This window comes from Roseateles asaccharophilus (assembly GCF_031458115.1).
Taxonomy (GTDB): Bacteria; Pseudomonadota; Gammaproteobacteria; order Burkholderiales; family Burkholderiaceae_C; genus Pelomonas; species Pelomonas asaccharophilus_A.
In genome coordinates, this window is sequence record NZ_JAVDXV010000011.1 from 1 (window position 1) to 54,771 (window position 54,771).

Below are 54,771 nucleotides of genomic sequence, written 5' to 3' on the forward strand. Positions count from 1 at the left end.
CCTGCGGCCGCCCCCCCCCCCGCCCCGCCCCCCCCTCACCACCCCCCCCGCCGCGCGCGGGCCCCCGGCCCCACCCCCCCCCCCCCCCCCCGCGGGGGGGGGGGGGGGGGGCCCCCCCCCCCCCCCCCCCCGCCGCCCCCCCCCCCCCCCCCCCCCCCCCCCACCACACTCGCCAAGCACCAGAAGTAGCGAGCCCATGAAACTCGACCCCAAACCACTCGCACTGCTCGCAGCCCTAGCACTGCTCGCCCTGCCCCTCACCGGCAGCGCATCCACCTGGCTGAACCTGACCCTCGCAGGCGTCGCCATGGGCCTCATCATCTTCGTCATCGCCTCCGGCCTGACGCTGGTGTTCGGCCTGATGGACGTCCTCAACTTCGGCCACGGCGTGTTCATCGCCTTGGGTGCGTTCATGGCGACCACCGTGCTCGCTGCGCTGGCGCCCTGGGCAGCCGCACCCGACGTCCTCGCCAACCTCGCCGCACTGGCGCTGGCCTGCCTCGCCGGCATGGCCATCGCTGCCGCTGTCGGCGTGGTGTTCGAACGCGTGCTGGTGCGGCCCGTCTACGGCCAGCACCTGAAGCAGATCCTGATCACGATGGGCGGCATGATCATCGGCGAGGAGCTGATCAAGGCCAGCTGGGGCGCGCAGCTGATCCCGCTGCCCATGCCCGAGACGCTGCGCGGCATCTTCCTGTTCGGCGACGTCGCCGTCGAGAAGTTCCGGCTGCTGTCCATGGCCATAGGCATCGTCGTGCTCGTCGCGCTGCTGCTGGTGCTGAACAAGACCAAGATCGGCCTGCTGATCCGCGCCGGCGTGCAGGACCGCGAGATGGTGGAGTCGCTGGGCTACCGGATCAAACGCCTGTTCGTCGGCGTGTTCGTCGCCGGCTCCGCGCTGGCGGGCCTGGGTGGCGTCATGTGGGCGCTGGTGCAGCAGGGCGTGGAGCCGCAGATCGGCGCCAAGGTCAACCTGCTGCTGTTCATCGTCATCATCATCGGTGGCCTGGGCTCCACGCTGGGCTGCCTGGTGGGCGCACTGCTGGTCGGCCTGGTGGCCAACTACGTCGGCTTCCTGGCGCCGAAGGCGGCGCTGTTCTCCAACATCGGGCTGATGGTCGCCATCCTGCTATGGCGCCCGCAAGGCCTGTATCCGGTGGGAGCCAAGTGATGCGCGCACTGCTCTCGCATGATCTGCCACGCAGCCGCATCCTGGCCGCGCTGCTGCTCGCCTGCTTCGTCGGCCTGCTCGGCGCGCCGTTCATCTTCCCCGGCACGCAGGCGCTGAACGTCGCGGCCAAGGTGCTGGTGTTCATCCTGCTCGTCGCCAGCTACGACCTGCTGCTGGGCTACACCGGCATCGTCAGCTTCGCGCACACGATGTTCGTCGGCATCGGCGCCTACGGCATCGCGATCGCGTCGACGCGGCTGGGGCCGGACTGGGGCTCGCTGGCCATCGGCTTCGCCGCCGCGCTCGCGCTTTCCGCCGTGCTGGCGCTGGCCATGGGCCTGGCCAGCCTGCGCGTGAAGGCCATCTTCTTCGCGATGATCACGCTGGCCGTGGCCTCGGCGTTCATGACGCTGTGCTCGCAGCTGAGCGACTTCACCGGCGGTGAGGACGGGCTGAACTTCCAGCTGCCTGAAGCGCTGCGCCCATCCACCGAGTTCATGGACGAGCCGCTGCTCGGCGTCATGCTGGATGGCCGGCTGCTGACCTACTACCTGCTGTTCGCCGCCGTGACGGCGCTGATCCTGCTGCTGCTGCGCGTCGTCAACTCGCCGTTCGGCCGCGTGCTGCAGGCCATCCGCGAGAACGAGTTCCGCGCCGAGGTCATCGGCTATCGCCCGGTGGTCTATCGCACCGGCGCCAACGTCATCGCGGCGCTCGTGGCCTGCTGCGGCGGCGCGCTGCTGGCTCTCTGGCTGCGCTACACCGGCCCCGAGACGGCCATGAGCATGGAGATCATGCTGGACCTGCTGCTCATCGTCGTCATCGGCGGCATGGGGTCCATCTACGGCGCCGTCATCGGCAGCGTGCTGTTCATCGTCGCGCAGAACTACCTGCAGGCGCTGCTGAAGGGCGCGGGGGCGCTGGTGGAAGGCGTGCCGGTGCTGTCCACGCTGGTGTCGCCCGACCGCTGGCTGCTGTGGCTGGGGCTGCTGTTCGTGCTGGCCGTCTACCACTTCCCCGGCGGCATCGTCGGGCGGTTGCGGCTGGCGGCGTGGACTCGTGGGAGGAAGAGCAAGCCATGAAGTCGCGCTACGTCAGCTGCGGGGGTCGCGAGATCCACATCACCGAATGGGGCGATGCCAGCGCGCCCACCGTCATTGCCTGGCATGGGCTGGCGCGTAGCGGCCGCGACTTCGACGACTTCGCGCAGGCCTTGAGCGCGCGCTGGCATGTCGTCTGCCCCGACACGCCGGGCCGTGGCCTGTCGCAGTGGGCGGCAGACCCGGCGCGCGAGTACTGCCTGGACGTCTATGTGGAGCAGGCGGAGGCCTTGCTGGACCAGCTGGGCCTGCAGAAGGTGCACTGGGTGGGCACGTCCATGGGCGGCGCCATCGGCACGCTGGCCGCGGCCACGCGGCTGCGCGGGCGCATCCGTCGCCTGGTGCTGAACGACAACGGCCCCGAGCTGGCCGCACCGGCGCTGGAGCGCATCAAGACCTACGCCGGCCAGCCGCCCAGCTTCGCGACGGTGAGCGAGCTGGAGCGCTACTTCCGCGAGATCTATGCGAGCTTCGGTCACCTGAGTGACACGCAATGGCGCGCGCTCACCGAACACTCGCTGCGCCGCCTGCCCGATGGCCGCGTGACGACGCACTACGACCCCGCGCTGGTGGCGCAGTTCCAGCACCACCCGGACGACTATTCGCTGTGGTCTGCATGGGACCAGCTGGACCTGCCCGTGCTGTGCCTGCGCGGCGAGCAATCGACGCTGCTGACGGCAGAGACCGCGCAGGCGATGCGCGAGCGTGGGCCGCGCGCGGCGGTGGCCGTCATCCCCGACTGCGGCCATGCACCAGCGCTGAACACGCCCGAGCAGATCGGCCTCATCGAGCGCTTCCTCGCCGCGGGCGAAACCCCATGAAACCACGTAAGCCAGTGTGCAGGCTCGCAGCCTAGAGTCGCGCATCTCACCGACGAGACGCCATGAGCGAATTCATCCTCGAGACACAAGACCTGACCAAGGAGTTCAAGGGCTTCACCGCCGTGGACTCCGTCAATCTGCGGGTGCAGCGCGGCCACATCCACGCGCTGCTGGGTCCCAACGGCGCGGGCAAGACGACCTGCTTCAACCTGCTGACCAAGTTCCTGACGCCCACGCGCGGGCGCATCGTGTTCGCGGGCCACGACATCACCGGCGAGACCTCGGCGCAGATCGCGCGCCGCGGCGTCATCCGCTCGTTCCAGATCTCGGCCGTGTTCCCGCACCTGACGGTGCTGGAGAACGTGCGCATCGGCCTGCAGCGCTTCACCGGCACCAGCTTCCATTTCTGGAAGGGGCTGACCGGGCTGAAGACGCTGGACGCCAAGGTGCTGGCGCTGCTGGAGCTGGTGGACCTGCGCGACATGGCCCATTTGAAGGCCGCCGACCTTCCCTACGGCCGCAAGCGGGCTTTGGAGATCGCCACGACGATGGCCATGGAGCCGCAGCTGATGCTGCTGGACGAACCCACGCAGGGCATGGGGCACGAGGATGTGGACCGCGTGACGGCGCTGATCAAGCGCGTGGCCGAAGGGCGCACGGTGCTGATGGTGGAGCACAACATGAAGGTGGTGGCCAGCATTGCTGACCGCATCACGGTGTTGGCTCGCGGCGCTGTGCTGGCAGAGGGGGACTACGCGACGGTGTCCAAGCATCCGGCGGTGTTGGAGGCCTACATGGGCACCGAGGCGACTGAGTTGGCGGGGGCGCACTGATGGCCGTTATGCATAAGCCGTCGGGCACGGCACTCGCCACCCACCTGAAGTACCGAGCGAGCTGAAAAACATGGCCACCCCAGCACTCGAAATCAGCAACCTCCACGCCTGGTACGGCGAAAGCCACATCCTGCATGGCATCAACCTGTCCGTGCAGCCAGGCCAGGTCGTCACGCTGTTGGGCCGCAACGGCGCCGGCCGCACCACCACACTCAGAGCCATCCTCGGCCTCACGGGTGCCAGAAAAGGCTCCATCAAGATCCACGGCGAGGAAGCCATCGACCTCGCGACGCACCGCATCGCCCAGCTGGGCATCGGCTACTGCCCCGAGGAACGCGGCATCTTCGCCAGCCTCACCGCCGAAGAGAACCTGCGCCTGCCCCCGCCGCTGAGAAGCAAGCGCGGCAAGGCGATGTCCGAAGCCGAGATCTACGCGATGTTCCCCAACCTCGCCGAGCGCCGCCACAGCCCCGGCACCCGCCTGTCCGGCGGCGAGCAGCAGATGCTGGCCGTGGCGCGCATCCTGCGCACGGGCGCCGACATCCTGCTGCTGGACGAGATCTCCGAAGGCCTGGCGCCCGTCATCGTCCAGGCCCTGGCACGCATGATCCGCACGCTCAAGAGCCAGGGTTTCACCATCGTCATGGTGGAGCAGAACTTCCGCTTCGCCGCACCGCTGGCGGACCACTTCGTCGTCATCGAGCACGGCGAAGTCGTGCTGTCCTTCCCCGCAGCCGACCTGCCGGCCCACCAGGCCCGGATGGACGAGCTGCTCAGCGTTTGATCACAACCCCACCAGGAGACATGTCATGAAGGTTCTGCGCACCGCTCTCGCCACCGCCTCGCTCGCCTGCTGCGCCGTCGGCGCACAAGCCCAGGTGTCGGGCGACGTCATCAAGATCGGCATCATCACGGACATGTCCGGCCTGTATGCCGACATCGACGGCCAGGGCGGCGTGGAGGCCATCAAGATGGCCATCGCCGACGCCAAGGGCATGGCCGCCGGCAAGAAGATCGAACTGCTGTTCGCCGACCACCAGAACAAGGCCGACGTGGCGTCCGCCAAGGCGCGCGAATGGCTGGACACGCAAGGCCTGGACGTGCTGGTAGGTGGCACCAACTCCGGCGCCAACCTGGCCATGGCCAAGGTCGCGGCCGAGAAGAAGCGCGTCTTCATCTCCATCGGCGCCGCGTCGGCCCGCCTGACGAATGAAGACTGCACGCCCTACACGGTGCACTACGCCTACGACACGGTCGCGCTGGCCAACGGCACCGGCAACGCAGTGGTCAAGAGCGGCGGCAAGAACTGGTACTTCCTGACCGCCGACTACGCCTTCGGCGCCAGCCTGCAGGCCGACACGACGGCCGTCGTGCAGAAGGCCGGCGGCAAGATCGTGGGCAGCGTGAAGCACCCGCTGTCGGCCAGCGACTTCTCATCCTTCCTGCTGCAGGCGCAGGGCTCGGGCGCGCAGATCCTGGGCCTGGCCAACGCCGGTGGCGACACCATCAACTCCATCAAGGCCGCCAACGAGTTCGGCGTCACCAAGACGATGAAGCTGGCAGGCCTGCTGATGTTCATCAACGACGTGCATTCGCTCGGCCTGAAGGCCACCGAGGGCATGTACCTGACCGACGGCTGGTACTGGAACCAGAGCGCCGAGTCGCGCGCCTGGAGCCGCCGCTTCTTCGAGAAGATGAAGCGCATGCCGTCCATGCTGCAGGCGGCCGACTACTCGGCCATCGCCCACTACCTGAAGGCCGTAGATGCGACCAAGACCGACGACTCCGACAAGGTCATCGCGAAGATGAAGGCCACCAAGATCAACGACTTCTTCGCGAAAAACGGCGAGATCGGCGCCGACGGCCGCATGCGCTACGACATGTACCTGATGCAGGTGAAGAAGCAGGCCGAGTCCAAGGAACCCTGGGACTACTACAACGTGGTGCAGACCATCCCGGCGAACGAGGCCTACACCAAGCTCGCCGATTCCAAGTGCCCCTTGGTCAAGAAGTGATCTGAGGCCGGCCTGACATGACTGAGTTGTTCGGTATCCCGATGCCCGCCCTGCTGGGGCAGCTGCTGCTCGGCCTGGTGAACGGCTCGTTCTACGCGATGCTGTCGCTGGGCCTGGCGGTCATCTTCGGCATGCTCAACATCATCAACTTCGCCCACGGGGCGCTGTACATGATGGGCGCCTTCCTGGCGTGGATGGGCATGGACCTGCTGGGGCTGAACTACTGGGTCATGCTGGGCCTGGCGCCGCTGCTGGTGGGGCTCTTGGGCATCGTCATCGAGCGGACGATGCTTCAGTGGCTCTACAAGCTGGACCACCTCTACGGCCTGCTGCTGACCTTCGGCATCACGCTGGTCATCGAGGGCGTGTTCCGCAGCTTCTACGGCGTGTCGGGCCAGCCCTACTCGGTGCCCGACGCGCTGCAGGGCGCCACCAACCTGGGCTTCATGATCCTGCCCAACTACCGGGGCTGGGTGGTGGTCGCGTCGCTGGTGGTGTGCTTCGCCGTGTGGGCGCTGATCGAGAAGACGTCGCTGGGCGCCACGCTGCGCGCCGGCACCGAGAACCCGCGGCTGGTGCAGGCCTTCGGCATCAACGTGCCGCGCATGGTGACGCTGACCTACGCGGGCGGCGTCGCGCTGGCGGCGTTCGCCGGCGTGCTGGCCGCGCCCATCCTGCAGGTGTCGGCGCTGATGGGGTCCAACCTCATCATCGTCGTGTTCGCCGTGGTGGTCATCGGCGGCATGGGGTCCATCCTCGGCTCCATCGTCACCGGGCTGGGCCTGGGCATCATCGAAGGGCTGACCAAGGTCTTTTATCCGGAGGCCTCGAACACCGTCGTGTTCGTCGTCATGGCCATCGTCTTGTTGGTACGGCCCGCGGGCTTGTTCGGAAAAGAGAAATGAACAGCAAGCTCATCGGCTACGCCGCGCTCTTCGTCGGCATCGCGCTGCTGCCAGCGCTGGGGGCCTATCCCATCTTCGTCATGAAGGTGCTGTGCTACGCCCTCTTCGCCTGCGCCTTCAACCTGCTGGTGGGCTTCACCGGCCTGCTGTCCTTCGGTCACGCGGCCTTCCTGGGCACGGCAGGCTATGTGTGCGGCCATGCGCTGAAGGTCTGGGGCCTGCCCACGCCGGTGGGGCTCGTCGTCGGCTCGCTGGCTGCGGCGGGCGTAGGCCTGGTGTTCGGGATGCTGGCCATCCGTCGCTCGGGCATCTACTTCTCGATGATCACGCTGGCGCTGGCGCAGATGCTGTACTTCTTCTTCCTGCAGGCGCCGTTCACCGGCGGGGAAGACGGCCTGCAGAGCGTGCCGCGCGGCAGCTTCCTGGGGCTGGACCTCACCAACGACCTGACGCTGTTCTACGTCGTGCTGGGCATCTTCATCGCGGCCTTCTGGCTGATCTACCGCATCGTGCACTCGCCGTTCGGCCAGGTGCTCACCAGCATCCGCGAGAACGAGGCGCGCGCCACGTCGCTGGGTTACGACACGGCGCACTTCAAGCTGCTGGCCTTCGTGCTGTCGGCCGGCCTGGCCGGGCTGGCGGGCGCCACCAAGACGCTGATGCTGGGCTTTGCGACGCTGACCGACGCGATCTGGACAACGTCGGGCCTGGTCATCCTGATGACGCTGGTGGGCGGCATGGGCACGCTGGTCGGCCCCATCGTCGGCGCGCTGGTCATCATTGCGCTGGAGAACAAGATCGGCGACCTCGGCAAGCTGCTGGCCGACACCACCGGCGTGGCCTGGTTCAACGGGCTGGGCGAGTCGGTCAGCCTGGTCACCGGGCTGATCTTCATCGTCTGCGTGCTGGCCTTCAGGCGCGGGCTGGTGGGCGAGGCGATGGCGCTGTGGGAGAAGCGTCGGAAGCCGCCGGCGACTTCTGCTTCCTGAAGACCAACACGTTGCCGGCCATGACAAGCACCAAGCCGATCAAGGCCGGCGCCGTCCACACATAGCCCTCCACCCAGGCCGACACGTTCAGCGCGACGACCGGGAACAGTACCGTGCTGTAGGCGGCGCGCTCCGGGCCCAGCCGCCCCACCAGCGTCAGGTAGGCGGTGAAGCCGATGACCGAGCCCGGGATGGCCAGGTACAGCAGCGCGCCGACATAGCGCGTGCTCACGTCGAATGCCCACGGCACGCCAGCCGCCAGCGCATAGCCCACCAGCAGCGACGTGCCCACGGCCATGCCCCAGGCGTTGGTCTGCACCGGCTTCAACCCCTGTCCCTGCAGCGCGGCCGACAGCAGGTTGCCGGTGGAGAAGCACAGCGTGCCTCCCAGCGCCCAGCCCAGGCCCACCAGCGTGCCCGTGCCGGCGTGCTGGGCGGTGATCTCGGGCCAGAACAGCAGCACCAGCCCCGTCAGCCCCAGCGCGCCACCCGCCAGCACCTGCGGCGCGATGGCTCGGCCGTGCACCAGCCTCGCCAGCAGCGCATTCCACAGCGCCGCGCTGGAGAACACAACGGCCACCAGCCCGCTGGCCAGCGTCTGGCTGGCGTTCAGGAAGCAGACGAAGTTCAGGCAGAACAGGCACAGGCCCTGGGCGAGCACCCAGGTGAGCGCTCGCCCACGTGGCAGCACCAGCTGCCGTCGCCAGGCCAGCCAGGCGAACAGCACCAGCGCCGCGAGGCCGAAGCGGTAGGCGATGGACAGCGAGATGGGCACCGGTCCCAGCTGCCATTTCAGGGCGATCCACGTGGTGCCCCAGATCAGCACCACCAGCACGTACAACAAGGCATTCATGCCGCCAGCATCGCGAAACAGGCGATGCGGCGATTGCAGATTCCTGCGCATCGTCGGCCCGACGCCAGCACGGGAAACGTGCTCGGCCCTAGCATCGCCGCATGCTTGACCTCACCGCCGGCGCCACCGCTGACCAGCCCGTCTTCGACGTGCTGGGCCGCTCGCTGGCGCGCCGTGAACGTGAGGTCGCGCTGCCCGACGGCCTGCGGCTGGTGCAATGGCACAACCACGGCGGCCGCATGGACTACCAGCGCCCCGGCCACCACACGCTGTCGGTCTACCTGCAGGGCGGCCATGCCACCCACCTCATCGAGACGCCGGGCGAGACCGGCTCGCCGGGCTGCCACTGCATCCTGCCGGCCGAGCACGAGTCGCACTGGAACGTGGCCGGCCCGTTGCGCTTCGTGCATCTGTACCTGACGGCCGAGACCTGGGCCGACCGCGCCGTGCGCCTGCTGGACGCCGAGCCGCGCGCGCTCACGCTGGAGCAGCGCATTTTTGGTGCCGACGCCACACTGGCCGACTGGGGCCGCGAGGTCGCCGCGCTGGACTGGCAGGACCCCGCCCAGCGCCTGCACATCGACGCGCTGAGCCAGGCGGCTCTGGACCACCTGGTGCTGCAGGCGGCACGGCCCCGCCAGCGCGAGCGGGCTGAACGGTCAGCCGGCGGCCTGTCCAGCGCGGCCCGCCGCCGCGTGCTGGGCTTCATTGACGCCCACCTGGACAGCGCCGACCTGACCTTGCCACGCCTGGCGGACCAGGCCCACCTGTCCGAATTCCACTTCGCCCGCATGTTCCGCGCGTCCATGGGCTGCACGGTGCACGACTGGGTCGCCGCCCGCCGGCTGGACCGCGCCCGCGCGCTGCTGCGCGAAACCGCGCTGCCGCTGGCGGACATCGCCGCCGCCTGCGGCTATGCCAGCGCGAGTCACCTGAGCCAGCGATTCAGGGCCGCCACCGGCACCACGCCGGGGCAATACCGCCAGGTCTTGGCCGCTTGAGCGTCAGCTACTGCCAACACGCCGTCAGCAATCACCTGCGAGTTAGGGGGCGCGCGCCGCGGCGCTGTGGCCCACTATCTAGCCATGTTCACGCCCGCACGCCTTCGCGTCACCGCCGCGCTCCTCGCGGCGCTGCTGGGCATGGCCGTGCCGCTGTACGAAACCACGCGCGAGCTGCTCGATGAACCGCTCGCCATGCTGACGCCACAACGTTAGCCCCTCGCCCAGTCTCGCCACGCTGAACGCCGGCGTGACTGGTCGGTCCCCGAGGGGCGGCGATGCTCGCGGGGCTTAACCCGCTCGCACATCGCCAGACGGGCCGGCTTGGGAGCGGCCCGGCGCTCGGCCCGGAAGAAAGAGGGGTGCCGCGTGGGGAATTTCTCCGCCCGAATCCGCCTCCTTCCCTCCCTACACTCGCCCCGCACTCTTGAGGGGCAGGGATGGCATCCAGCATCGTGAAGAAGGCCGTTGTGGCGGCGGTGGTCGTGGCCGGCGCGGCCGTGGCGGGGTACTTCGGGTGGCAGCATTTCAAGACACCCGGCCTGCCCAGCAGCGCCGAGGTGGGCGCGGAGGAAGCGGCCTTCAGCTTCAGCGAGTGCAAGGCGCGGCTGTTCGACGGGTCGCCGGCCATCGCGGTGATGTTCACGCAGGCGCTGGATGCCAAGCAGGACTTCGGCAAGCTGCTGACTGCCAGCGAGGGCGAAGCGCCCAAGCGGCGTAACGACGGCACGGTGGACCCCAACAACAAACCAGCGGATGCCAGCTTCAAGCCCCTGGCCGCCCGCTGGGTGCTGGGCGACAACCCGCGCGTGCTCTACCTGCCCCACGCCACGCCCGACCGCAGCTATCGCATCACGCTGAACGCCGACCTCGCCGCCCGCAGCGGCGCCAAGCTGGCCACGGCGCAGAGCTGCGAAGCCGTCAGCGAGTCCATGCCGGCCAGCTTCTACTTCGCCAGCCGCGGCCTGGTGCTGCCGGCCGGCCAGAACGGCGGGCTGCCGGTGGTGACCGTCAACACGCCCGAGGTGGATGTGCAGTTCCTGCGCATCAAGCCGGAGTCACTGGCGGCCTTCCTGGATCAGGTGGGCGGCCGCCGCGAGCGCTCGGGCCGTGGAGGCGCCGACGAGGAAGGCGATTACTACTACGACGGCTATGGCGACAACCAGCGCCGGATGAAGGGCACCGTCGGCGGCTGGGTGCTGGACGAACTGCGCGCGATGAGCGAGAGCGTCTACATCTCCCGCTTCAAGACCGACGAGCGCGCCAACCGCCGCAACACCAGCTTCCTGCCGGTGGAGAAGATCAAGGCGCTGCAGGAGCCTGGCATCTATGTGGCGGTCATGAGCCAGCCGGGCCGCTTTGGCTGGGACTACCAGGTCACGCACTACTACGTGACAGACATCGGCCTGCACCTGCGCCGCCACGCCGCGCAGATCGACGTGTTCGCCACGTCGCTGAAGAGCGGCAACGCATTGCGCGGCGTGGAGCTGAGCCTGGTGGACGAGGCCGGCAAGGTGCTGGGCCAGGCCCAGACCGACAGCGACGGCCATGCGGTGTTCACCGGCACCAACGGCAAGGTGGGCGACCTGGCGCGGCTGGTGCTGGCGCGCAAGGGCGGCGAAATGTCGGTGCTGTCGCTGCGCGACGCGGCGCTGGACCTGACCGAGTTCGACGCCACCGGCCACCCGTCGCGCAGCAACAAGGTGTTCGTCTACTCGGGCCGCGACCTGTACCGGCCGGGCGAGGCCTTCAACGTCTCCGTGCTGAGCCGCGATGCCGACAGCCGGCTGCCGTCCAAGCTGCTGCCACTGACGATCACGGTGAAGAAGCCCGATGGCAGCAAGCTCGTCGAGCAGCTGGTGCAGCCGAACAAGCTGGGCCAGGGCTACTTTCAGCACACCATCGCGCTGCCCGCCGACGCGCCCACCGGCGGCTGGACGCTGCAGGCCCGTGTGGACCCCGCCGCCAAACAGCCCGATGCGCAATGGAGCTTCAAGGTCGAGGAGTTCCTGCCCGAGCGCATGAAGCTCACGCTGACCGCGCCCGAGGCGGCGCTGACCGGCGAGGTCAGCCTGCCCGTGCAGGTGCAGGGCGACTACCTCTACGGCGCGCCCGCCGCCGGCAATCGCTTGCAGTCCACCGTGTCCACCGAGCGCCTGGTCAACCCGCTGGCGCAGAAGCTCCCCGGCTACCTGTTCGGCGACTTCGCCGACGACAAGGCCCGCAGCCGGCAAGACCTGCCCGAGCAGGAACTGGACGAGCAGGGCAAGGCGCAGGTCGCGCTGACCGCCAACCTTTCCGAGCGCAGCTCGCCCATGCGCGTGCGTGGCGCCTTCAGCCTGCTGGAAAGCGGCGGTCGACCCGTGGTGCGCAGCATCGAGCGCACCTGGTGGCCGGCACCCACGCTGGTGGCCGTGCGCCCGCTGTTCGACCGCAACGTCGCGCCCGAGGGCGGCCTGGCGGGCTTCGAGGTGCAGCGCGTGGACGCCACCGGCGCCTTCAAGCCCGCCAAGGACCTGAAGCTCACGCTCACCTACGAGGAACGCCAGTGGTACTGGCGTTATGACGACGGCCGCGGCTGGCATTCCGGCTTCAACACGACGGACGAACTGGTCGAGGCCCGCACGCTGAACCTGAGCGCCAAGACCACGGTGAACCTGCCCGTGCGCTGGGGCCGCTACCGCCTGGAGATCGAAGACCCGTCGACGAAGGAAACTCTGCGCTACGCCTTCTACGCCGGCTACGGCGCGCAGGACGCCGACGACATCGGCAACCGCCCCGACCGCGTGCAGCTGCAGCTCAAGGGTTCGCCGTTCAAGCCCGGCGACGACGCCAAGCTGACCATCAAGCCGCCGCACGACGGCGAGGCCGTCGTCACCGTCGAGGGTGACCGCGTGCTGTGGAGCAAGCGCGTCGGCGTGAAGGCCTCGGGCACGGAGCTCACCATCCCGGTCGGCACCACGCCCGAGTGGCAGCGGCAGGACTTGTACGTCACCGTCGCCGCCTTCCGCCCCGGCAGCCAGGGCGACCGCATCACGCCGGCCCGCGCGCTGGGCCTGGTGCACCTGCCGCTGAACCGCGAGGACCGCAAGCTGAAGGTGGCGCTGGAGGCGCCGGCCAAGACGGTGCCATCCACCACGCTGCCCGTGAAGGTAAAGGCACCGCAGCTGGCCGGCAAGGCGGCGATCGTCACGGTCTCTGCCGTGGACGTGGGCATCCTGAACATCACCAACTTCAAGACGCCCGACCCGACCGACTACTTCTTCGGCAAGCACCGCTACGGCGCCGACATGCTGGACCTCTACGGCCGCCTCATCGAGAAGATGGACGGCAACACCGCGCAGCAGAAGTTCGGCGGCGACGCCGGCAAGCGCGACACGCAGAGCATGCCGCGCAAGGTGCTGCTGGTGGACCTGTTCAGCGGCCCCGTGACGCTGGATGCCAAGGGCGAGGCGACGATCAGCCTCAAGCTGCCGGACTTCAATGGCACGCTGCGGCTGATGGCCGTCGTCAGCAGCGCAGACAGCTATGGCTCCACGCAGGCCGACACGGTGGTCGCCGCGCCGCTGGTGGCCGAGTTGAACATGCCGCGCTTCATCGCGCCGGGCGACAAGGCGACCATCGCGCTGGACGTGACCAACCTCAGCGGCGCGCCGCAAGAGGTCAAGGTCGCGCTGACTGCCACCGGACCGGTGCGCATTACCGGCAACGCCGAGCCCATCAAGCTCGCCGACAAGCAACGCCAGATCCTGCGCTTCCAGGCCGAGGCGCTGGATGCCTACGGCCTGGCGCCAATCAAGATGATCGTCACGGCCGGCGCGCTGAAGCTGGAACGCGAGGCCGCGCTGCAGGTGCAGCCCGTCACGCCGCTGACGCGCGAGAGCCGCCGCATCCGCCTGGAGCCCGGCGCCACGCAGGTGGTCGAGAAGAGTCTGCTGGACAGCTACTGGGCCGGCTCCGCCACGCTCAGCATGAGCGTCAGCAACACGCCGCCCATCGACATCAAGGACCAGGTGCAAGGCCTGTTGATGTACCCCTACGGCTGCCTGGAGCAGACGACGTCCAGCGCCTACCCGCTGGTCTTCATCGACGACGCGGCCGCCAAGCGCTGGGGCATGACGCCCATCCCCCGCGAGGAGCGCGCCAAGCGGCTGGAAGGCGCCTTCGCCCGCCTGGCCGGCATGCAGCAGCCGCGCGGCGGCTACGGCCTGTGGGCAGCCGGCAACCCGTATGAAGGCTGGCTCAGCGCCTATGTCACCGGCTTCTTGCAGGACGCTCGCGACGCCGGTTTCGCCGTGCCCGAGGCGCAGCTCGCCAAGTCGCTGGAAGGCCTGACCGAGCAGTTCCAGCGCACGCCCGGCCAGCAGATGACGCCGCCCTCAGCGCCGCGCCGCAACGACAAGGGCTACATCGCCGACTACCGCGAGGCCGAAGTGCTGCGCCTGGCCCACCAGCGCTTTGCCGAGGCCACGCACGCCGGCTACATCCTGGCCCGCGAGCAGAAGGCGCCGCTGGCCACGCTGCGCACGCTGCACGACAAGCACCGTGCCAGCGCCCTGAGCCCGCTGCCGCTGGTGCAGCTGTCATTGGCGTTGAAGCTGATGGGCGACGACGCCCGCGCCAAGGCCGCGCTGGACGACGCGATGGCCCGCCCCTACGGCTACCAGCCCGACGACGGCCCATGGGGCCAATGGCTGGGCGACTACGGCTCCCGCATCCGCGACCGGGCCATGGCCTATGCGCTGCTGCTGCGCCACAAGGTCGAGCACGACAAGCGCGAGAACCTGCTGTTCGACCTGGCCGACGACTTCGGCAAGCGCAACTACTACTCCACGCAGGAGCGCCTGTCCCTCTTCGTCGCCGTGCAGGCCGCGACCCAAGGCGCCGGCAAGGACGACGCCTGGAAGACCACGCTGACCGTCGGCGCCAAGGCCGACGCCTGGACCGGCAGCGGCACCGGCCAACAGAGCTTCGCCATCGAGCCGCTGAAGTCCGGCCTCGCGCTGAAGAACGACGGCGCCACGCCGCTGTATGTGGACGTCACCGCCCAGGGCTACCCGGTCAAGCCGCTGCCGCCCAGCAGCGACCGCATCAGCGTGGAGCGCGCGATGTTCACGACCGACGGCAAGCTGGTGACGGCGCGGCAGTTCACGACAGGCGAGATGTACGTCGTCCGCCTGCGCGTGAAGGCCGCGCAGACCATCAAGGACGGCCTGGTGGTGGACCGCATTCCCGCCGGCTTCGAGATCGAGAACCTGAACCTCAGCCAGGGCCCGCAGGCCGGCGAGTTCACGGTGGAAGGCGTCAACGTGGCCCAGGCGAATGCCAACGACCGCATCGTCCACACCGAGTACCGCGACGACCGCTTCGTCGCCGCGGCGCGGCTGGGGCAGCCGTTGGACCTGTTCTATCTGGTGCGGGTGGTGACGCCTGGCAAGTACGTCGTGCCGGCGACGTTTGCGGAGGATATGTATCGGGCAGAGGTGAGGGGGGTTGGCCGGGCCGAAGGGGAGATCGTGGTGGTGGACAAGCGGTGAGCGAGCGCGAGGCGGTACTTTGCCTACCGGCTGTTTGCCGCTGCAGCGGCTGCAAGCTGACATCGAACGGAACTCCTTGATCGATTTCAGCAAGCGCGATCGCTAGCATCCGACGCACAACGATTGCGTCCTGGGAGAACACATGATTGACCCAACCAACTCTCTTGCGTTCTCGATGCAGGCCAACAAGGGGGTGTACGCAATCCTCCTTGGGTCCGGCGTGTCACGAGCGGCCCAGATTCCAACGGGCTGGGAAGTGACCATCGAACTGGTACGCAAGGCCGCAGCCATTCAGAAGGCCGACTGCGAGCCTAACCCTGCCGCCTGGTATCGCAGCTCGACCGGCAGCGACCCTGACTACTCGGTCCTTCTGGACGCAGTGGCCAAGACGCCGGCGGAACGACAGCAACTACTCCGCCCCTACTTCGAGCCGACAGAGGAGCAGCGCGAGAAGGGTGAGAAGGCCCCGACGAAGGCCCACCGAGCCATCGCCCGCCTCGTGAAGCTTGGCTATGTACGGGTCGTCGTCACCACCAACTTCGATCGTCTGCTGGAAGTAGCGCTGGCGGACGTAGGCATTCAGCCCACGGTTCTGAGCACCGCAGACCAGATAGCTGGCGCGATGCCGCTCGTTCACACGGCCTGCACCGTCATCAAGGTGCATGGCGACTACCTTGACACGCGCATCCTCAACACGCCTGAGGAGCTGGCCACTTACCCGGACGCGTTCAACACACTGCTGGACCGTGTCTTCGACGAGTTCGGACTCGTCGTCTCGGGCTGGTCTGCGGATTGGGACGTCGCGCTAAAGGCGGCTATCGTTCGCGCGCCGAATCGGCGGTTCTCTACGTACTGGTCCAGCCGGGGGGAACCCAGCGCGACAGCGGCGGACCTCATCGCGCGACGCGCCGGCACCCTCGTTCGTTCTCCGGACGCTGACTCGTTCTTCACCGCGCTCGCCGAACAAGTGCAGGCGCTCGAAGACTTCGCCGCGCCTCACCCATTGTCCTCAGCCGCAGCAGTCGCAGCGCTAAAGCGATACCTAACCGAGCCCAAGCACCGCATTGCGCTGAACGACCTAGTTCGCCGAGAGGTCGACCAAGTCGTCGATGCCACATCCGGCGCAAGGTTTGACCTGAACCAGCCTACTCCGGACGCTGACACGCTGCTGGCTAGGTTGAAGAGCTACGAAGCTGCATCGCAGACGCTGGTGCAACTTGCCTATCACGCTGGCTATTGGAGCGACGAGGCGCAGACGGCGCCCTGGGTTTCAGCGCTGCGGAGGCTCGCGCAACAGCCCGCTGGGGGCGGGTACGAGCTTTGGACCGCCCTTCGGCGCTACCCTGCCGCGATGCTCCTCTACTCGTTCGGCGTCGGAGCCATCCAGTCTGGAAACTTCAACGCGCTGCGCGTGCTGTTCAAGCTTCGGCTCAAGGGGCGGAACGACGAGGAGAAGAGCCTCGGCATGCAGGCTTCCCTCTGGCCTCTGGGAGGCGACAAGTTTCAGATTTTGAAAGGTCGGGAACGCCGGCACACCCCGCTTCACGAACACACCAGTCAGTTCTTGTTCGACCAACTCAAGCGCTCCTTCGACAACGAAGCGGACTTCGCACAGTACTTTGACGAGTTTGAGGTGATCCTTGCACTTCACGTCGGCGCTGAACAGGTCGACCCGGGCGAGTACTACTGGGCGCCGCCTGGACCGTATTGCTGGCGGACAGACAATCTGAGACAGACGCTTGTGAAGATTCGAGCGTCCCTTGCAACGGGAGGGAACGGCTCTCCTTACATTACGGCTTGCCCCGTAGGGAAGGACGTCGCCGCGGCTGAAACCAACATCGCCGGCCTCGAGGGATTCATCGGGCGAATCGGCTGGTCCTGGCGCTAGCTTTTTCGCCGCCCACCATTGTGGGACGGGAGTTGTAACCAGGTGGGGCCGCAACCGTGGCCCTTGCTCGGTGTCCTCGCACCGGTCCCTTCGCTCGAATTCGGGGTCAGGTCTCAACTTGTAAATCCAGCCGCTCCGCTGTTTGGGTCGCGCGCTTGCAGCAGCGTCCCAAATTCCTTACGATCCCTCGATACGAAAGGAATCCACATGCCCGACGCCACCCTCACCGCCAAAGGCCAGACCACCATCCCCAAGGAAATTCGTGAGCAACTGGGCCTGGAAGCCGGCGACAAGCTGACCTTCACGACGCTCAGCGACGGCACGGTGGTCATGCGCGCCAAAACGCGCAGCCTGCTGGACCTGGCCGGCAGCCTGTCACGCCCTGGCCAGCCCTCGGTCGATGTGGCCGACATGAAGCCGTTGCGCGCCTGACGACCTCAGACGGCCTACCGCGTTGACCATCGCCATCGACACCAACGTCCTCGTGCGCCTGCTGGTGCGCGACGACGCGGCGCAGTTCACCGCCGCCGCTCGTCTCGTCCAGCAGGCCGAGACCGCCGGCCAACCGCTGCTGATCCTGCTGGGCGCGTTGCTGGAAACCGAATGGGTGCTGCGCAGCCGCTACCGGCTGGACAAGCCCGCCATTGCCAATACCTTTGCGCGGTTGCTGGAGGTGGATGGCGTCGTCTTCGAGCACGAGGCAACGGTCGAAGAAGCGCTCTACATCTGGACCCAACACACCGGCGCCGACTTCGCCGACTGCCTGCTCAACGCCCGCGCCGCTCACCTTGGCTGCACGCGCTTCGTGACCTTCGATGCCGGCGCATCCAAGCTGCCGCGCGCAGAACTCTTGACTTCCTGAGACCCACAACACCGTGTCCTTGACTGCCCTGACTGTTCGCGAAGCCCACCCCACCGACCTCCCCGCCGTCGCCGAGCTGTTCGACCTCTACCGCCAGTTCTACGAGCAACCCGCCGACCGCGCGCTGGCGCAGGACTTCATCACCCAGCGCATTCAGCGCCGCGAATCGGTCATCCTGGTGGCCGACGCAGGGGCCGACGGCCTGATGGGCTTTGCCCAGCTCTACCCGACCTTCTGCTCCGTCGAGGCGCAGCCCATCTACACGCTGTACGACCTGTTCGTGCGCCCCGGCGCGCGCAAGGCCGGTGTGGGCCGGCAGCTGCTGCTGGCCGCCGAGGCCCGCGCCGCGGCGGACGGCATGGTGCGCATGGACCTGACCACCGCGCGGACCAACCACGCTGCGCAGTCGCTGTACGAATCGCTGGGCTGGGTGCGCGACGATGTGTTCCTCGCCTACAACCGCCGCGTGAAACCAACCTGATGCGAACCGCCGTCGCCTTGCTGCTGTCGCTCGCGGCGGCAACCACCACCGCCGCCCCGCTGCCGCCTGCCGCCCGCGCCGAGGTGGACGCGCTGCTGGCCCGCCTGCAATCCTCCGGCTGCGAGTTCAACCGCAACGGCAGCTGGCACAGCGGCTCTGACGCCAAGGCCCATCTGCTGAAGAAGCTGGACTATCTCGAAGGCAAGAACCTCGTGACCACCGCCGAGCAGTTCATCGCCCGCGGCGCGTCCAGCAGCAGCATGAGTGGCAAGCCCTACCTCGTGCGCTGCGCCGGCAAGGCGCCGGTCGACAGCGCGCAGTGGCTGACCGCCGAGCTGCAACAGCTGCGCGCGCCGCGCGCGGCGTCCGCCCCACGCTGACCACCAACCCACGCAAGGCCGCCATGCAACTCCCCCTGCCCGCCTTCCTCGCCACGCCGGCCGCGCGCGGAGCCTTCGGCTGGCTGCTGCTGCGGCTGACGCTGGCCGGGTTGATCGCCGCGCACGGCTGGGCGCGGTTGATCGCGGGCGGCGTGGTGCCGTTCGGCGGCTGGCTGGAGAGCCAGGGCTTTCCGTTCGGTTTCGCCATCGCGGCGAGCATCACCGGCATCGAGATCGTCGGCCCGCTGTTGCTGGTGGCCCGGCGCTTCGTCGCGCCGCTGTGCCTGGTCTACATGGCCATCTACGCGATGGGCATTGTGCTGGTGCACGCCAAGGCGGGCTGGTTTGTCGTGGGCCTGGGGCGCAACGGCTCGGAGTACAGCGTGCTGCTGATCGTGGGTCTGCTGTGCGTGGCACTGCAGCATGTGCGCAGCCGCGGCGAAGCCTGAGCGCCGCCGACGCGCCGAGCTGGCGCTGGCGGCGCTGCTTGTCGGCGCTCTCGCGCTGGACTTCGCCTGCCCGCTGCCCGAACCCACCGCCACCGCCCCCACGCTGACCGTGCTGGCCGCCGACGGCACGCCGCTGCGCAGCTGGCAGAGCATTGACGGCGCCCAGCGCCACCCGACCACTCCCGAGGCGGTATCGCCGCGCTACCTCGAAGCGCTGCTGCACTACGAGGACCGCTGGTTCCACTGGCACCCGGGCGTGAACCCCGCCGCACTGGCGCGGGCAGCCTGGCAGTGGGCGCGGCATGGCCGCATCGTGTCGGGCGGGTCCACGCTGACGATGCAGGTGGCCCGCCTCGTCGACGAGAAAGCCGCCGGCCGCAGCCTCCCCGCCAAGGCGCGCCAGATCGCGCGCGCGCTGCAGCTGGAGCTGCACCTGAGCAAGCAAGAGATCCTGGCGCTGTATCTGAACCTCGCGCCCATGGGCGGCCCGCTGGAGGGCGTGGAAACGGCCAGCCGCGCCTACCTTGGCAAGCCCGCCGCCGACCTGTCGCATGCCGAAGCGGCGCTGCTGGTCGCGCTGCCGCAGTCGCCCACGCGACTGCGCCCCGACCGCGCCGTGCAGGCGGCACAGAACGCGCGCGACAAGGTGCTGACGCGCATGCAGACGCTGGGCGTGTGGAGCGCCGCCGACGTCGCCGATGCCAAGCTGGAACGCGTGTTCGCGCCACCGCTGCGCGCGCGCTGGCTGGCGCCGCTGGCCGCCGAGCGGCTGCGCCAGCAGGCGAGGCGAAACGGCAAACAGGAGGCGGTCATCCAGACCACGCTGGACGCCGGCCTGCAGGCCCGGCTGGAGCAGTTGCTGGCCGACCGCCTCAACACCTTGCCCGAGGCCAACTCCATGGCCGCGCTGGTGGTGGACAACGCGACGCTGGAAGTGCGCGGTTATGTCGGCTCGGCCGACTTCACGGACAGCAAGCGCGGCGCCCATGTGGACATGGTCCGCGCGCTGCGCTCGCCCGGCTCCACGCTGAAGCCCTTTCTGTACGCGCTGGCGCTGGACGAAGGCCTCATCCATTCCGAAAGCCTGCTCATCGACGCGCCGCAGAACTTCGGCGGCTACGCGCCGGGCAACTTCCAGGCCGATTTCTCCGGCCCGGTCAGCGTGGCCGAGGCCTTGCAGCGCTCGTTGAACGTGCCCGCCGTCGACCTGTTGGAGCGCCTGGGCCCCGAGCGCTTCGCCGGCCGACTGCGCCACGCGGGCCTGCGGCTGCGCATGCCGGCCAACGCGGCGCCCAACCTCAGCCTCATCCTGGGCGGCGGCAGCACGTCGCTGGAGGAACTGGTGGGCGCCTACACGGCGCTGGCGCGCGGCGGCCTAGCCGGCCGGCCGCGGCTGACACCCGACCAGCCCGTGCTGGACACGCGGCTGATGAGCGACGGCGCCGCCTTCATCGTGCGCGAGATCCTGGAGAGCGGCGGTCGGCCCGGCAACCCCTTCCGCGAGAGCCCGCAGCGCGTCGCGTGGAAGACCGGCACGTCCTTCGGCTTCCGCGACGCCTGGGCCATCGGCGTGACGGACCGCTACACGATGGGCGTGTGGGTGGGCCGGCCCGACGGCACGCCCAATCCCGGCCATTTCGGTGCCAACACGTCGGCCCCGCTGCTGCGCGACATCGCCGCGGCGCTGGGCCCTGCCGACAGCAGGCAACAACTGGCCCCACGCCGCCAGCCCGCCACCGTACGCGACGTGGCCATCTGCTGGCCGCTGGGCACCGCCGAGGCCGGCACGCCACCCGCCCACTGCCTGCAGCACCGCATGGCCTGGACGCTGGACGGCGCCGTGCCGCCCACGCTGCCCGACCGGCTGCAGCCCGGCGGCCTGGTCACCGCCGCATGGACGCAAGGCGGGCGGCGCGTGCGCCCGGACTGCGCGCCCGACGCCACCAAGGCCGAGATGGTGCGCTGGCCCACGCTGCTGGGCCCCTTCCTGGACGCCGCACAGCTGGACCCCATCGAGCGCCTGCCCTGGGCGCCCGGCTGCGCGCCACGCACGCCCGGCGGGCCCGCCTTGCGCATCGTGGGCCTGGAGCCCGGCAGCGTGCTGCGCCCCGCGCCGGGCCGGCACGACGTGACGCTGCGGCTGCAGGCACTGGGCGCGCAGCAGGGCGTGACCTGGCTGCTGGACGGCCAGCTGGCCAGTGGTGCTGAAAGCGGCGCCGGCGTGCAGGTGCTGACGCTCAAACAACCCGGCAGCCACGCGCTGACGGCGCTGGACGGCCGTGGCCGCTGGGCACGCGTGGGCTTCGAGATGCAGCTGCCGGCGCGCAATACTTCCGCAGATGAGCGCATGACGAAGGCAAGCCCGCCGTCTCTTCGCTAAGCTGCCATCTTGCGCCCTCATGATGCGGCGCTTGCCGCCCTGGGCGTACTTGAACAATGAATGAGCTGTTGATCTGGATCCTGGCCGGCGCGGTCGCGCTGGTCGTCGTGTTCTTGCTGTGGCTGGCGCGCCGGCGCCAGCAGCGTGCCCACGAGGCCACGGCCCACCGCGAAGAGCAGCGCATGGCGCTGGAGCAGGCCGAGCACGTCGCCCGCGCCCAGCGCCTGGCCGCCGAGCGCGACGCCCAGCCCACCCAACTTGAGACCCAGGCCGCCGCGGCCGAAGCCCAGCGCCAGACCGAGGAGGCCCGCCTGCGCGACGACGCCGAGCGCGAGGCCGCCGACATCACGCGCCGCATCGCCGAGGCCGAGGCGGCCCGCCTGGCCCGTGAGCAGGCGGAGTACGAAGCCACCCGCGCCGCCGAAGCCCAGCGCGCGGCCGACGAGCAGGCCCGCCTGCAGGCGCAGCGCGACGCCGAAGCCGCCGCCCAGGCCGCCTGCGAGGCCGAGCAACAGGCAGCTGCGGCCCGCGCCGCCGAAGAGGCGGAACGGCTGGCCCGTGAACAGGCCGAGCGTGAAGCCGCCGCGGCGGCCGAGGCCGCAGCCGCCGCCCGTCTTGCCGAGGAGGCAGAAGCCGCACGCGTGGCCGCCGAGGCCCGCGCCCGCGAAGACGCCGAGCGCCTGGCGCGCGAGCAGGCCGAGCGCGAAGCTGCCGAGGCGGCCCGCCTGGCGGCCGAAGCGCAGGCCCGTGAGCAAGCCGAGCGTGAGGCCGCTGAAGCCGCCCGCCTGGCCGAGCAGGCCCGCCGGGAAGCCGAGCGCCTGGCCCGTGAACAGGCTGAACGCGAAGCGGCCGCTGCCGCTGCGGCGACCGCAGCCACCCGCGAGCTGCGCGCCGACGAGACGCTGGTGCTGGTGGCCGACGATTCCAAGATCGTGCGCGTCAAGCTCAGCCGACTGCTGACCGGCCAGACCTACCGCGTCGCGCTGGCCGAAAGCGGCGAGCAGGCGCTGGAGCTGATGGCGGCCGAGCAGCCGCACGTGCTGATCACCGATGTGGAGATGCCCGGCATCGACGGCTTCGAGCTGACCCGCCAGGTGCGCGCCGCGGCCGCCACGGCGGCGCTGCCGGTGCTGATGATCACGTCTTCCGACGACAAGCAGGAGCAGGCCCAGGCCGCCGGCGTGACCCAGTTGCTGGGCAAACCGTTCTCGGAAGAGGCGCTGCTGGCCGCCATCGAGCGTGCCCGCCTGGCGGTGCGTGTGCCGGCCTGAGCGGCGTGCAGCTGCTGCGGCTGCTGCGGGCGGCGCTGCACCGGCCCGGCCGGGGCGGCGAGCTGCCGCCGGCGGTGCATGAGCTGCCAGGGCTGGACCCTCGCCACATCGCCCGCTTCCGCGCCGAACTGGGGTTCGAGCCGGATGACAGCATGCCGCTGAGCTACGCCTACCTGCCGGTGCAGCGCGCGCATCTGGACGCGATGCTGCACCGCGACTTCGGCCACCGCATCGTGGGCATGGTGCATGTGGGGCATGCGCTGCACCAGCATGCGCCGCTGGACCCGGCACGGCCGCTGCGGCTGGTCACGCACATCGCCGACGAGCCCGAGCGCGACGACGGCGCGCGCTTCGTGCGGCTGCGCACGCTCATCACGCAGGACGGCCAGGAGCGCGTGGCCTGCGACAGCCGCTACCTGGCCCGCCGCGGCCGGCGCCGTGGCGACAGCCCACCGCGCGACGAGCCCGAAACGCTGGGGCCCGTGGTTGCCAGCTGGCCGTTGGGTGCGGACGCCGGCCGGCGCTACGCGCGGCTGTCGGGCGACTGGAACCCCATCCACCTGTGGCGCTGGAGTGCACGGCTGTTCGGCCTGCCGACCGTCATCATCCACGGCGCGCACGGTGCCGCGCGCTGCCAGGCCGAGATCGAGCGGCTGGCGGGGCGGCGCGTCGAGGGTCTGCAGATGGAGTTCCTGCGCCCGGTGCCGCTGGGCAGCCAGCCCACGCTGCACCTGGCCGGCAGCGAGTTCGAGCTGCGTGTGGACGGCCGCGGCGTGCTGCGCGGGCACTGTCGGCCCGGTGACGCGCTTGCGGCCGCCGCGGCCCTTCACTAGGCTTCGCGGCTCGACCCACTCCTGGCGGCGAGCCCCATGTCCAAGCCCATCGCAAATCTCGACGAGCTGACGTTCGACGACATCGAGGACAACGGCTACTACACGTCCCGGCGCGCCTGCTTCAGCGCGTCCATCGGCGCCCGCGCGCTGGGCTACAACCTGACCGAGCTGCCGCCGGGCAAGGCGCAGTGCCCGTTCCACTCGCACCGTGCCGAGGAAGAGATGTTCCTGATCCTCGACGGCGAGGGCGAGTTGCGCTTCGGCGCCGAGCGCTATCCGCTGCGCCGCCACGACGTGATCGCCTGCCCCACCGGCGGCGCCGAGGTCGCGCACCAGATCATCAACACCGGCACGACGACGCTGCGCTATCTGTCGGTGTCCAACCTGGCGAACGTGGAGATCTGTGAGTACCCCGACTCGGCCAAGATCGGCGTGTTCGCCGAGACACCCGGCGCCGCCCGGCTGCGCGGGCTGCACCGCAGCGCGGCGTCGGTGGACTACTACGACGGCGAGACGACCCAGCGCTCGGGCGAATGAGTCAGCCGGCAGCAGGCTTTGCTGGCCTCACGTCTGCACTGACTGCTCTATGCTCGGGCGCGATGGCCAACCACCTCACCGAGTTCATGCGCTACACCGCGCCCGATGCCCATGCATTGGCGCAAGGCATTGCCCGGCAGCGCGAGCAGCTGGCGCTGGCCGTGCAGGCGGGTGCCGCGCTCGCCACCGTGGACCATGCGGCCGACCTGGCCGCGCTGCTGACCACCGACCGCCGCGAGCAGGAGGCGCTGCCGCTGCTGCGCGAGCACGCCGACGCCGCCGACGCGTTGCCGCACGAGGAGGCGGCGGGCTGGTTCTGGAACGCCTACGCGACTGCGCTGCAGTGCGCGGGCCAGCGCGACGAGGCCGACCGCTGCTTCGCCAAGACGCTGCGGCTGGCGCGCGCGGGTGGCTGGCAGCGGTTGCAGGCCTTGGCGCTGCACCACTGGGGGCGCAGCCTCGTCGAGCAGGGGCGCCTGGCCGACGCACGGGCGCGCATCGCCGAGGCGCTGGACATCCGCACGCAGCTGGGCGATGCCCGGGGGCAGGCGTCGTCTCAAAAGGCACTGGACACGCTGGCCGAGCTGCAGGCGGACGTGCAGCACAACGAACACGGGGAGCGCTGATGTCGGGTGGCAACTGGAAGGAAATGTTCAACGCCGGCTGCGACGGCGACCTCGCGCTGGTGGCGTACCACGTGAAGGCCGGCGTGGACGTCAACTACGCCCACCCCGAGTTCCTGTCCACGCCGCTGGTCGCGGCCATTCTGGCGGGGCAACAGGAGGTGGCCTTCTTCCTGCTGGACCATGGCGCCAATCCGCGCCTGCCATCGGAGTTCGATGGCGTCACGCCCATGCAGGCAGCGAGGAAGGCGGGGCTGGGTGGGGTCGAGGCGCGGCTGCACGGACTGGGCATTCCGCTGCCGCCCGCGCCCGAGCGGCGATCCGGCTGGCTGCAGCGGCTGTTCGGGCGTCCCGCAGGCTAGAGACCTGTTCCGCTCGCTCGACCCGCGGCCGGCATCGCAGGCGTCGGAAATATAAGTTCGCGCACCTTGGGTTTGCGACTACGATGGGCCGGCTGATATGCACAAGACCGTCCGCTCTTAGGTCTTTCCTCCCGCACCGGTGTTCTTCCGGTGGTCTGAGTCGAACCCCCCTTGAAGATTTTCTTGGCGTCTCTTCGCTGGGTGCAATCTCGCGCCCGGAAATTTCATAAGGAAATCGACATGACGACTCAAACCGGTACCGTGAAGTGGTTCAACGAAGGCAAGGGCTTCGGCTTCATCGCCCCTGACGACGGCGGCAAGGACTTGTTCGCCCACTTCAAGGAGATCCAGGGCGGTGGCGGCTTCAAGACGCTCGCCGAGAACCAGCGCGTGCAGTTCGAGGTGACCCAGGGCCAGAAGGGCCCGCAGGCGTCCAACATCCGCAGCGTGGGTTGAATCCCTCAACGCCGCGGTCGTCAGGCAAGCCCTGACACCCCCGACGAAAGCGCGGCCTGGCCGCGCTTTTTTTGTTGCCGCACGAGGACACCCCTTTGAAGAACCTGCAAGAAGCCACTGAACGCATCTGCGAGCTGAAAGGCAGCCTGGTCGCGTTCGACGCGCTGATGCCTGCGGTCATCGACACGCTGTCCGCCACGGCGCTTGCACGGCTGATGGCATCGTTCGACGCGCACGCCGAGGCGGCGCGCACGGTGATGCTGCATTCGGACATGTCCGACATGGTGCTGAACACGTTCGAGCGCGAGATCGCGCGCAACCGGGCGCTGCTGCAGCGCAGCCAGCAACCCGTGCCCCGCCCGCCGCGGCCCGCTGCGGTCGACCCGCTGCTGCTGGCCACGACGCGCATCACCACCTTCGTCGGGTCCATGGTCAAGACCAGCGCGAGCGGCTTCTTCTTCCGCCGCGGCGACCAGCTGTTCCTGGTGAGCAACCGGCACGTCTTTGCCGACGCGGCCAGCGCCCACCTCCCCGACCGCATCGAGATCGGCCTGCACACCGACGCGCAGGACCTGACGCGACACGCCGTCGTCTCGCTGCCGCTGTACCGCCACGGCCTGGGCCAGTGGCGCGAGGCCACGGACAGCGGCGGCACGGTGGACGTGGCCGTGATGGCCCTGCCGTCCGGCGCGCTGCCCGCCGACGCCGTGCTGCTGGCGTTCGACGAAACCCATCTGGACGACGGGGACGAAGCCATCGCCATCGGCGACGCGCTGACCATCCCCGGCTTCCCGCTGGGCTTCCACGACACCATCCACCACCTCGCGGTGGCCCGGCACGCCGCCATCGCCTCGGCCTACGGCGTGCGTTTCCAGCGCCAGGGCTGCTTCCTGACCGACGCGCGCACGCACCGCGGCAGCAGCGGCTCGCCGGTCGTGCGGCGGCGCAACGCCGGCCTGCCGGGCGCGGCCGGCACGGGCTGGCAGCTGCTGGGCGTGCATTCCACCCGCATGGACATGCGCGACCGCGACCTCGTCCAGGACGAATCACTGGGCCTGAACTGCGCCTGGTATGCCGACGTGCTGCTGACGCTGACGGCGGACGCCGCCAAGGCATCGCCATGAAGCGCCCCACCCAGCGACCCCATCCGGGCGTGGCCCCACCGTCGCGCGAAGCGGTCCTGTCGAGTCCCGAGCGCTCGGAGCTGCTGCGTCAGGGCGCGAAGGCCGCCGCACGGGGCGAGGACAAGGACAGCAATCCGCTGAGCCAGCCCCGCAACCGGCCCCCCGCCACGGGCGAGTCTGCCGCCCACTGGCTGCAGCGCAGCGATGCCTGGACGCTGGGCCACGAGACCCAGTCCCGCATCCGCAACCACGGCCTGCTGGCATGGGCGCCCGTCGTCATGCCTGGGGGCCCGCCGACGGCCTGAGCCATCAGGCCCAGCGGGCTGGGCCGGCCGTGCGGACGAAGCGACCGGCGCACGCCGACCAGACTTGACTTGCGCTCTACCAACTAGTAGAGTGTATTCTTATGGACATTGCCCTGTCACCCAAGGCCATCGAGATCGTCGCGCAGACGCGCACGCTGCTCGTCGCCGGCGGCTACAACAGCTTCAGCTATGCCGACCTGGCCGAGCGCGTCGGCATCACCAAGGCCAGCATCCATCACCACTTCCCGAGCAAGGCGGCCTTGGTGACCACCGTGGTCACGCTGTACCGGCAGGAAGCAAAAGCGGGGCTGGGCGCGCTGGAAGGGCAGTTCGACGATCCGCTGTCGGAGTTGAACGCCTACGCGGACTACTGGGCCGGCTGCATCCGCAACGGCGCCCACCCGTTCTGCATCTGCGCCATGCTCGCCACCGAGATGCCGACCATCCCGGCCGAAGTGGCGGTGGAGGTCAAGGCCCATTTCCATGACGTCAGTGCCTGGCTGGCATCCGTGCTGCAGCGCGGCGCCGCGCGGGGCCAGTTCCATTTGCTGAACAACCCGGCCATCTCGGCCCAGGCCTTCATGGCCGTCGTGCACGGCGCGATGCTGATGGCCCGGGCGCTGGACGACCCCAAGGCGTTCCCGACCATCGTGCAACCCGCCATCCTGAAGCTGACCCAGCCTACCTGACCCTGCTCGTGCAGGCGGCTTCGGCCGCCTTTTCTTTTGCCCGTCAATCTACCAACTAGTAGATCGTACCTTTGACACGGAGATCCACCATGCCGCTCCCCCTCTCAACACTGGGCATCGCCCACACCCTCATCAGCCTGCTGCCGGTCGTCGCCGGCGTCGTCAGCTTTGCGCGCAACGGCCGCATCGACATCTCGAACCGTTGGGGCCAGGCCTACCTTGCCGGATTGGTGCTGTCGGTCTTCACGGCGTTCGGGCTGTCCAGCACGGGCGGCATCAACCCCGGCCATGTACTGGGCGTGCTGGCGCTGCTGGCCGTCTCGGCGGCTTGGCTGCTGCCCAGGCTGCCGTTGCCGAAGTCCATCACGCCGCACCTGCAGGCGTTCGGGTTGTCGTTCAGCTTCTTCCTGCTGCTGGTACCGGGCATCAACGAGACGCTGACCCGGCTGCCGGCCGCCAGCCCGCTCGCCAGCGGGCCCGAGGATCCGGTCGTCCGCACCGCACTGCTGGCGTGGCTGGTGTTGTTCATCGTCGGCTTCACGCTGCAGAGTCTGCGCATCCGCGCGGCCCAGCGCCGTGAGCGCGCGCGCTGAGCACCGGACTCAGGGCTTCACCGCCGCCAGCACCTTGCCGATGAACTCGTTCAGCGCCGGCCCGTTGTTGATCCAGCGCACGACGATGACCACATCGTTCTCCCAGTCGATGTAGATGATGTTCTGGCCGTTGCCGCGGAAGGTGACGCTGCTTTCGGGCGCCGCCGGCAACGCCTTGCGGCCGGGGTTCAGGAACCAGTTGGCATAGCCGTACTCGGCATTGGCCGGCCCCGGCGCGCGTGCCTTGGCGATCCAGTCGCGCGACACGATCTGGCGGCCGGCCCACTGGCCGTGGTGCAGGAACAGGTAGCCGAAGCGCGCCAGGTCCCAGGCGTCGATGAACAGGCCACCGCCCCAGTGGCCGCCGCCGGACACGCTCTGCATGCGCTGGCCGTCCAGCTCCACCCAGCTGTTGTCATAGCCGTGCCAGCGCCAGCGGCTGGACGCGCCGATGGGGTCCATCAGTTGCTCGCGCAGCACCTCCGGCAGCGGCCGGCGCCACACCTGCAGCGCCGCCAGCGCCAGCACGTTGATACGCACGTCGTTGTATTTGTAGTGGCTGCCCGGCGCATGCAGCGGGCGGTTGGGCCAGTCCTCCGGGGTCTTGCCGACGGGGCGGTCGGCCCAGTCGGGCTTGCCCCACAGCGTGCCCTGCCAGTCGCTGGTCTGGCGCAGCAGCTGCTCCCAGGTGATGGGCGCGTTATGCGGCGCGGTGAACAGGTCCACGCCCGCCGGCATCGCGTCGGCGGCGCGGTCGTCGGTGCTCTTGATGAGGCCTTGCTGCCAGGCCAGGCCCACCACGGTGGTCAGGAAGGTCTTGGCGATGCTGTGCGCCATGTCCGCACGCCGCGTGTCGCCCCATTCGGCCGCCACCTTGCCGCGCCGGATGACGAGGCCGTTGATGGGCGCACGCACGCCGGTGGGCCCGATCTGGCCGCCGAAGTAGGGCTCGGCCTTGCCGAAGGTCTGGGCCAGCGCCAGCGCCTGGTCGCGCGGCGCCGGGTTGTCGTTCGCCTGTGCGTAGGCGACGGCCTCGGCCAGCTTGGCGGCATCCAGGCCCACGGCGGCCGGGTCGGCACGCTGCCAGTCGCCACGCGGCGGAAAGTAGGCGGGCTGCGCGGCGGCGAGCGTCGACGCGAAAGCGGCAAGGAGGACGAGGCGGCGGGGCAGGTTCATGCGGCCATTGTGGCGACGCGGCGCGGCTGGCAGAGTCGGCGCGATGCCAGGCCTGCGGGTGCCTGATCCCCGCGCGCCAGCAAAGACCGCTTGACCTTGCCATGATGTCAAGGTTGACGATGCCGGCATGAACACCACCACCGCCCCCTCATCCGCCCTCCATGACGTGACGCTGCAGGTCAGCGGCATGAGCTGCGCGTCCTGCGTGCGCCGCGTGGAGAAGGCCTTGCAAGCCGTGCCCGGCGTGCAGGCCGCCAGCGTCAACCTCGCCACCGAGAAGGCCTCGGTGCAGGCGCTGCCCAACGTGCCCACCGCCGCGCTGAAAGCCGCGCTGGACAAGGCCGGCTACCCGGCCACCGTGGTCGAGAGCCACGCACCGCCACCCGTCGCCGCGCCGTCGGGTCTGCCCGCCTGGTGGCCCGTGGCCGCCGGTGCCGTGCTGACGCTGCCAGTGATGTTGCCCATGCTCATCGGCCTGGCGCTGCCCGGCTGGCTGCAGCTCCTGCTGGCCACGCCGGTGCAGTTCATCCTCGGCGCGCGCTTCTACCGCGCCGGCTGGGGTGCGCTGCGCGCCGGCAGCGGCAACATGGATTTGCTGGTGGCGCTGGGCACGTCGGCGGCCTACGGGCTGTCGGTGTGGCTGCTGTGGAACCACCCGGGCCACGCCCATCTCTACTTCGAGGCCTCGGCCGCCGTCATCACGCTGGTGCTGCTGGGCAAGTGGCTGGAGCAGCGCGCCAAGCGGCAGACCACCGATGCCATCCGCGCGCTGAACGCGCTGCGGCCCACCACGGCACGGGTGCTGCGCGATGACATGGAAGTCGAGCTGCCCGTGGCCGACGTTCGCGTGGGCGACCTCGTGGCCGTGCGGCCAGGCGACCGCATCCCGGTGGACGGCGAGATCGTCAGCGGCAGCAGCCATGTGGACGAGTCGCTGATCACCGGCGAGAGCCTGCCCGTGGCCAAGGCACCGGGCGAGCGCGTGACGGGTGGCGCCATCAACGCCGAGGGCGCGCTGACCGTGCGCACGACAGCCATAGGCGCGGAGACGACGCTGGCGCGCATCATCCGGCTCGTCGAGTCAGCGCAGGCCGCCAAGGCGCCCATCCAGCGCATCGTCGACCGCGTCAGCGCGGTGTTCGTTCCGGTGGTGCTGGTCATCGCGGCGCTGACCTTCGTCGGCTGGTGGCTGCACGCGGGCGATGTGGAGCAGGCGCTGGTCAACGCGGTGGCCGTGCTGGTCATCGCCTGCCCCTGCGCACTGGGCCTGGCCACGCCCACCACGCTGATGGCCGGCACCGGCGTGGCGGCGCGGCAAGGCATCCTCATCAAGGACGCCGAGGCGCTGGAGCTGGCGCATGGGGTGACCGTCGTCGCGTTCGACAAGACCGGCACGCTGACCGTGGGTCAGCCCGCGCTGGTGGCGGCCGTGCCGGTGAAAGGCGGCACGCGCGACGGGCTGCTGCAGCTCGCCGCGGCGCTGCAGCGCCACAGCAGCCACCCGCTGGCCGTGGCGGTGCTGAACGCCGCCAAGGACCTGCCCGCGCTGCCCGCCGAGCAGGCCCGCGCGCTGCCGGGCCGCGGCGTGCAGGCCGTCGTGCAGGGCCGCACGCTGTCGCTGGGCAGCGCGCGACTGGCGCAGGAGCTGGGCGTCGTAGCCGGCGAGCTGGCCGCGCGAGCGCAGCAGCTGGAGGGCGACGGCCACACCGTCTCCTGGCTGATGGAAGGCGACCAGCCGCTGGGCCTGCTGGCCTTTGGCGACCGCGTGAAGGACACCGCCGCCGACGCCGTCGCCGAGCTGCAGTCGCGCGGCATCCGCACCGTCATGCTGACCGGCGACAGCCGCGGCGCGGCGGCGGGCGTCGCGAAGCAGCTGGGCATCACCGACGTGCGCGCCGAGGTGCTGCCGGCCGACAAGGCGGCCGCCGTGCAGCAGCTGCGCGAAGGCGGCGCGGTCGTCGCCTTTGTGGGCGATGGCCTGAACGACGGCCCGGCGCTGGCCGCCGCGTCGGTGGGCTTCGCGATGGCCGGCGGCGCCGACGTGGCGACCGAAGCCGCCGGCGTCACGCTGATGCGCGGCGACCCGCGCCTGGTGGCCGATGCGCTGGACATCTCGCGGCGCACGCTGTCCAAGATCCGGCAAGGCCTGTTCTGGGCGTTTGCGTACAACGTCGTCGGCATTCCGCTGGCCGCGTTCGGGCTGCTGAGCCCGGTCATCGCCGGCGCGGCGATGGCGTTCAGTAGTGTCAGCGTCGTGCTCAATGCGCTGACGCTGAAGCGTTGGCGCGGCACGGCCAGGGAGGCCCAGGCATGAACATCGGTGATGCGGCCCGCGCCGCGGGTGTGTCGGCCAAGATGGCGCGGCACTACGAGAGCATCGGCCTGATCCGCGAACCGGCGCGCAGCGAGGCCGGCTACCGCGTCTACGGCGAGCGCGAGGTGCACCTGCTGCGCTTCATACGCCACTCGCGCGACCTGGGCTTCTCGTTGGAGCAGATCCGCGCTTTGCTGGGCCTGTGGCAGGACCGCGAGCGCCCCAGCCGCGAGGTGCGCGAGCTGGCGCAAAGCCACTTGGCCGAGCTGGAGGCTAAGCTCGCCGAGCTGCAGGCCATGAAGGCCACGCTGCAGGCGCTGGTCAAGAGCTGCCACGGCGACGAACGGCCGGACTGCCCCATCCTGGCCACGCTGGAAGGCCGTTAACAAACCGCCCATTCAGACGCGCTATCGTTGGCGCATTCCTCTCCTTCCAGGCAGTCCCCATGCGCTACGCCCTCGTCACCCTGCTGGCCCTGGCCGCCCACACCGCCTCGGCAACGTCCTTCGCCACGTCGTCCGCGTCGTCCGCAGCCGGCGCCGGCTCGGCCTCGTCGGGCAGCGTGTCCGACTCCTTCAAGGGCTCGTCCGGCAGCAGCAGCGGCGGCGAGCAGCGCGCCGAAGGCCGCTACCGCGTCACCGAAGTGGCCAAGGCCGATGCAGCCGGCAAGCTGCGGCTGAAGATGGAACGCGACGGCGCAGCGCCCGTGGAGCTGACGCTGCCGCAGCAGGCGCTGGCCGCGCGCGCCGTGACGGTGGGCGACGAGGTGCAGGCCACGCCCCAGCCCTATGGCATCGCGTTCGCGCATGCCGACACCGGCAAGGCCTTCTTCCTCGTGCTGGAAGACACCTGGCACCGCGAGCTGGCCGCGCGCGTCGTCGCGCCTTGATTCGTACCGCCGCAGCGGCGCTTCTCACGCTGGCTGCAGCCCACGCGCAAGCGACCTCGCTGTTACCGCGCGGCTGCGATCGCCCGATCGACCCCAGCGCCACGCGGCAGCACCGGCTGCTGCGCTTCACGGCCGTCGTGCGCGACGCGCTGGCCGCGTCGGGCGCCCGCGCCGCGCTGATCGCGCGCTCGGGCACCGACCTGTCGCGCTTCGGCCTGCGCTACTCGCACGCAGCCATCGCGCTGGCCGACGGGCTGGACACACCGTGGGCCGTGCGCCAGCTGTACTACGCCTGCGCCGAAGGCCGGCCGCGGCTGTTCGACCAGGGCCTGGCCGGCTTCGTGGCCGGCAGCGACGACCTGGAGCAAGGCTATGTCAGCGTGCTGCTGCTGCCCGACGGCGCGGGGACCACACTGGCCGCCGCCGCGCTGGACAAGCCACTGGCGCTGGGCCTGCTGAACGCGCGCTACAGCGCCAACGCCTATCCCTTCAGCACCGAGTTCCAGAACTGCAACCAGTGGGTGGCCGAGCTGCTGGCCGCGTCCATCGCCGGGCTGCGCACGCGCGACGACGCGCAGGCCTGGCTGAAGCGCGAGGGCTATGCGCCGCGGCCGGTGCCGGTGTCGGGCCTGCTGATGCTGGCCGGCCGCTTCGTGCCGTGGCTGCAGTTCAGCGACCACCCGCCTGAGCAACTCGACGCCGGCCTCGTGCAGACCAGCCTGCCCGACAGCCTGGAGCAGCTCGCGCTGCGGCTGTGGCCCACAGCCCGGAGGCTGGAGTTCTGCCACGGGCCCCAGGGGCTCGTGCAGCGTGAGGGCGGCGCGCCGCTGGCGGCGGGTTGCGTGCCGCAGCCGGGTGACCAGGTCACGACATTGAATTGATTCAGGCGATCACGGCCACCGCCGGCATCACGCGATTGCGTCCCGCGTGCTTGGCCGCGTACAGCTGTGCATCCGCACGTTCCAGCAGTTGCTCGCCGGTCTCGCCGCGCTGCCACTGCGCGACGCCGAAGCTGGCGGTGATCTGCAAAGACCCGCCACCGTCCAGCGGCACGCGGATGTCCTGCTCCACCATCTGGCGCAAGCGTTCGGCCGCATCCACGGCCTGTTGCAACGAGGCTTCGGGCAGCACGAGGACGAATTCCTCCCCACCGTAGCGGGCTACCCAGTCGGAGCTGGAGCGCAGCGTCTCGCGCAGCAGCTGCCCCGCGTCGGCCAGCACGCGATCGCCGATGGGGTGGCCATGGGTGTCGTTGATGACCTTGAAGCGGTCGACGTCGAAGAACACCACCGCGAGCGGCCGTTCGTAGCGCTGCGCATGCGCCACGGCCTCGGGGAACTTCTGTGAGAAGGCCAGGCGGTTGTGGCAGCCGGTCAACGGGTCGGTGACGGCCAGGATCTTGAGCTGCTCGAGCGCCCGCTGCAGCTGCTCGGTGCGTTCGGCGACGCGGGCATCCAGTTCATCCACATGCCGCAGCACGCGCTGCTGCAAGCCAGAGAGCGCCGCTGCCACCTCGTCGATCTCGTCTCGCGTCCGGCGCGGTGGTCGATGCAGGTCCAGGTGAGCGCCGAGGTCTTCGGCCTCCAGCCGACGCAGCGCCGCTGCCAGGGCCTGCATGGGCTGCTGCAGATGGCGACGCAGCAGCAACAACACGAGGCCCACCATCACGACGATCAACGCTAGGCTGGCCAGCATGGACTTGAGCATGGCCTCATAGACCGAGCGCTGGATGGCGGCACGATCCAGCATCATCGCCAGCCTTCCAATCTCTCGCCCCTCTCTCAGCAGCGGAAGGTCGATGTCGGCGGACAACCCGCGCAGTTGCTGCTGGCCCACCTCGGCTATGGGCCGAGAACCGCCCGGCTCCAGCACCGCGAGGTAGGCCACGCCGACACGCTTGCTGGCCGCTTCCAACTGCGGTTGGACCAGATCGGGAGAGACCTGCCAGACCGCTTCCGGCAGGGCATGCGCCAGTTCTTCGCCCTGCACGCGCAACGCGGCCTCCAACCGATCCAACGCCGTGTGACGCTCCCACCACCCCACCAGGCCGCAAAGCAGCAACGCGGCCAGCAGGCCGTTGATCACGACGGATCGAGTCAGGCGCAAGGCGATGGGCTGGAACGGGACATCCGACATGAGCGTGCTGGACAGGGTCGAAAAGGTCGGGATGTTAGGAGGGCAGCGCGTCCTCGCGCCGGAACGCCGCGTGCGATTTCTCAAACTCTACAAATCTGTGGATGCCGGCGCCGGCACCACCGCGCACAGTCCGCTCCCACAACACCACACACTGTTTGTACGGGGGCTTTATGGACGAATTGCTGGAGCGCGCGGCCGACGCCGCGCAGGAGGAGGTCATGGACGGCGCCGCGCTGCGCGGCTCGTCCTTCGACTATCTGGCGCAGCCGGGCACCAACCTGGCCGCCAAGGCCCAGGCCTTCCACGCCTGGGCCGAAAACCGCGTGGCGCACGGCGTGTTTCCGTACGCCAAGCGCCTGGGCGGGCGGCCGGGCGCCACGGCCGAGCTGACGCTGCTGGACGGCCAGCGCCACGCGGGGCTGAACTACTCGTCGCAGGAGTACCTGTCGCTGGCCCGGCACCCGCGCGTCTGCGCCGCGGCGCAGGCGGCGATGGAGCGCTACGGCGTGCACAGCGCCGGCTCCACGGCGCTGGCCGGCAACGTGGAGGAGACCACCGCGCTGGAGGCCGAGCTGGGCGAGCTGCTGCGCATGCCCGAGGTGCTGCTGTTCCCCACCGGCTGGGCCGCGGGCTTCGGCGCGATCAAGGGGCTGGTGCGCGAGACCGACCATGTCGTCATGGACCAGCTGGCCCACAACTGCCTGCACGAAGGCGCGCGCGCGGCCACGCCCAACATCCATCTGCATCGCCACCTGGACATGGACCATGTCGAGCGGCTGCTCAAGCGCGTGCGCCAGCGCGACCCGCACAACGGCATCCTGCTGGTCACCGAGGGCTGCTTCTCGATGGACGCCGACTCGCCCGACCTGAAGCGGCTGCAGGCGCTGGCGCGCGAGCACGGCGCGCTGCTGATGGTGGACGTGGCCCACGACCTGGGCTGCATGGGCCCCGGCGGCGGCGGCCAGCTGGCGCTGCAAGGCATGCTGGGCCAGGTGGACCTGGTGATGGGCTCGTTCTCCAAGACCTTCGCGTCCAACGGCGGCTTCGTCGCCAGCCACGACCGCGCGATCAAGGAGTACCTGCGCTTCTACGCGGCGCCCAACACCTTCTCCAACGCGCTGTCGCCGGTGCAGGTGGCCATCATCCGCGCCTGCGTGGGGGTGGTGCGCTCGGCCGAAGGCCAGCAGCGTCGTGACCGGCTGATGCACGCCATCCTGGGCCTGCGCGGCGCGCTGACGGAACAGGGCATCACGGTGCTGGGCCACCCGTCACCCATCGTGCCGGTGCTGCTGGGCAACGATGCGCTGGCCCGCGTGGCCTGCCGCGAGATGAGCCGGGCCGGGCTGCTGGCCAACCTCGTCGAGTACCCGGCCGTGTCGCTGAACAGCGCGCGGCTGCGCATGCAGGTGATGGCCGACCACACGCCGGCGCTGGGGCAGACGGCGGCGCGAATCGTGGCGGAGGCGCTGCACCGCGCCCGGGAGATTACTGGCACGTCGCACTGAGCTTCAGGGGAAGGCCGCAACGTCGGCGGCCCTTGACGACGTCAGGCCGGCCGGGCGGGGATGGTCAACCCGCGCTGCACCGCCGGCCGCGCGAGGAAGGCCTGCAGCACGCGGTCGACCTGCTTGAAGTCGGCATAGCCCACCAGCTCGCCGGCGGCGTAGAAGCCGTTGATGTTGCGCACCCACGGGAAGATGGCGATGTCGGCCACGGTGTACTCGTCGCCCATGATCCAGGCCTTGCCTTCCAGGTGCTTGTCCAGCACGCCCAGCAGCCGGCGCGCCTCGGCCGCGTAGCGGTCACGCGGGCGCTTGTCTTCATAGTCCTTGCCTGCGAACTTGTGGAAGAAGCCGACCTGGCCAAACATGGGGCCGATGCCGCCCATCTGGAACATCAGCCATTGCAGCGTCTCGTAGCGCCGCGCGGGGTCGGTGGGCATCAGCTGGCCGGTCTTGTCGGCCAGATAGACGAGGATGGCGCCGCTCTCGAACAGCGGCAGCGGCGCGCCGCCGGGACCGTTGGGGTCGATGATGGCCGGGATCTTGTTGTTCGGGTTCAGCGACAGGAATTCGGGACTGAGCTGGTCGTTGGTCTCGAAGCTGACCAGGTGCGGCTCGTAGGGCAGGCCGGTCTCCTCCAGCGCGATGCTGACCTTCACGCCGTTGGGTGTGGGCAGCGAGTACAGCTGCAGCACATCGGGCCGCGCGGCGGGCCATTTCTTCGTGATGGGGAAGCGGCTGAGATCGGACATGGCGGTCGGGGGAAAGAGGAAATCGCGGCACTGTAGGGGCCGGCCAGTTACCGCATTGCCGACGGGGAATTTCAGCTTCGGGCAGCGATCAGCCGGCGCACGCCCATGATGAGGACCGCCAGCACGCCCGCCACCACGCAGGCGCCGTGCAAGGTCAGCAGCGACACGATGCGCCACAGCCCGTTGTCGGGGCTCAGCGGCAGCAGCGGCTGGATGTCGGCGTGCATGACGCTGTCCAGCAGCACATGGCTCCAGGCGCCCAGCAGCGCGCCTATGGTCACGCGGCGCAACGTGAGGCCGCGCAACCACGTCAGGCCGGCACGGCGCAGCAGCCAGAACCCGGCGATCAACGCGAGCGCCGCCAGCGTCGCGCCGACATAGGTGTGGAAGAACGCGTGAACGTGCGCGTGACCATGCACGAGGTTGTAGAGCGACTCGACGTCGATGGCCACATTGGCCGCGCAGAAGGCCAGGAAGCTGACATGGCGGGGCGCGATGGCGTACAGCGCGGCACCGGGGCCGAAGTGGAAGGGGGTGATGGGCATGACGCGCGACCATACCCGGCAGCGTCGGGTGCGCGCGGCGTGAAAATGCCCCCATGACCACCGCCACCCCCGCCCCCACGCCGCCCTCGCGGCTGGCCCTGTATCTGCAGCTGATCCGCTGGGACCGCCCCGCCGGCTGGCTGCTGCTGCTGTGGCCCACGCTGGCGGCGCTGTGGATCGCCGCGGACGGCTGGCCCGGCTGGCATCTGCTGGCCGTGTTCACGCTGGGCACCATCCTCATGCGTTCAGCCGGCTGTTGCGTCAACGACGTGGCCGACCGCGAGTTCGACCGCCATGTGGAGCGCACCGCGCAGCGGCCGGTGACCACGGGCGCGGTGTCGGTGAAGGAGGCGCTGGCGCTGGGCGCCTTCCTGTCGCTGCTGTCCTTCGGCCTGGTGCTGACGACCAACCCGCCGGCCATCCTGCTGAGCTTCGGCGCGCTGGCCGTGGCCATCGCCTATCCGTTCGCCAAGCGCGTGCTGGCCATGCCGCAGGCGGTGCTGGGCGTGGCGTTCTCGTTCGGCATCCCGATGGCGTTCGCCGCCGCGCTGGGCGGCGCGGATTGGAACCTGCACGCCGTGCCGCTGTCGGCCTGGGCGCTGCTGGTGGCCAACCTGTTCTGGGTGCTGGCCTACGACACCGAGTACGCGATGGTGGACCGCGACGACGACCTGAAGATAGGCGTGCGCTCGTCAGCCATCGCGCTGGGCCGCTGGGACGTGGCCGGCATCATGGCCTTCTATGCGGCCTACCTGGCGATGTGGACCGGCCTGGGCCTGCGACTGGGGCTGGGCCGCTGGTTCCTGGCCGGCATGGCGGTGGCCGCGGCGCAGGCGCTGTGGCATTTCACGCTGATCCGCCGGCGCCGCCGCGCGGAGTGCTTCCGCGCCTTCCGCGCCAACCACTGGCTGGGCTTCGCGGTGTTCGCGGGCACGGTGGTGGATTTGGCGCTGCGCTGATGGACGCACGGCGTCGCCTGCTGGCCTGCGGCGCGGCGCTGCTGGCGCCCCGCTGGGCGCGTGCCGAGCCCGCGGCCAATACCGGCCCGCTGGTGATGGCCAACGCGGTCTACCCGCCGTTGGTGAATCCGGCCGGCCACGCCAGCGGCGCGGGCTGCGACATCGACATTGCACGCGAGGCGCTGCGGCGCGGTGGCTTCGACGGCGCCGTCGAGCTGCAGCTCGTGCCGTGGAAGCGCGCGCTGTTCATGCTGCAGCACGGCACGGCTGACTTCACGACGACGGCCAATTTCAGCGCCGAGCGCGACCGCTTCCTGCGCTGGAGCACGCCCTACCGCGCCGGCGTGCGCTACCAGTTCTACACGCGCAAGGGCTCGCCGCTGCGGCTCGCACGGCTGGAGGACCTGCGCGGCCGGCGGCTGGCGCTGAGCGCCGGCTTCATCTACCCGCAGGCGGTGCTGCTGGCCACGGGCACGCCCGCCGAGTACGGCCGCAGCGTGGCCGACGCCGTGCGGCTGGTGGAGCGTGGCCGCGCCGAGGTGGCGCTGGTCAGCGCGCTGGCAGGCACGTGGGAGATCCGCCAGGCCGGCATGGGCGACGCGCTGGACCGCCAGCCGCTGGAGTTCTTCAACGCCGAACCCACGTTCATGGCCTTCTCCCAGGCCAGCCCGCGCGCCGACGCGGCGCTGGCGGCGATGAACGCGGGCATCGCCAGCCTGCAGCGCGACGGCAGTATTGCCCGGCTGGAGCGGCGCTACGTGCGCTGAGGCCGCTACATTGCGGCCCCGGCACGTCAACGTGCCGCTGTCCAGTCACCAGGGAGTTTGCCAATGTCGAGTATTGTCCGCCGCAGCGCCGCGGGATTGTTGTTGCTGGGCCTGCTGGCCGGTTGCGGCGGGGGTGGCGGTGGCGCGGGTGAATCCCTGTTCCGCGATGTGCCGACCGGTGGCGGCTCATCGGGTGGCAGCACTGGCAGCGGCGCGTCGCCCGACCCGGCTGGCCCCTCGTCCAGCTTCGCGCAGCAGTGCGCGGCCAACAACACGCTGGCCGCCGCCAACCTGCGCACGTCCTCGCTGGACACCGAGAAGAAATGGGTGCGCGCCTATTTCGACGAGGCCTATCTGTGGCGCGACGAGGTGCCGCGCGTGGACCCCAGCGCCACGGCCTACAGCGGCAGCAATGCCTATGAGGCGCTGGACGCCTACTTCGAGGCGCTGAAGTCGCCGCAGACCACCGACACCGGCGCACGCCGCGACCGCTTCAGCTTCACCTACGAAACGGCCAAGTGGAAGGCCATGTCGGAGAGCGCCACCGAGGCCGGCTACGGCATCGAGTGGAGCAGCGCCAGCACCACGCCGCCGCGCAAGCTGCGCATCGCCTACGTGGAGCCCGGCACGCCGGCCGCGAACGCCGGCCTGCAGCGTGGCGACGAGCTGGTCAGCGTGGACGGTGCGGACGCCGACACGCCCACGCAGGCCGGCGTCGATGTGCTGAACGAAGGCCTCTACCCCAGCGTGCTGGGCGCCTCGCACGCCTTCGTGTTCCGCCGCGGCGGCGTGGAGCTGTCGCGCAGCCTAAACAGCGCCAACGTCACGAAGAACCCGGTGCCGCAGGCCCGCGTGCTGACGCTGTCCAACGGCGCACGCGCCGGCTACCTGCTGTTCAACGACCACAACCTGCCGGCCGAGCAGCTGCTGATCAACGCGGTGCGCGACTTCCGCAGCCAGAACATCAGCGAGCTGGTGCTGGACCTGCGCTACAACGGCGGTGGCTACCTGTTCATCGCCAGCGAACTGGCCACGATGATCGCCGGCACCACGCGCACGACCGGCCAGGCCTTCGAAACGCTGCGCTACAGCGCCAAGCGCAGCGCCGAGAACGAGACCACGCCGTTCTTCGCCGACTCCTGCATCGCCGTCAACGGCCGCTGCTCCAGCGTTCAGCCGCTGCCCACGCTGAACCTGAGCCGCGTCTACGTGCTGGCGCAGAAAGGCACCTGCTCGGCCAGCGAGGCCATCATCAACGGCCTGCGCGGCATCAACGTCGACGTGGTGCTGATCGGCGGCCAGACCTGCGGCAAGCCCTATGGCTTCACGGCCAAGGACAACTGCGGCATCAGCTACTTCCCCATCGAGTTCGCGGGCGTCAACGCCAAGGGCTTCGGCGACTACGCGGACGGATTCGTGCCGGGCAGCGGCGCCAGCGCGCGCTTTGTGCCGGGCTGCACGGTGGCCGACGACTTCACGCGCGCGTTGGGCGACACGCAGGAGGGCATGCTGGCCGCAGCGATGAGCCACGCCGTCACCGGCCAGTGCCCGGTCGGCATGGTCAGCACGACGGCCAGCGTGCGTGCGCAGCGCGGCCTGGAAGGGGCGCCGCTGCACCTGCAGCGACACCCGGCGCGCAGCAACCGCCTGCTGCTGCCCAGGTAATTCGCTTCAGCGACTTGCGGGCCGAGCGCCGGGCCGCTCCCAAGCCGGCCCGCCTTGGGCGATGTGCTTGCGGCTCAATGCCGCAAGCATCGCCGTCCCCTCGGGGGACCGACCAGGCTCACCCGCGTTCAGCGGCGTGAGACTGGGCGAGGGGCTTCTTATTAACGCCGCCGGGAAACTTCTCCCGGATGGCGTCGCTCCAGCGCGCCAGCCCAAGCGTCTCGCTGTGAGGCACGCGCGGACTCTCCAGCAGGCCCGCGCGGATGCAGGCCTGAGCCTCGGCGATCTCGCCCTCGAAGCCGTTGATGACGTGGGGAGCGTCAAAGCGCTGGGGTGCTTCCTTGCGCGTGACCAGCTCCACCTGTTCCGAGCCCCAGAAGTCGGTCGGGAAACGCAGGCCCGCCTTCGTGCCTATGGCTTCGAAGGCATTGACCGATGACGCATCGAAGCCGCAACGGAACTGCGAGGTCACGCCGCCGGGGAAGTGCAGCGTCGCACAGACGGACGCGTCCACACCCGTGGGTGCGAGCGTGGCGGCCACGTCGATGTGGAGCGGCTCGGGGCAGACGCCGCCATTCATCTGCTGCAGCACCCAGCGCGTCACGGCGAGGTTGTAGATGCCGATGTCCCACAGCGAGCCGCCAGCCAGCGCGGGGTTCCAGCAGCGGTGGCTGAGGTCGGCGGGGCCGGTGAAGCAGAAGGTCGAGTTCATCGCGCGCAGCTCGCCGATGGCGCCCTCGCGCAGCAGCTTGGCCGCCAGGTCGTAGGCCGGCAGGAAACGCGTCCACACCGCTTCCATCAGGAACACGCCCTTCTCGCGTGCCAGATCGATCAAGGTCTGGGCCTCCTCCAGCGACGTGACCAGCGGCTTCTCGCACAGCACCGGCTTGCCCGCCAGCAGCGCGGCACGGATGTACTCGGAATGATGCGAGTGCGGCGTCGCGATGTAGACGGCGTCCACGGCCGGGTCGGCCAGCAGGTCTGCCAGCGTTGTCGTCACGCGCGCAGCTTCGCCGCCCTGCTTCCATTGGTCGGCATAGGCCTGGCCCTTGGAGGCATCGCGGGCGAACACGGCCGCGAGGCGGGCGCCCGGCACGGCCGCCAGCGCGCCGGCGAAACGGTTGGCGATGCCGCCAGGGCCGATGACGCCCCAGTTGAAGGTCTGCTTGTCGTCATGGGCCATGGCTGAGGGCTTTCACGAGGTCGGATTGCGTGAGGATGCCGACGAGCCTTGCCTGCTCGCCGACGATGGGAAGGTGGTGGTGGCCGATGGCCGAGAACAGCGGCACCAGCTCGGCAATGGCGCGGTCGGCGCTGGCCACGCGCACTTGGCGCGTCATGATCTGGCCCACCGCCTCGGGCTTGGTGGAATGCGTCTGCGGCGACGGCTTCAGCAGCGTCTGCAGGCGGCCCGCCAGGCCTTCGCGCTGCTCGCCTTCGGCCGCACGGATGAAGTCGGCTCTCGTGACGATGCCCACGATGCGGTCCACGCGGTCCACCACCGGCAGCGCCTTGATGCGGTGCTGCTGAAGCAGCGCCCAGGCCTCGGCCAGCGGCGTGCCGAACTCGACCGTGACGACGGGGCTGGACATGATGTCCGCGCAGCGCAGCCCACCCAGCCGGTTGCGGTAGGCCAGCAGCTCGGCCTCCTGCAGCAGGCCCGAGAGGTCGTCGCGCGGCACGTCCAGCACCTGGTTGTAGCGGGCCAGCACGGCGTCCAGCTCGGCGTCGCCAAAGCGCGGCGGCGCCACGCTGGCACCCACGGCCGGCGACGCGGCGGACACATGCTGCGCATGCGGATAGCGCCGGCCCGTGGCGCTGTTGTAGGCCATGCCGGCCAGTACCAGCAGCAGCGAGTTGAGCGCCACCGGCACGAAGGCGAAGTGCCAGTCCAGCATGCCGGTCAGCACCATCAGCAGCGCCGCCGCGCCGCCCGGCGGATGCAAGCAGCGCAGCGCGAACATCAGCGCGATGGCCAACGCAACGGCGGTCGCAGCGATCCCTACCGGCGGCAGAGGCAGCCAATGCAGACAGGCGATGCCCACCAGCGCAGACACCGTGTTGCCGCCCACGACGGCCCACGGCTGGGCCAGCGGGCTGGCCGGAACGCCGAACACCAGCACGGCGCTGGCGCCCAGCGGCGCCACCAGCCAAGGCAGGTTCGCGCCGTCGAACAGATGCGTTAGCAGGCCCGCCAGCAGCACGCCCAGGCCGGCGCCCAGCACCACGCGCAGGCGCTCGCGCGCATCGACGGCCAGCGGCGCGGGCCGCAGCGCATTCAGCAGGCTCAGGACTCGGTCGGGCAGCGAAGCAGATGACATGGGCAACCAGGCCCAGATGGCCTAGCCGCGCATTGTGTCCGCGACCGCTACGCGGCCCGGTTCATTCGGGTTTCAGGCTGCTTTGGCCAGCAGCCCGCTCATCTGCGTCTTCAGCACCTGCGCCTGGGCACGGCGCTCCTTGGTCGCGGCGCGCTGGTAGGCGGCCTCGGCCTTCTCGCGCAGCGCGACGGCGCGCTCCAGCGCCTCCTGGTAGCGCTCGACGGTGTAGGTGTTCTCGGTGCCGATGTAGACGCTACGCGCCAGCGGCGTGTCGCCAAAGCGCGGCAGGGTCACCGCGAAGCTGCAATCACGGACACGGCTGCCCGCACGCTGGCGGACGATGGGGCCGGAGATGCCCGACGGCAGGTCGCTCTGCTTCTTGCGGCTGGGTGTGCGGCGCAGGCGCGAAGGCGCCGGCATCGTCGCGATGCGCTTCAGCAATTCCTTGGTGGCCAGTGCCAGCGCCTTTTTCGCGCCGCTGCCATCCTGGCTGTGGTCGGAGTACAGCTTGGTACCCCCGTAGCGCAACTGCCAGCCGTGCGTGGACAAGTGGTCAATGCGCTGAATGCATTGCGGGACGACGAAGTGCTCGCCGCTGAAGATCACGACCTCACGGGTTTTCATTTTCTGCCCCAAACATCTGCCCTCCTGCACCGTGGCGCGGAGGATCTACTAACGCCCCTTTGACGTGGACCGAGTGTAGGGCGGCTTATGGCTCAAGTCGCGAATTTATGATTCGTGAAAACCATTTCATGACCTAACTGTCAGGTCGTAGACAGCTAGGGTTTCGACCCCGGTCGGCGGCCGGCCAGCGTCGGCGCGAACAGCTCCATCACGCGCAGCTGCGCGCCATTGCGGCTGAACACCGAGTTGCGCGACCACTGCATCTGCGCCGGCAGCGGCTGGCCGGTGGCTTCGCGCCATTGGCGTGCAGCGTGGCGGCGCGTGTGGCCCTGGCGGGCCAGACGGCGCGGCTGCAATTCACTGCGGTGGATGCGCGGATCGTCGTACAGCAGATGCGCCAGTGGCCGGTTGCCCAGGCCCTTCAGCGCCCGCCACGGCCCCAGCGTCGCACGCTGGTGCAGCGCCGAACGCGCCCAGACCAGCGGCTCGCCGTCGACGCGCAGGATGACCTCACGCACGACGGTGAGACCCCGCCGCGGCAGACCCAGCGCGTCGCGCTCGCGGGCGCGGAAAGGCGCCACCGCCTGGCGCAGCAACTGCACCTCGAAGCGCTCGCCCAGCCGCGCCAGGCGCCGGCTCAGCGAGCCGGGCGCACGCAGCCAGTCGCGCAGGCTGTCGCGCGTGGCGATGCCCATGGCGGTTCAGCCGAACTCTTTGCCCAGCTCCGCCGCCCGCTTCTGCGCGGCCAGCACGGCGCGGCGCAGCGCGGCGTCAACGCCGTCCGCCTGCATGGACGTGACGGCCGCGTAGGTCGTGCCGCCCTTGCTGGTGACGCGCTCGCGCAGCACCGTGGGCGATTCGCTGGAGGCCAGCCCCAGCGCGGCCGTGCCGGCGCAGGTGGCCAGCGCCAGCCGGCGGCCCTGCTCGCCCGTCAGGCCCATGTCCTGCGCGGCGGCCATCATGGCCTCCACGACGAAGAAGAAATAGGCCGGGCCGGAGCCCGACAGCGCGGTCACCGCGTCGAGGTCGTCCTCGCGGTCCACCCACAGCGTCTGACCCGTCGGCGCCAGCAACCGCTCCACGGTGGCGCGTTCGTCGGCCGACACGGCCGGGCGCGCGAACAGGCCCGCGATGCCCTGGCCGATCAGCGCCGGCGTGTTGGGCATCGCGCGCACGACGCGCTCGCTGCCGCTGGCCGCGGCGATGGATGCGGTCGTGATGCCGGCCATGACGGACAGCTGCAGCGCCTGGCCCAGCCAGGCCTTCAGCGGCTCGGCGGCCGCCGTGAACAACTGCGGCTTGACCGCCCAGACCACCGTGGACGCGTCGGCCAGGCTGGCGTCGCCAACGGCCAGTGCCTGCACGCCGAACTGCGCCGCCAGCTTCTCGCGCTGCGGCTCGTAGGGCTCCACGACGATGAACTGCGCGGTCGACATGCCGGCACGCAGCAAGCCCCCCAGCATGGCGCTGGCCATGTTGCCTCCGCCAACAAGGGCGATCTTTTCTGCTTTCATGGGCGGGAGTCTAAGGCGGTCGCTTTTCCTCGCCCCGGCCTGACAAGAACGAGAAACAAAACCGCGAGGCCGCCCGGATATCGTGCGCGCCATGACGCTGCCCCGCCTCTCCCGCCGCACGCTGCTGCTGACTTCTCTCGCGCTGGCCGCCTGCGCCGGCGGCCCGCCCACACCCAAGCCTTGGGCCGAGACCGCCACACGCGAGCTGAACCTGGCGCTGGCCAGCTTCGAGGTGCAGGGCCGGCGCGTGCAGCTCACGCGCAGCTCAGGGGCCGGCGCGGGACAGCCCGTGGTCGTCTACCTGCCGGGGCTGGGCCAGGGCGCCGACGCCGGCCAGCGCTGGGCCACGGCCTGGGCGCAGGCCGGCTACACGGTGCTGGGCCTGCAGCCGCTGGAGGCCGACGCAGCCGCCTGGCGCTCGGAGCTGGCGCGCACCGGCGAGTTCCGCGAGCTGGGCCTGCTGCACTACTGCGACGCGCTGCGCGCCGACCGGCTGGCGGCGCTGCGCCGGCTGCTGCCCGCGCTGCAGGCCGCGCAACCGACGCTGGACTGGAGCCGTGCCGCGCTGGCCGGCTACGAGACCGGCGCCCAGACCGCGCTGGACGCGCGCGGCGACACACCCTGGCGCGCCGTCATCGCGATCAGCCCGCCGGCCATGCAGGCACCGGCTCAAGGTGCCGCGGCCCTGGTCGTCACCAGTGACATGGACCACGACCCGCTGGGCCTGGTGCGCCGCCCGGGCGAACGCCGCCAAGCCTTCGACATGATGGCGCCGGGCAGCGGCTGGCTGCTGAACCTGGGCAACGCCGCCCATGCCGCGCTGGCCGGCACGCTGGCGCCGGACGGCTGGCATGAGCAGGACCAGCTCCGAGGCCGCGCCGGCGGCGGCATGGGCGCGCGTGGCGGCGGCCAGGGCGGCCCGCAAGGACCTGCGGGCGGCGGTGCCCGCGGGCCGCGCAGCGGCAGCGCGACCGAGGCGGCGCAGATCGACCTGGGCGATGCGCTGCGCGACAGCGCGGCCTTCCTCGACGCCCGGCTGCGCGGCCGGGTGCTGGATGCGCCGCGGCTGCTGCCGCGCTAGTCCTCCAATCCGAGGAAGCCGCCGCTCTGGTGCGCCCACAGGCGCGCGTAGATGCCGTTCTGTGCCAGCAGCTCGGCATGCGAGCCCTGCTCCACGATGCGGCCGGCGTCCATGACGATGAGCCGGTCCAGCGCAGCGATGGTGGACAGGCGGTGCGCGATCGCAATGACCGTCTTGCCCTCCATCAGCGTGTACAGGCTCTGCTGGATGGCGGCCTCGACCTCGCTGTCCAGCGCGCTGGTGGCCTCGTCCAGCAGCAGGATGGGCGCATCCTTCAGCATCACGCGGGCGATGGCGATGCGCTGGCGCTGGCCGCCGGACAGCTTCACGCCGCGCTCGCCGACAAAGGCCTCGAAGCCGGTGCGACCCTTGGGGTCCGACAGCGACGCGATGAACTCGTCGGCATGCGCGCGCACGGCGGCGCGCTGCATGTCGTCGGGCGTCGCGTCAGGGCGGCCGTACAGGATGTTGTCGGCCACCGAGCGGTGCAGCAGCGAGGTGTCCTGCGTGACCATGCCGATGTGGCGGCGCAGCGAGTCCTGCGTCACGCCCGCGATGTCCTGCCCGTCGATGAGGATGCGGCCGCCGTTCTCCGGCAGGTCGTAGAGGCGCAGCAGCAGGTTGACCAGCGTGCTCTTGCCGGCGCCGCTGCGGCCCACCAGGCCGATCTTCTCGCCGGGCTTGATGGTCAGGTCCAACCCGTCAACGACGACCTTGCCATTGGGGTAGTGGAATCGCAGCTGTTCGAAGCGCACCTCGCCGTGCGGCACCGTCAGCGCGGCAGCATCCTTGGTGTCGACCACCGTGGTGGGCTTGGACAGCGTGGCCAGCCCGTCCTGCACGGTGCCCACATGCTCGAACAGCGAGGCCATCTCCCACATGATCCAGTGCGAGATGCCGTTCAGCCGCATCGCCATGGCCGTGGCCGCCGCGACGGCGCCGACGCCGATGGCCGACACGCCCCACAGCCACAGCGACAGCAGCGCCGTGCTGCCCACCAGCAGCGCCGACAGCACGGTGTTGACGACCTCGAAGCCCGTCACCAGCCGCATCTGGCCGTAGGCCGTGACCATGAAGTCCTGCATCGCCGACTTGGCGTAGCTGGCCTCGCGGCGGCCGTGCGCGAACAGCTTGACGGTGGCGATGTTCGTATACGCGTCGGTGATGCGGCAGGTCATCAGGCTGCGCGCGTCGGCCTGCGCCTGGCCGATTTTGCCCAGGCGCGGCACGAAGAAACGCAGCGCCACCAGGTACAGCGCCAGCCAGGCCGCGAACGGCACGATGAGCCACGCGTCGAAGCTGGCGACGATGGCGACCAGCGTGCCGAAGTAGACGGCCACGTAGACGAGGATGTCGACGACGATCAACCACGTGTCGCGCACGGCCAGCGCGGTCTGCATCACCTTGGTCGCGATGCGGCCGGCGAACTCGTCGCCGAAGAAGGCCAGGCTCTGCGCCAGCATGCGGCGGTGGAAGATCCAGCGCAGCCGCATCGGGAAGTTGCCGAACACGCCCTGGTACTTGGTCAGCGCCTGCACGGCGGCCAGCACGATGGACACGCCCAGCACGCCCAGCAGCATCAGCACCACGGGCTGGGGCTGGTTCCACAGCTCGGCCGGCTTCTGCGTGGCCAGCCAGTCCACCAGCGATGCCATCAGGCTGAACAGCAGCGCCTCGGCCGCCGCGATGCCGGCCGTGAACAGCGTGACCGCCGCCAGGTGCGGCCGCACACCGTCCGCGCAGCGCCACAGGAACGCGAAGAAGCTGGCTGGGGGCGCGCTGCCTGCGATCTCAGGGTAAGGGTCGACGAGGCGCTCGAAGCGCGAAACAAGCGGCTGGAACAAAGACATCCGGCTAGTGTCGCGCGCCCATGCTGCCAATGCAGGACAGCATGGGTACGGCCATCCCCAGTCCTGCCTACTGGCTGGCCGCCGAGGCCGGTGACAGCGGCACGGGCACCACGATGCCCGGCGACAGCGAAATCTCGTCCACCAGCGTGACGCCGGTGACGAAGTAGCGCGTCTCACCGAAGCAGGAAGTCGGCAGGCCCACCTTCTCCTCGTAGTGCAGGTTCACACGCCGGCCCATGACCTTGTTGATGGCCTGGGCCGTGGCCTCGTCGTGCACGGTGAAGTTGAACTTCTCCACCGTGCTGGAACCCGGCAGCGACACCAGCGCCTGCTCGCCCTCCCAGGTCTTGCAGATCCAGCCCTTGCGCGAGAACTTCTGCACCCAGCCGGCACGCTCGCCCTCGGAGTAGCTCCAATGCCAGGCGAACACGAACCAGGCCGTGACGAGCAGCAGCAGGGCGACGACGGCGAGGGCAATCTTCAGGCGCATGGTGGGGTGGGCGAGCCGGGGGGCGCGGCGATTGTGCGTCAGGCTTCGTGACGTCCAAACCGCTCCGCGGAGCGAGCCTTCGCCTTGGCGGCCTCGACCTCACGGTTCTTGGGCTCGGCCGTGGTCGTCAGTGAAGCGATCAATGTGCGCGCCTCATCGGCAATCGCCGCCACGGCACGGTCGAAGGCTTCCTCATTCGCCTTGGACGGCACATTGAACCCGCTGAGCTTGCGCACGAACTGCAACGCCGCATCGCGGATCTCGACCTCGGTGGCCGGGGGCTCGAAGTTGAACAGGGTGCGGATGTTGCGGCACATGGCTTGTCTTTCAGTCAACCCGCCTCGGGATGCCTCTCCCGCCAAGACCGAAGCGCTTGGCGGTACTCGTCCATCGCCAGGTCGTGCAGGTCGAAGATGCAGGGGTCGCAGCCGTTGCCGCAGCAGGCGTCGAAGTCTGGCTGCGGGGGCGGTTGGGGCATGGGATCGGGGTCGTCGGTCACAGCAGCCATTCTGAAGCAGCGAAGATGGCCACCTGCCCGTCGGCGCCCAATCCTCTGTCCTGAACGGCTTCTTCGGACCTCGACCTGGCGCACCAAGCCCACCAGAATCGCCCCCATGATCGAGCTGCATATCCGGGACACCAACCCTCTGGTCACCAAAGCAATGGAGTCCGCGTTTGCGGACGACTATCTGGTGACCGTGTCGACCGGCGAGATATTCGACGCCAGCGCCGATGCCATCATCAGTCCGGCCAACAGCTTTGGCTGCCTCGATGGCGGCATCGACCTGATCTACGGCCAGTACTTCGGCGCTTCGATGGAGCAACGGCTGAGGGACTTGCTGCACGACCAGTACTACGGCGAGTTGCCCGTCGGTCAGGCCTTGGTCATCGAGACCCATAGGAGCGAGATCCCCTACCTGGTCAGCGCGCCAACGATGCGCATACCCGCCAGCGTCAGCCAGACCGTCAACGCCTATCTGGCTTTTCGAGCGGCATTGGCGGCCGTGCTGGCCCACAACGCAGCCGTCACCCAACGGCAGATCCGAACCGTGCTGACGCCAGGGATGTGCACCGGCATCGGCGAAATGCCGCCCGATCGCGCAGCACGCCAGATGCGCCTAGCCTACGACACGGTACTGAAGGGCAAGGGCTTGCGCGACATGCAGCTGGGCCAGATCTGGGGCGAGCACTTCGAGCTGCTGAATTGCGGCTAGCCCCGGCGGCGTCATGGCCGCACCCGAAACAGGCGCTGGATGCTGCCTGGCTATCTGCGGTCCTCGGCCTGCTTGATCGCCTCGATCCGCTTGTGGATGGCACGCAGCTCCTGCAGCGGCTTTGACGCCGCCTGCTCGTCGGCCGGCAGCCGCTGGGCCCATTCCAGCAGCAGCTCGGTGATGACGCCCAGCTGGTCGCCATAGCTGGCCACCTCGAAGGCCTGGCGCTCGATGCGCGCGTCGCCCGCCTGTGGCTTGATGCCGTTGAAGAACCAGTCCAGGCGCGGCTCGATGTCCTGCGCCACGTCGCCGCTGAAGGGCAGGCGCAGCTGCGGCGCCCAGAGCCAGATCCAAGGAAACATCTCGTCCTCCCTCGCGCCCATGACCGCAGGCGCGGGAGGACATGGTGGAGCACGGCGGCGCGGACGACAAGTTAGCCTTTGGGGATGGATTCGCTGATTTCCGCCGCCGCACGCGCGCTCGCCGCCGGTGACGCGTTGCAGGCGCTCAAGCGCGTGGCGCTGCGCGACGACCCGCCGGCGCTGGCGCTGCGTGGCATTGCGATGGCGCAGCTGGGCGAGCTGGCCCGTTCGCGCGAGCTGCTGCGTCAGGCGGCGCGCGGCTTCGGTGCGCACGAGGCACTGGCCCGCGCACGCTGCGTCGTCGCCGAGGCCGAGGTGGCGCTGGCGCTGCGCGACTTCAGCGAGCCTCCGCGCACGCTGGACGCCGCGCGCGCCGCGCTGGAAGCACGTGGCGACCGCGGCAATGCGTTGCAGGCACTGCTCATCGCGGCACGGCGCGCGTTGCTGCTGGGGCGATTGGACACGGCGGCCGCGCTGCTGGCCGACACCGATCTGGCCGGCCTGCCGCCACTGCCCGCCGCCGTTGCCGCGCTGGCGCAGGCCGAGCTGGCGCTGCGCTCGCTGCGCATCGCCGAGGCCGAGGCGGCACTCATGCGTGCGTCCGACGCCGCGCGCCGCGCCGGCATCCCCGCACTGCAGGCCGAGGTGGCGCAGGCGCACGCCGTGCTGCAGCAGCCCGCCGCCCGCCGCGTGACCGGTGGCACCACCGAAACGCTGCGCCTGGCCGGCGCAGCCGCGTTGCTGGACTCCGGCGCGCTGGTGGTGGACGCCTGCCGGCATGGCGTGCGCGCAGGCGACGCCTGGCTGCCGCTGGCGCGCCGTCCCATCCTGTTCACGCTGGCGCGCGCGCTGGCGGAGGCCTGGCCGGGCGACGCCAGCCGCGACACGCTGATCGCCCGCGCCTTCCGGCTGCGCGAGCCCGACGACACGCACCGCGCCCGGCTGCGCGTGGAGATCGGCCGGCTGCGCGCGCTGATGGCCGACGTGGCGACGATCACCGCCACGCCCGGCGGCTTTGCGCTGCGGCCTCTGGACGGCCGCGGGGTGGCCGTGCTGGCGCCGCCGGTGGAGAACGAGCAAGGCGAACTGCTGGCCTTGCTGGCCGACGGCGCGGCCTGGTCCACGTCCGCACTAGCGCTGGCGCTGGGCAGCAGCCAGCGCCAGGTGCAACGCGAGCTGGCCGAGCTGGAGGCCCAGGGCCGCGTGCGCGCCGTGGGCCAGACGCGCTCGCGCCGCTGGCTGGCCCCGCCGCTGACCGGTTTCACGACCATCTTGTTACTCCCCGCCGCGCCGCCGTCTGCGTAGATTTGCGTCCATGCGCTGACCACGGCGCCCACCACCGGAGCAAGCGATGAGCACCACGACCCAGCCCGCCGAGATCGTCCGCGAATACGGCCCCTTCGACGGCAGCCCCGCCATCCACGGCGTCACACACGACGGCGAGCGCGTCTGGGCCGCCACCAACGGCGGGCTGCTGGCCATCGCGCCGGCCAGCGGCGACGTGCAGCGGCACCTGCCGCATGCCTGCGACGCCGGCACGACCTTCGATGGCCGGCACCTCTGGCAGATCACCGAGTCGCGCATCGCCAAGATCGACCCCGCCACGGGCACCGTGGTCGCCACCATCCCGGCGCCGGGTCAGGGCTGCTCGGGCCTGGCCTGGGCCGAGGGCAGCCTGTGGGTGGGCCAGTACCGCGACCGCAGCATCGCGCAGATCGACCCCGACACCGGCGCCGTGCGCCGCACCATCGCCACCAACCGCTTCGTCACCGGCGTGACCTGGGTGGACGGCGAGCTGTGGCACGGCACCTGGGAAGGTGACGAGAGCGAGATCCGCCACATCGACGCCGCCAGCGGCGCGGTGCTGCAGACGCTGCAGATGCCAAGCGGCACCGGTGTCAGCGGCCTCGAATCCGATGGCCGCGACCTGTTCTACGCCGGTGGCGGCGGCAGCGGCAAGGTCCGCGCCGTCAGGAAGCCCCTCGCTCAGTCGCGCACCGCTGAACGCGGGCGCACCTGATCGGTCCCCCGAGGGGACGGCGATGCTTGCGGCATTGAGCCGCAAGCACATCGCCTGATGGGCCGGCTTGGGAGCGGCCCGGCGCTCGGCCCCAGCCCCTCCGATTCCCCCAGCCTTGCACGACCCGCCCGACACCGGGTGGCGCCGCCGCATGGCCTGTTCATCGACCTTCAAGGAGATTGCCATGACCACCAACCCGCCCCTCATCTCCCACCCCGTCGTCACCCGCGACCGCTGGCTGGCCCAGCGCAAGGCGCTGCTCGCGCAGGAGAAGGAACTGACCCGCCAACGCGATCGCGTCGCCAGCGAGCGGCGCGCGCTGCCCTGGGTGAAGCTGGAGCAGGACTATGTGTTCGACACGCCGCAAGGCCCGCGCCGCTTGAGCGAGCTGTTCCAGGGCAAGCGACAGCTGCTGGTGCAGCACTTCATGCTGGGCCCGGGCTGGGAGCAGGGCTGCAAGAGCTGCTCCTTCATGGCCGACCACCTGGACAGCATCGCCATCCACCTGGCGCAGCGAGACATCGCCTGGCTGGCCGTGTCGCGCGCACCGCTGGCCGAGATCCAGCGCTTTCGTGAACGCATGGGCTGGAAGTTCGACTGGGTCTCGTCGCATGGCAACGACTTCAACCGCGACTTCCACGTCAGCTTCTCACCCGAGGAGACGGCGCGCGGCGAGGTGTTCTACAACTTCCACATGACGCCGCTGTCGCAACAAGAGGCGCCGGGTATCAGCTGCTTCTGGCGCGACGACGACGGCCAGGTCTTCCACACCTACTCCACCTTCGGCCGCGGCGTGGAAGTGATGATGGGCGCCTACAGCCTGATCGACCTGACCCCCAAGGGCCGCGACGAGCAGGACATGTCTTACGGCATGGAATGGGTGCGGCACCACGACCGCTATGGCGACGCGGCCGCGCCGGCCACCGGCTGCGGCTGCGCCTGAGGCATGTCCTCGCTGTGGCCCTGGCTGGCCGTGGCGGGCGCCGGCGCGCTGCACGGGCTCAACCCCTGCAGTGGCTGGGCGCTGGCCGCGGCCTGCGGCTGGCGTGAGCGCGACGAACGCGCCACGCTGCGCGCGCTGGTGCCGCTGGCGCTGGGACATGCGGTGTCGGTCGGCGTCGTGGCCGCGGCCGTGGCGCTGGGCCTGGCGATGGACGCGCTGCCGCTGCTGGCCGCGGCCGGCGTGCTGGGTCTGGTGGCCTCGCTGGCATGGCGCCGCAGGCGCGGCACCGCCCTGGCGCTGTGGTCCTTCATCGCCACGACGCTGCAAGGCAGCGGGCTGATGCTGGTGCCCGCGCTGGTGCCGCTGTGCCTGAGCGCATCGCCGGCGCGGGAGATCACGGCATCGGGCTCGCTCGCGCTGGCGCTGGCGGCCGTGGCGGCTCACATGGCGGCGATGCTGACCGTGATGGCCGTGGCGGCCTGGGTCGCCCGCCGGGGTGCTGACGCCTTGTGGCTTCGTTAGCACTCAAGCGTGGTTTCGTTGGTGGCTGCCTGACGCTGTTACAGGTGACGGCACGGTGCTGCGTTGGATTGACCGGCAGCGCGGCTTGGCCTCGAATCTAGGTCCCCCACGGCCCCAGCCCCGCATGTTCAGCCTCTTCAAGCCCCCACCCTACCTGGACCCTCAGCTCGGCGAGCTGCGGTGGAAGGGTGGCCTGTGGCGCGGCTCGCTGGCCTTCGGCGGCGCGGTGGCACCGCTGGCGCTGGCCGGTACCCGCGACTCGCCGGATGCGCAGGCGCTGGAGGTGGCGCGGGTCGTTTCGACAGACTATCCACAGTGGCAGCCCGAGATCGGCCGTGCGATGTTCGACCACTACGCGCCGCACGCGACGGCGGTGACCTTCGGCGAGGAGCTGCCACCGCCCGGCGGCATGCCCGACCTCGAAGACCCCGAGCAGGTCTGGCCCCACGCGGCCATCAAGTTCGTGCAGGTCGCGCCGCTGGATGGCGGGCTAACGGTGGAAATCGGCTACCAGGTGGCCTGGGACGACGAGCACACGGTGGGCGCGCGGCTGCGCCAGGGCCGGCTGATCGAGCTGAACGGCAGCGTGCTGCCGCCGTGATCCGGTCAGCGAGGCGGCCTCAAAGCCTCAGCCAGTCCGCCACCTTCGCATTGAAGAAGCCGCTCT

Annotated in this window: 59 protein-coding genes (1 of these 59 only partly in view); 43 read left to right on the forward strand and 16 right to left on the reverse strand. The window is 70.0% G+C overall.

All coding sequences use genetic code 11. The features are described from left to right. Positions 1-196: 196 nt before the first annotated feature. The 8 genes from J2X21_RS23840 to J2X21_RS23875 all read left to right on the forward strand — a co-directional run bounded on the left by J2X21_RS23840 (position 197) and on the right by J2X21_RS23875 (position 7,834). Positions 197-1,171, forward strand: coding sequence for a branched-chain amino acid ABC transporter permease (locus J2X21_RS23840; protein WP_310332626.1), 975 nt, complete (start codon positions 197-199; stop codon positions 1,169-1,171). Beyond that, positions 1,168-2,253, forward strand: coding sequence for a branched-chain amino acid ABC transporter permease (locus tag J2X21_RS23845; protein ID WP_310332627.1), 1,086 nt, complete (start codon positions 1,168-1,170; stop codon positions 2,251-2,253). Before J2X21_RS23840 ends, J2X21_RS23845 begins: the two co-directional genes overlap by 4 nt. Then, positions 2,250-3,092 carry an alpha/beta fold hydrolase gene (locus J2X21_RS23850; RefSeq protein ID WP_310332628.1) on the forward strand — a complete coding sequence of 281 codons (843 nt, stop codon included), beginning with the start codon at positions 2,250-2,252 and terminating at the stop codon, positions 3,090-3,092. Before J2X21_RS23845 ends, J2X21_RS23850 begins: the two co-directional genes overlap by 4 nt. Before the next feature lie 62 nt (positions 3,093-3,154). Next, positions 3,155-3,925 (forward strand): ABC transporter ATP-binding protein, encoded by a 771-nt coding sequence (locus tag J2X21_RS23855; RefSeq protein ID WP_310332629.1) that lies wholly within the window; start codon positions 3,155-3,157, stop codon positions 3,923-3,925. Positions 3,926-3,995: 70 nt separating this feature from the next. Then, positions 3,996-4,709, forward strand: a complete 714-nt coding sequence (locus tag J2X21_RS23860) for an ABC transporter ATP-binding protein (RefSeq protein ID WP_310332630.1) — start codon at positions 3,996-3,998, stop codon at positions 4,707-4,709. A 25-nt stretch (positions 4,710-4,734) separates the two neighbouring features. Further along, positions 4,735-5,940 (forward strand): ABC transporter substrate-binding protein, encoded by a 1,206-nt coding sequence (locus J2X21_RS23865; RefSeq protein ID WP_310332631.1) that lies wholly within the window; start codon positions 4,735-4,737, stop codon positions 5,938-5,940. A gap of 17 nt (positions 5,941-5,957) precedes the next feature. Next, positions 5,958-6,845 (forward strand): branched-chain amino acid ABC transporter permease, encoded by an 888-nt coding sequence (locus tag J2X21_RS23870; protein WP_310332632.1) that lies wholly within the window; start codon positions 5,958-5,960, stop codon positions 6,843-6,845. After that, the gene (locus tag J2X21_RS23875; RefSeq protein WP_310332633.1) at positions 6,842-7,834 is read left to right on the forward strand and encodes a branched-chain amino acid ABC transporter permease; all 993 of its coding nucleotides are present in this window, start codon (positions 6,842-6,844) and stop codon (positions 7,832-7,834) included. The genes J2X21_RS23870 and J2X21_RS23875 overlap by 4 nt, the downstream gene beginning before the upstream one ends. Here J2X21_RS23875 and J2X21_RS23880 read toward each other — a convergent pair. Beyond that, positions 7,758-8,687: a DMT family transporter gene (locus tag J2X21_RS23880; protein ID WP_310332634.1), complete on the reverse strand. Its 930-nt coding sequence runs from the start codon at positions 8,685-8,687 to the stop codon at positions 7,758-7,760. The genes J2X21_RS23875 and J2X21_RS23880 overlap by 77 nt on opposite strands. 101 nt (positions 8,688-8,788) lie before the next feature. Here J2X21_RS23880 and J2X21_RS23885 point away from each other — a divergent pair, with 101 nt between their 5' ends. The 20 genes from J2X21_RS23885 to J2X21_RS23980 all read left to right on the forward strand — a co-directional run bounded on the left by J2X21_RS23885 (position 8,789) and on the right by J2X21_RS23980 (position 28,458). Continuing rightward, a complete protein-coding gene (locus J2X21_RS23885) occupies positions 8,789-9,688 on the forward strand; it encodes an AraC family transcriptional regulator (protein WP_310332635.1) in 900 nt (299 codons plus the stop codon). 84 nt (positions 9,689-9,772) lie between these two features. Further along, a complete protein-coding gene (locus tag J2X21_RS23890) occupies positions 9,773-9,904 on the forward strand; it encodes a hypothetical protein (protein ID WP_310332636.1) in 132 nt (43 codons plus the stop codon). 224 nt (positions 9,905-10,128) lie between these two features. Further along, a complete protein-coding gene (locus J2X21_RS23895; protein ID WP_310332637.1) occupies positions 10,129-15,225 on the forward strand; it encodes an alpha-2-macroglobulin family protein in 5,097 nt (1,698 codons plus the stop codon). A gap of 142 nt (positions 15,226-15,367) precedes the next feature. Then, positions 15,368-17,113 carry an SIR2 family protein gene (locus J2X21_RS23900; RefSeq protein WP_310332638.1) on the forward strand — a complete coding sequence of 582 codons (1,746 nt, stop codon included), beginning with the start codon at positions 15,368-15,370 and terminating at the stop codon, positions 17,111-17,113. Positions 17,114-17,320: 207 nt separating this feature from the next. Further along, positions 17,321-17,545: an AbrB/MazE/SpoVT family DNA-binding domain-containing protein gene (locus tag J2X21_RS23905; RefSeq protein ID WP_310332639.1), complete on the forward strand. Its 225-nt coding sequence runs from the start codon at positions 17,321-17,323 to the stop codon at positions 17,543-17,545. A 22-nt stretch (positions 17,546-17,567) separates the two neighbouring features. After that, a complete protein-coding gene (locus tag J2X21_RS23910) occupies positions 17,568-17,975 on the forward strand; it encodes a PIN domain-containing protein (RefSeq protein ID WP_310332640.1) in 408 nt (135 codons plus the stop codon). Between the two features lie 19 nt (positions 17,976-17,994). Then, on the forward strand, positions 17,995-18,456 hold the full coding sequence (locus J2X21_RS23915; RefSeq protein ID WP_310332845.1) for a GNAT family N-acetyltransferase: 462 nt from the start codon (positions 17,995-17,997) through the stop codon (positions 18,454-18,456). Then, a complete protein-coding gene (locus J2X21_RS23920) occupies positions 18,456-18,836 on the forward strand; it encodes a YfeK family protein (RefSeq protein WP_310332641.1) in 381 nt (126 codons plus the stop codon). The genes J2X21_RS23915 and J2X21_RS23920 overlap by 1 nt, the downstream gene beginning before the upstream one ends. 23 nt (positions 18,837-18,859) lie before the next feature. Beyond that, positions 18,860-19,285, forward strand: a complete 426-nt coding sequence (locus J2X21_RS23925) for a DoxX family protein (protein ID WP_310332642.1) — start codon at positions 18,860-18,862, stop codon at positions 19,283-19,285. Beyond that, positions 19,260-21,665: a penicillin-binding protein 1C gene (pbpC, locus tag J2X21_RS23930; RefSeq protein WP_310332643.1), complete on the forward strand. Its 2,406-nt coding sequence runs from the start codon at positions 19,260-19,262 to the stop codon at positions 21,663-21,665. The genes J2X21_RS23925 and pbpC overlap by 26 nt, the downstream gene beginning before the upstream one ends. A 56-nt stretch (positions 21,666-21,721) precedes the next feature. Beyond that, complete coding sequence (locus tag J2X21_RS23935) at positions 21,722-22,936, forward strand: response regulator (RefSeq protein ID WP_310332644.1); 1,215 nt, start codon at positions 21,722-21,724, stop codon at positions 22,934-22,936. 5 nt (positions 22,937-22,941) lie between these two features. Beyond that, on the forward strand, positions 22,942-23,769 hold the full coding sequence (locus J2X21_RS23940) for a MaoC family dehydratase (protein ID WP_310332645.1): 828 nt from the start codon (positions 22,942-22,944) through the stop codon (positions 23,767-23,769). 36 nt (positions 23,770-23,805) lie between these two features. After that, complete coding sequence (locus J2X21_RS23945; RefSeq protein WP_310332646.1) at positions 23,806-24,306, forward strand: cupin domain-containing protein; 501 nt, start codon at positions 23,806-23,808, stop codon at positions 24,304-24,306. A gap of 62 nt (positions 24,307-24,368) precedes the next feature. Further along, a complete protein-coding gene (locus J2X21_RS23950; RefSeq protein WP_310332647.1) occupies positions 24,369-24,932 on the forward strand; it encodes a tetratricopeptide repeat protein in 564 nt (187 codons plus the stop codon). Beyond that, complete coding sequence (locus J2X21_RS23955; RefSeq protein WP_310332648.1) at positions 24,932-25,291, forward strand: ankyrin repeat domain-containing protein; 360 nt, start codon at positions 24,932-24,934, stop codon at positions 25,289-25,291. The genes J2X21_RS23950 and J2X21_RS23955 overlap by 1 nt, the downstream gene beginning before the upstream one ends. Before the next feature lie 240 nt (positions 25,292-25,531). After that, positions 25,532-25,747 (forward strand): transcription antiterminator/RNA stability regulator CspE, encoded by a 216-nt coding sequence (gene cspE / locus J2X21_RS23960; protein WP_310332649.1) that lies wholly within the window; start codon positions 25,532-25,534, stop codon positions 25,745-25,747. 95 nt (positions 25,748-25,842) lie between these two features. Then, positions 25,843-26,871 carry a trypsin-like peptidase domain-containing protein gene (locus J2X21_RS23965; protein ID WP_310332650.1) on the forward strand — a complete coding sequence of 343 codons (1,029 nt, stop codon included), beginning with the start codon at positions 25,843-25,845 and terminating at the stop codon, positions 26,869-26,871. Further along, the gene (locus tag J2X21_RS23970) at positions 26,868-27,176 is read left to right on the forward strand and encodes a CrpP-related protein (RefSeq protein WP_310332651.1); all 309 of its coding nucleotides are present in this window, start codon (positions 26,868-26,870) and stop codon (positions 27,174-27,176) included. Before J2X21_RS23965 ends, J2X21_RS23970 begins: the two co-directional genes overlap by 4 nt. Positions 27,177-27,277: 101 nt before the next feature. Continuing rightward, a complete protein-coding gene (locus tag J2X21_RS23975) occupies positions 27,278-27,865 on the forward strand; it encodes a TetR/AcrR family transcriptional regulator (protein WP_310332652.1) in 588 nt (195 codons plus the stop codon). Positions 27,866-27,954: 89 nt separating this feature from the next. After that, positions 27,955-28,458: a hypothetical protein gene (locus tag J2X21_RS23980; RefSeq protein WP_310332653.1), complete on the forward strand. Its 504-nt coding sequence runs from the start codon at positions 27,955-27,957 to the stop codon at positions 28,456-28,458. Positions 28,459-28,467: 9 nt separating this feature from the next. Here J2X21_RS23980 and J2X21_RS23985 read toward each other — a convergent pair whose 3' ends face one another. Further along, positions 28,468-29,634, reverse strand: a complete 1,167-nt coding sequence (locus J2X21_RS23985; protein ID WP_310332654.1) for a serine hydrolase domain-containing protein — start codon at positions 29,632-29,634, stop codon at positions 28,468-28,470. Between the two features lie 127 nt (positions 29,635-29,761). On the opposite strand from J2X21_RS23985, the gene J2X21_RS23990 reads away from it, so the two are divergent. Genes J2X21_RS23990 through J2X21_RS24005 form a run of 4 tightly spaced genes read left to right on the forward strand, consistent with a single transcriptional unit; the run spans position 29,762 to position 33,718 of the window. After that, the gene (locus J2X21_RS23990; protein WP_310332655.1) at positions 29,762-31,948 is read left to right on the forward strand and encodes a heavy metal translocating P-type ATPase; all 2,187 of its coding nucleotides are present in this window, start codon (positions 29,762-29,764) and stop codon (positions 31,946-31,948) included. Beyond that, on the forward strand, positions 31,945-32,334 hold the full coding sequence (cueR, locus tag J2X21_RS23995; RefSeq protein ID WP_310332656.1) for a Cu(I)-responsive transcriptional regulator: 390 nt from the start codon (positions 31,945-31,947) through the stop codon (positions 32,332-32,334). The genes J2X21_RS23990 and cueR overlap by 4 nt, the downstream gene beginning before the upstream one ends. Positions 32,335-32,393: 59 nt before the next feature. Beyond that, positions 32,394-32,837, forward strand: a complete 444-nt coding sequence (locus J2X21_RS24000) for a hypothetical protein (RefSeq protein WP_310332657.1) — start codon at positions 32,394-32,396, stop codon at positions 32,835-32,837. Further along, entirely contained in the window at positions 32,834-33,718 is an 885-nt protein-coding gene (locus J2X21_RS24005; protein WP_310332658.1) for a DUF2145 domain-containing protein, read from the forward strand. The genes J2X21_RS24000 and J2X21_RS24005 overlap by 4 nt, the downstream gene beginning before the upstream one ends. A 1-nt stretch (position 33,719) precedes the next feature. On the opposite strand, the gene J2X21_RS24010 is transcribed toward J2X21_RS24005, so the two are convergent. After that, complete coding sequence (locus J2X21_RS24010; RefSeq protein WP_310332659.1) at positions 33,720-34,973, reverse strand: GGDEF domain-containing protein; 1,254 nt, start codon at positions 34,971-34,973, stop codon at positions 33,720-33,722. A 170-nt stretch (positions 34,974-35,143) separates the two neighbouring features. Here J2X21_RS24010 and J2X21_RS24015 point away from each other — a divergent pair, with 170 nt between their 5' ends. Beyond that, the gene (locus J2X21_RS24015; protein ID WP_310332660.1) at positions 35,144-36,478 is read left to right on the forward strand and encodes an aminotransferase class I/II-fold pyridoxal phosphate-dependent enzyme; all 1,335 of its coding nucleotides are present in this window, start codon (positions 35,144-35,146) and stop codon (positions 36,476-36,478) included. Between the two features lie 41 nt (positions 36,479-36,519). On the opposite strand, the gene J2X21_RS24020 is transcribed toward J2X21_RS24015, so the two are convergent. Both J2X21_RS24020 and J2X21_RS24025 read right to left on the reverse strand, forming a co-directional pair. Then, positions 36,520-37,227 carry a glutathione S-transferase N-terminal domain-containing protein gene (locus tag J2X21_RS24020; protein WP_310332661.1) on the reverse strand — a complete coding sequence of 236 codons (708 nt, stop codon included), beginning with the start codon at positions 37,225-37,227 and terminating at the stop codon, positions 36,520-36,522. A 71-nt stretch (positions 37,228-37,298) separates the two neighbouring features. Then, on the reverse strand, positions 37,299-37,772 hold the full coding sequence (locus J2X21_RS24025; protein ID WP_310332662.1) for a hypothetical protein: 474 nt from the start codon (positions 37,770-37,772) through the stop codon (positions 37,299-37,301). A gap of 53 nt (positions 37,773-37,825) precedes the next feature. On the opposite strand from J2X21_RS24025, the gene ubiA reads away from it, so the two are divergent. From ubiA to J2X21_RS24040, 3 genes are all read left to right on the forward strand, one after another. Then, positions 37,826-38,731, forward strand: a complete 906-nt coding sequence (gene ubiA / locus J2X21_RS24030; protein ID WP_310332664.1) for a 4-hydroxybenzoate octaprenyltransferase — start codon at positions 37,826-37,828, stop codon at positions 38,729-38,731. After that, entirely contained in the window at positions 38,731-39,498 is a 768-nt protein-coding gene (locus J2X21_RS24035) for a substrate-binding periplasmic protein (protein WP_310332665.1), read from the forward strand. Before ubiA ends, J2X21_RS24035 begins: the two co-directional genes overlap by 1 nt. A 63-nt stretch (positions 39,499-39,561) precedes the next feature. Then, positions 39,562-41,163: a S41 family peptidase gene (locus J2X21_RS24040; protein WP_310332666.1), complete on the forward strand. Its 1,602-nt coding sequence runs from the start codon at positions 39,562-39,564 to the stop codon at positions 41,161-41,163. 118 nt (positions 41,164-41,281) lie between these two features. On the opposite strand, the gene J2X21_RS24045 is transcribed toward J2X21_RS24040, so the two are convergent. From J2X21_RS24045 to proC, 5 genes are all read right to left on the reverse strand, one after another. Next, on the reverse strand, positions 41,282-42,346 hold the full coding sequence (locus tag J2X21_RS24045) for a Gfo/Idh/MocA family protein (RefSeq protein ID WP_310332667.1): 1,065 nt from the start codon (positions 42,344-42,346) through the stop codon (positions 41,282-41,284). Continuing rightward, positions 42,336-43,484, reverse strand: coding sequence for an HPP family protein (locus J2X21_RS24050; RefSeq protein WP_310332668.1), 1,149 nt, complete (start codon positions 43,482-43,484; stop codon positions 42,336-42,338). Before J2X21_RS24050 ends, J2X21_RS24045 begins: the two co-directional genes overlap by 11 nt. A 72-nt stretch (positions 43,485-43,556) precedes the next feature. After that, positions 43,557-44,108, reverse strand: coding sequence for a hypothetical protein (locus tag J2X21_RS24055; protein WP_310332669.1), 552 nt, complete (start codon positions 44,106-44,108; stop codon positions 43,557-43,559). 155 nt (positions 44,109-44,263) lie between these two features. Continuing rightward, the gene (locus tag J2X21_RS24060; RefSeq protein WP_310332670.1) at positions 44,264-44,803 is read right to left on the reverse strand and encodes a chorismate--pyruvate lyase family protein; all 540 of its coding nucleotides are present in this window, start codon (positions 44,801-44,803) and stop codon (positions 44,264-44,266) included. Positions 44,804-44,809: 6 nt separating this feature from the next. Further along, on the reverse strand, positions 44,810-45,622 hold the full coding sequence (gene proC, locus J2X21_RS24065) for a pyrroline-5-carboxylate reductase (RefSeq protein ID WP_310332671.1): 813 nt from the start codon (positions 45,620-45,622) through the stop codon (positions 44,810-44,812). Positions 45,623-45,713: 91 nt separating this feature from the next. On the opposite strand from proC, the gene J2X21_RS24070 reads away from it, so the two are divergent. Beyond that, on the forward strand, positions 45,714-46,703 hold the full coding sequence (locus J2X21_RS24070) for an alpha/beta hydrolase (RefSeq protein WP_310332672.1): 990 nt from the start codon (positions 45,714-45,716) through the stop codon (positions 46,701-46,703). Here the strand turns inward: J2X21_RS24070 and J2X21_RS24075 are convergent. The 4 genes from J2X21_RS24075 to J2X21_RS24090 all read right to left on the reverse strand — a co-directional run bounded on the left by J2X21_RS24075 (position 46,700) and on the right by J2X21_RS24090 (position 49,521). Continuing rightward, positions 46,700-48,553, reverse strand: a complete 1,854-nt coding sequence (locus J2X21_RS24075) for an ABC transporter ATP-binding protein (protein ID WP_310332673.1) — start codon at positions 48,551-48,553, stop codon at positions 46,700-46,702. The genes J2X21_RS24070 and J2X21_RS24075 overlap by 4 nt on opposite strands. Before the next feature lie 67 nt (positions 48,554-48,620). Next, positions 48,621-49,043 carry a hypothetical protein gene (locus tag J2X21_RS24080; RefSeq protein ID WP_310332674.1) on the reverse strand — a complete coding sequence of 141 codons (423 nt, stop codon included), beginning with the start codon at positions 49,041-49,043 and terminating at the stop codon, positions 48,621-48,623. Positions 49,044-49,081: 38 nt separating this feature from the next. Continuing rightward, on the reverse strand, positions 49,082-49,360 hold the full coding sequence (locus J2X21_RS24085; RefSeq protein ID WP_310332675.1) for a DUF2277 domain-containing protein: 279 nt from the start codon (positions 49,358-49,360) through the stop codon (positions 49,082-49,084). Between the two features lie 14 nt (positions 49,361-49,374). Then, positions 49,375-49,521, reverse strand: coding sequence for an oxidoreductase-like domain-containing protein (locus J2X21_RS24090; RefSeq protein WP_405048809.1), 147 nt, complete (start codon positions 49,519-49,521; stop codon positions 49,375-49,377). Positions 49,522-49,657: 136 nt separating this feature from the next. Here J2X21_RS24090 and J2X21_RS24095 point away from each other — a divergent pair, with 136 nt between their 5' ends. Beyond that, on the forward strand, positions 49,658-50,257 hold the full coding sequence (locus J2X21_RS24095; protein WP_310332677.1) for a macro domain-containing protein: 600 nt from the start codon (positions 49,658-49,660) through the stop codon (positions 50,255-50,257). 50 nt (positions 50,258-50,307) lie between these two features. Here J2X21_RS24095 and J2X21_RS24100 read toward each other — a convergent pair whose 3' ends face one another. Beyond that, positions 50,308-50,619: a hypothetical protein gene (locus J2X21_RS24100; protein WP_310332678.1), complete on the reverse strand. Its 312-nt coding sequence runs from the start codon at positions 50,617-50,619 to the stop codon at positions 50,308-50,310. An 84-nt stretch (positions 50,620-50,703) separates the two neighbouring features. Between J2X21_RS24100 and J2X21_RS24105 the strand changes: the two genes are divergently transcribed. From J2X21_RS24105 to J2X21_RS24125, 5 genes are all read left to right on the forward strand, one after another. Continuing rightward, complete coding sequence (locus J2X21_RS24105; RefSeq protein ID WP_310332679.1) at positions 50,704-51,924, forward strand: helix-turn-helix domain-containing protein; 1,221 nt, start codon at positions 50,704-50,706, stop codon at positions 51,922-51,924. 46 nt (positions 51,925-51,970) lie between these two features. After that, on the forward strand, positions 51,971-52,639 hold the full coding sequence (locus J2X21_RS24110) for a Vgb family protein (protein WP_310332680.1): 669 nt from the start codon (positions 51,971-51,973) through the stop codon (positions 52,637-52,639). Between the two features lie 184 nt (positions 52,640-52,823). Continuing rightward, entirely contained in the window at positions 52,824-53,582 is a 759-nt protein-coding gene (locus tag J2X21_RS24115) for a DUF899 domain-containing protein (protein WP_310332681.1), read from the forward strand. A gap of 3 nt (positions 53,583-53,585) precedes the next feature. After that, on the forward strand, positions 53,586-54,104 hold the full coding sequence (locus J2X21_RS24120) for a hypothetical protein (protein ID WP_310332682.1): 519 nt from the start codon (positions 53,586-53,588) through the stop codon (positions 54,102-54,104). A 124-nt stretch (positions 54,105-54,228) separates the two neighbouring features. Next, positions 54,229-54,705, forward strand: a complete 477-nt coding sequence (locus J2X21_RS24125; RefSeq protein WP_310332683.1) for a DUF6985 domain-containing protein — start codon at positions 54,229-54,231, stop codon at positions 54,703-54,705. Positions 54,706-54,724: 19 nt separating this feature from the next. Here J2X21_RS24125 and J2X21_RS24130 read toward each other — a convergent pair whose 3' ends face one another. Further along, positions 54,725-54,771: the end of a hypothetical protein gene (locus J2X21_RS24130; RefSeq protein ID WP_310332684.1), read on the reverse strand. It continues 853 nt past the right edge of the window; 47 of the gene's 900 nt are visible here — the last part of the coding sequence; the start codon falls outside the window, past its right edge; it ends in the stop codon at positions 54,725-54,727.

Coding starts and splice junctions, on each gene's coding strand:
- J2X21_RS23855 (WP_310332629.1), top strand. CDS start 3,155: ATGAGCGAATTCATCCTCGAGACACAAGACCTGACCAAGGAGTTCAAG.
- J2X21_RS24010 (WP_310332659.1), bottom strand. CDS start 34,973: ATGTCGGATGTCCCGTTCCAGCCCATCGCCTTGCGCCTGACTCGATCC.
- J2X21_RS24050 (WP_310332668.1), bottom strand. CDS start 43,484: ATGTCATCTGCTTCGCTGCCCGACCGAGTCCTGAGCCTGCTGAATGCG.
- J2X21_RS23985 (WP_310332654.1), bottom strand. CDS start 29,634: ATGAACCTGCCCCGCCGCCTCGTCCTCCTTGCCGCTTTCGCGTCGACG.
- J2X21_RS23875 (WP_310332633.1), top strand. CDS start 6,842: ATGAACAGCAAGCTCATCGGCTACGCCGCGCTCTTCGTCGGCATCGCG.
- J2X21_RS23870 (WP_310332632.1), top strand. CDS start 5,958: ATGACTGAGTTGTTCGGTATCCCGATGCCCGCCCTGCTGGGGCAGCTG.
- J2X21_RS24035 (WP_310332665.1), top strand. CDS start 38,731: ATGGACGCACGGCGTCGCCTGCTGGCCTGCGGCGCGGCGCTGCTGGCG.
- J2X21_RS24070 (WP_310332672.1), top strand. CDS start 45,714: ATGACGCTGCCCCGCCTCTCCCGCCGCACGCTGCTGCTGACTTCTCTC.
- J2X21_RS23850 (WP_310332628.1), top strand. CDS start 2,250: ATGAAGTCGCGCTACGTCAGCTGCGGGGGTCGCGAGATCCACATCACC.
- J2X21_RS23905 (WP_310332639.1), top strand. CDS start 17,321: ATGCCCGACGCCACCCTCACCGCCAAAGGCCAGACCACCATCCCCAAG.
- J2X21_RS23980 (WP_310332653.1), top strand. CDS start 27,955: ATGCCGCTCCCCCTCTCAACACTGGGCATCGCCCACACCCTCATCAGC.
- J2X21_RS24080 (WP_310332674.1), bottom strand. CDS start 49,043: ATGCGCCTGAAGATTGCCCTCGCCGTCGTCGCCCTGCTGCTGCTCGTC.
- J2X21_RS24015 (WP_310332660.1), top strand. CDS start 35,144: ATGGACGAATTGCTGGAGCGCGCGGCCGACGCCGCGCAGGAGGAGGTC.
- J2X21_RS24090 (WP_405048809.1), bottom strand. CDS start 49,521: ATGCCCCAACCGCCCCCGCAGCCAGACTTCGACGCCTGCTGCGGCAAC.
- J2X21_RS24060 (WP_310332670.1), bottom strand. CDS start 44,803: ATGGGCATCGCCACGCGCGACAGCCTGCGCGACTGGCTGCGTGCGCCC.
- J2X21_RS23920 (WP_310332641.1), top strand. CDS start 18,456: ATGCGAACCGCCGTCGCCTTGCTGCTGTCGCTCGCGGCGGCAACCACC.
- cspE (WP_310332649.1), top strand. CDS start 25,532: ATGACGACTCAAACCGGTACCGTGAAGTGGTTCAACGAAGGCAAGGGC.
- J2X21_RS23890 (WP_310332636.1), top strand. CDS start 9,773: ATGTTCACGCCCGCACGCCTTCGCGTCACCGCCGCGCTCCTCGCGGCG.
- J2X21_RS23880 (WP_310332634.1), bottom strand. CDS start 8,687: ATGAATGCCTTGTTGTACGTGCTGGTGGTGCTGATCTGGGGCACCACG.
- J2X21_RS24110 (WP_310332680.1), top strand. CDS start 51,971: ATGAGCACCACGACCCAGCCCGCCGAGATCGTCCGCGAATACGGCCCC.
- J2X21_RS23955 (WP_310332648.1), top strand. CDS start 24,932: ATGTCGGGTGGCAACTGGAAGGAAATGTTCAACGCCGGCTGCGACGGC.
- J2X21_RS24120 (WP_310332682.1), top strand. CDS start 53,586: ATGTCCTCGCTGTGGCCCTGGCTGGCCGTGGCGGGCGCCGGCGCGCTG.
- J2X21_RS23840 (WP_310332626.1), top strand. CDS start 197: ATGAAACTCGACCCCAAACCACTCGCACTGCTCGCAGCCCTAGCACTG.
- J2X21_RS23945 (WP_310332646.1), top strand. CDS start 23,806: ATGTCCAAGCCCATCGCAAATCTCGACGAGCTGACGTTCGACGACATC.
- J2X21_RS24045 (WP_310332667.1), bottom strand. CDS start 42,346: ATGGCCCATGACGACAAGCAGACCTTCAACTGGGGCGTCATCGGCCCT.
- J2X21_RS24085 (WP_310332675.1), bottom strand. CDS start 49,360: ATGTGCCGCAACATCCGCACCCTGTTCAACTTCGAGCCCCCGGCCACC.
- ubiA (WP_310332664.1), top strand. CDS start 37,826: ATGACCACCGCCACCCCCGCCCCCACGCCGCCCTCGCGGCTGGCCCTG.
- J2X21_RS24105 (WP_310332679.1), top strand. CDS start 50,704: ATGGATTCGCTGATTTCCGCCGCCGCACGCGCGCTCGCCGCCGGTGAC.
- J2X21_RS24025 (WP_310332662.1), bottom strand. CDS start 37,772: ATGCCCATCACCCCCTTCCACTTCGGCCCCGGTGCCGCGCTGTACGCC.
- J2X21_RS23935 (WP_310332644.1), top strand. CDS start 21,722: ATGAATGAGCTGTTGATCTGGATCCTGGCCGGCGCGGTCGCGCTGGTC.
- pbpC (WP_310332643.1), top strand. CDS start 19,260: ATGTGCGCAGCCGCGGCGAAGCCTGAGCGCCGCCGACGCGCCGAGCTG.
- J2X21_RS23990 (WP_310332655.1), top strand. CDS start 29,762: ATGAACACCACCACCGCCCCCTCATCCGCCCTCCATGACGTGACGCTG.
- J2X21_RS24020 (WP_310332661.1), bottom strand. CDS start 37,227: ATGTCCGATCTCAGCCGCTTCCCCATCACGAAGAAATGGCCCGCCGCG.
- J2X21_RS23885 (WP_310332635.1), top strand. CDS start 8,789: ATGCTTGACCTCACCGCCGGCGCCACCGCTGACCAGCCCGTCTTCGAC.
- J2X21_RS23895 (WP_310332637.1), top strand. CDS start 10,129: ATGGCATCCAGCATCGTGAAGAAGGCCGTTGTGGCGGCGGTGGTCGTG.
- J2X21_RS23865 (WP_310332631.1), top strand. CDS start 4,735: ATGAAGGTTCTGCGCACCGCTCTCGCCACCGCCTCGCTCGCCTGCTGC.
- J2X21_RS23950 (WP_310332647.1), top strand. CDS start 24,369: ATGGCCAACCACCTCACCGAGTTCATGCGCTACACCGCGCCCGATGCC.
- J2X21_RS24115 (WP_310332681.1), top strand. CDS start 52,824: ATGACCACCAACCCGCCCCTCATCTCCCACCCCGTCGTCACCCGCGAC.
- J2X21_RS24100 (WP_310332678.1), bottom strand. CDS start 50,619: ATGTTTCCTTGGATCTGGCTCTGGGCGCCGCAGCTGCGCCTGCCCTTC.
- cueR (WP_310332656.1), top strand. CDS start 31,945: ATGAACATCGGTGATGCGGCCCGCGCCGCGGGTGTGTCGGCCAAGATG.
- J2X21_RS23900 (WP_310332638.1), top strand. CDS start 15,368: ATGATTGACCCAACCAACTCTCTTGCGTTCTCGATGCAGGCCAACAAG.
- J2X21_RS23860 (WP_310332630.1), top strand. CDS start 3,996: ATGGCCACCCCAGCACTCGAAATCAGCAACCTCCACGCCTGGTACGGC.
- J2X21_RS24075 (WP_310332673.1), bottom strand. CDS start 48,553: ATGTCTTTGTTCCAGCCGCTTGTTTCGCGCTTCGAGCGCCTCGTCGAC.
- J2X21_RS24125 (WP_310332683.1), top strand. CDS start 54,229: ATGTTCAGCCTCTTCAAGCCCCCACCCTACCTGGACCCTCAGCTCGGC.
- J2X21_RS24040 (WP_310332666.1), top strand. CDS start 39,562: ATGTCGAGTATTGTCCGCCGCAGCGCCGCGGGATTGTTGTTGCTGGGC.
- J2X21_RS24055 (WP_310332669.1), bottom strand. CDS start 44,108: ATGAAAACCCGTGAGGTCGTGATCTTCAGCGGCGAGCACTTCGTCGTC.
- J2X21_RS23925 (WP_310332642.1), top strand. CDS start 18,860: ATGCAACTCCCCCTGCCCGCCTTCCTCGCCACGCCGGCCGCGCGCGGA.
- J2X21_RS24095 (WP_310332677.1), top strand. CDS start 49,658: ATGATCGAGCTGCATATCCGGGACACCAACCCTCTGGTCACCAAAGCA.
- J2X21_RS23970 (WP_310332651.1), top strand. CDS start 26,868: ATGAAGCGCCCCACCCAGCGACCCCATCCGGGCGTGGCCCCACCGTCG.
- J2X21_RS23975 (WP_310332652.1), top strand. CDS start 27,278: ATGGACATTGCCCTGTCACCCAAGGCCATCGAGATCGTCGCGCAGACG.
- proC (WP_310332671.1), bottom strand. CDS start 45,622: ATGAAAGCAGAAAAGATCGCCCTTGTTGGCGGAGGCAACATGGCCAGC.
- J2X21_RS24000 (WP_310332657.1), top strand. CDS start 32,394: ATGCGCTACGCCCTCGTCACCCTGCTGGCCCTGGCCGCCCACACCGCC.